Genomic DNA, 55,553 nt, shown 5'->3' with positions numbered 1-55,553 from the left:
GGGAGATATGCTGTAGGGCTTGACATCGCTGGCGATGACATTGTCGTGGAAGGAGCCGGATGCCGGCCTGTCGACCTTCAGCGCTGCCTGAGTCAGGTCGTCGAAGACGTTGTTGTGGATCTCGATACCCTCGCGAACGTAGCTGGTCGTGCCGGCGGCGCTGACCACCACGCCCCATACGCCATCGTGGATATAGTTGCCCGATATATCGTAGTCCCGCGTATTGCCTTGGTCGCCGAGACCGATGGCGTAGGACCAGCTGTAGCCGCCATAGCCTGAAATATCGTTGTCGTGGATAGCGACGTTGGTGCCGGCTTGAGCGCCGATCCCGAAGCCACCGCCGATGATCGCGTTGTCCTCGACCAAGGCATTTACGGTCCGAACGAGCGCGATGACGCCCTTCGGCGTAGCGGCGCCCGTCTGGTCGAGATAATTGCCGCTGATCACGATATTGCTGCTGTCGTTTATCTGGACGGCATCGGCCGCGGTGCCGTGGGCGTTCGTGACGGTGTTGTTGAGAAAGTTGACGCCGTTGACTTTTTCGATCCAGACGCCGTCGCCGTTGACGTCGTTGATCGTACTGTTTTCGATGGTGATGTTCGAGCCGGTCCGGAAGGTGATCGAACCTGACTTGCCAGCCAGTCCGGTGTGATCGACCTCGACGTTGCGGACCGTCCAGTTCGAAACACTGCCGCCATAGATGGCCGCACCGCCAGTGTCGGAGATCTTGATGTTCTCGATGACGATGTTCGAGGCATAGAGGCTGTGGATGCCGTCGTTGGGGCTATGGATGACCGGCGCATCGCCGACACCATAACTGCCGATCGTAATCGGAGCCGTAACGCTGCCGGAGTATTTAAGGTCAAGCTGATCGTTGAACACGCTTCCGGCGGCGAGCAGCACGCTGTCGCCCGGCTGCAGCTTCAAGTTTTCCACCGCCCAGAACGATGCAAACGGCGTGTCTTCGCTCGTTCCATTGTTACTGTTGGAGCCTGTCGCTGGATTCACATAATAGATTGCCATATCGCCTTGTTCTCGAATTGCCCGCGCAGCCGTCTGAATCGGCTGCGACGCGTGGATCGGATGCGGTCGGGGCTAAAGGCCATGTCAAAAGGCCTTCGATATTGCCCTCACGACGGTCAGCAGACCCTGTGGGTCTGCCTTGGTCCCGAGAACGCCTGGCGGAGGCGTATCCTGGAAATGACAACTTATACGAAAACAATCTACTAAATAACGACCGAAAGGTTAATGAATGACAACCGTACACCTCGGCGACGTATGGTCGCGGAGGTGAGACGTCCTGTTTCAGGTCAGTCGCAAGCCGGAAAGGTTGAGGCCGTATTGCAGCCCCTTACCCTCACCCGGCGGCAGCCGGATGAGGGACACTGCGGAGCCATTTGATGGCGAGAGCAACGCTTCCCCGGAAGGAACGCCTCCCGGCGTCGCGCCGGCTCCCGGCACATTCACCTCAGCTCAGCAAGCCATCCAGATGGATGAAGACGGTCAGCGTATCCCCGTCGCTATGGTGCGAGCTTCCATCGTTGATCCCGTAGCTGAACGACTCGCTCACATGTCCGCTATGGTCAGGGAGCTTCGTTTCATCGAGCGTGTAGGCATAGTTGCCTTCCCGGTCCACGTGGATCTCACCATATTCCCCGGTCAGCGTCAGCCCGTGCTTGCCGACGGTTTCCTCCCCGAAGCGCCGAAGCACCAGGGTGTCATTGTCCGAGCTGTCGTTTTCGAGGAGATTGCCGCGATGGGCGTCGCCCGTATCGGTGAAGATCTTCAAATTGTCATGGACGGCGATTACCGCCGGATCCGCGGAGGCCTCCATCACTGCCGCAGTCTTCGCAACCGGGCTTGCCAGCGCGGTCTCGACATTGGCGACCGTATGGTTGCCTTTGACCGTGAAGGTATGCGCGTCGGCAATGGCCGGCGATATGCTGGTGGCCTTGGTGCCGGTCTCGATCGTATTGTTGGTGAAGGAGCCGGATGCCGGCCTGTCGACCTTCAGCGCCGCCTGCGAGAGGTCGTCGAAGACGTTGTCGTGAACCTTGATATTCGTGCGGCTATAGCTGGCACCGATGGGGCCGCTGACGGCAACGCCCCACGCGCCGTCATGAATATGGTTGCCTGAAATATCATAGTCCCGCGCATTGCCCTGGTCGCCGAGACCGACGGCGAAGGACCAGCTGTAACCGTGATATCCGGATATGTCATTGTCGCGGATGGCAACGTTCTTGCCCGCCTGCGCGCTGATGCCGAAGCCGCCGCCGGTGATCACATTGTCCTCGACAACCGCATTGGTGGGCCTGACGAGCGCGATGACGCCCTTGGGGCTGCTGGCATGCGTCTGGTCGAGATGATTGCCCTTGATCAGAATATTGCTGCTGTCGTTCATCTGCACGGCATCGGCCGTCGAGCCGCTCGCGCTGGTCACGGTATTGTTGAGAAGCTTGACGCCGGCGACCTTTTCGATCCAGAAGCCGTCGCCTTTGACGCCCGATATCTTGCTGTCTTCGACCGTCACGTTCTTGCTGCTCCGGAAGGTGACGGCGCCTGCGTTTTCCGACAATCCCGTCTTGGCGATCTCGACGTCGCGGACCGTCCAGTTCGTGACACTGCCGCCATAGATGCCCGCACCGCCGGTATTCGATATCTTCAGGTTCTCGATGACGATGTTCGAGGCATAGAGACTGTGGATGCCGTCGCCGCTGCTGTGGATGACGGGTGCCGCACCCGTCCCGTAACTGCCGATCTTGATCGGCGCACTCTCGCTGCCGGAATATTTGATATCGAACTGCTCGTTGAACACGCTCCCCTTGGCAAGGAGCACGCTGTCGCCGGGTTTCAGCTTCAAGGATTCCACTTTGGACAAAGTCTCAAAAGCCGATTTCTGGGCCGTTCCGCTGTTGCGGTCGGAGCCAGTCGCTGAGTTCACATAGTAGACTGTCATATCGCCATGTTGCCCTGTTCGTCGGATCGCTAAGTCGCCGCCGGAATCGCCCAGGATCGGCCGATCGGATGCGGCGGAGGGCAACCGGCCACGGCAAGAAGGCGATAAGATGTTGTCAATGGGGCAGCGGGCGAGTTCGCGCGCCTCATTCCACAGGCAATTGCCTGGTGTGACCAAAGTTACAACTTGGCCCGAGAAATCGGCGACTTCGAGGTGAATAAATCGCGGCGTGTTTGCGCGAGGCATACGTCGCCTTCGGTCTGTGCGCCATGTGATTCTTGCCTTCGCTTGCGCTCAGGGGGTGACGAGCGCCAGCGACGAACGCCTTGAGCGTAAGCGAAAGGCGCACTCCAAGGTGAAACACTACCCCCTCGCCCTCAAAGCCGAGGTCAGCGGCAACCATGTCGCAGCGATGGGGAGACCTCAGGCCCTACAGCGCCGCGCGTCTTTTCAGACGCGCAAAGGACGCTGTAGCACTTTGAATTGCTGCATAATTTTATCCTTAAATCGATCCTGATTTAAGGAATTATGCAGTAGCCGCTTCGGCCTTGATCTTCGGCTTCAGCAGGATGATGAGAAGCAAGCCGGCGATGATGAGTGCCGCGCCTTCGAGGTGATAGCGTTGCAACTGCTCGCCGAGGATCAGATAGGCGAGCACGGCGATGAAGATGGTCTGAATGTAGAGGAGGACGCCCGCCCGAGCCGCGCCCAGTGCCTCGATGCTGCGATTGAAGAGGTAGTACATGACCGCCCCGCCGGGGATCGCGACATAGGCGAGCGCGATGAGCCCGCTGCCGTTGAGCGTCGAGCGCTCGTCTGAGAATAGCTCGAACAGGTAGAAGGGCAGCGCCGTCAGCACCGCCGCACCGAGCAGCAGCACCAGGAGCGCAAGGCGATTCATGTCGAATTTCGCGCGGCGGAGCAGGACGGTATAAAGACTGAAACAGAACGCGCCGGCGACGATCCACAGTTCACCCGGGTTGAAGTCGAGCCGCATCAGCGCGGCCGGACTGCCCTTGATGATGATGACCACGATCCCGAGAAAGGCCAGGATCGATCCGATCACCTGCCAGCGTCCCATCGGCTCGGCCAGCATCAAACGGGCAAGGATCATGGTGATGATCGGGATCAGGGCGATGATGATGCCGGCAGTGGTGGCATCGGCATGTTCGAGGCCGACAAAAATCATGCCCTGGCAGATCGCCAGTCCCACACCGCCGATGAGAAGCAGTTCGAGGGCGCGAGCCCGCGCGAGCGCGACCATCTCGGCGAAATGCCGGCGCACGATCGGCATCAGGATCGCGAAGGCGATCAGCACGCGCCAGAAGCAGAGCGCCCAGGGCGGCATTTCTGAAGAGACCCATTTCGCAGCGATATAGACGCCGGCCGACAGCAGCCAGCAGAAAATGCCGACGGAATAGGCGGCGGCAAGCGAACTGCCCCCCGCCTGTTCCGTCCCGACCGTGTCGCGATGGACCGCCAAGACATTCATTGCCATGGCTTAGTTATGCCATAGTTTCCGTGGGCTGCACAGATGAGGCTGCGGCGCTTTACCTTCGGAGTGCCGTCTGGCTGGGAGGCTCGTGAGGTCAAACGTGTGCTGCCCAGCAAACTCGACTTCTCTCCATCCTCATCCTGAGGTGCCCTAAAGGGGCCCCGAAGGACGAGGCAGGCCACCGGCGTCTCGTCCGGCAATGCGGATGCCGCCGTAGGGCGTCCAGCCACCCGCCCCCGTCCTTCGAGGCTCCGGCCTGCGGCCTCCGCACCTCAGGATGAGGGCTAGTCGTGTGCCGCGAGTTTTTACGCAGCAACCCTCTACCCCCTCGCCCGCAAAGCCGAGGTCAGCGGCAGCCGTGTCGCCGCAAGTGCCGGCAACGCGCCGCCGATGATGCCGATGGCAAGTCCCAGCAGGCCGGCGGTGAGCGCGACGTCGGCGGTGACGTCGAGCTGGAAGGCCATCTTGGTATTGTCGGCGCCCATCGTGCTTGCCTGCCAGCCGTGGAAGGCGAGCCAGGAGGCGAGGATGCCGAGGGCGGCACCCGCGATCGAGAGAAGCACGGCCTCGATCCAGGTCGCTGCAAAGGCCGGTCATGCGGGGACCCCAGGCCGGCGGTCAGCGCGACACCCCAACATCAAGGCTCTGCAACTGACTACATCATCTTAATCACCCGCTTATATATCGGCGTCAGGGGTGGCAACGAGAGGCGTAATGCCATCACTGCCGTAAATTCGGCTGCCATCTCCTTTGGGCAAACCGACAATAGCAGGCGTAAGAGCCTGGCGAAGCGCGTTTAATCTATTGATGATGTATAGCGCCTGCTCTTTGTTATTCAGGGTCTCGCCATGAACGACGGCATCCAGAAGCTGAAACCCAATGTGATTTTCCCTGTTCAGATAGCTCTGAAGGGGATAGGCCGCTTCAACTCTCCTAATAAGATTATCGGAGAAGTGTGGGATGATAGGGTTCTCGCCTTGGTGATTGTTCGTGGCGAAAGAAACCACGGCGTGAACCTCACCGGTGAGCCTAAAGATTGAGTAGGCAGCAAGGAGTTTCTGGCGCCTATCAGCTTCAATCGCTGCCGATTTGACTTCCGCAAGCTCCCGACGTTGAACCTCAATCTGATCACGCAGCAATGCTGCATTCTCGCTTGCTGCTTCTCTAGTGGCTTTGATAGTCCGATTTGCCGCCACGAGAGCCATATACCCTGCCGCAGCTGTCGCTATCGCTGCGGCTGCACTCGCGATTGCACCCCATTCCGCTGCGCCCCAGCCCATCAAACTATCCTCATTGTTTTCGGGATGAAGATATAGGTGGGCAGGTATTCACAATGCAACAGCCCTCTCAAAAGCAGCCTTGGGATAACGCCAAACTAGGCTTTAGCCATCTCTTCCTAACCCTGGCGCACGGCAGTGATCATTTGACCTACCCGGCGAGTTCTCATGTAGTAAGCCTCTACCCCCTCGCCTGCAAAGCCGCATGCAACGGCAGCCTTGTGGCGGCCAGCGCCGGCAACGCCCCGCCGATGATGCCGATGGCAAGGCCCAGCAGCCCGGCGGTGAGTGCCACGTCGGCGGTGACGTCGAGCTGGAAGGCCATCTTCGTGTTGTTGGCGCCCATCGTGCTTGCCTGCCAGTCGTTAAAGGCGAGCCACGAGGCGAGGATGCCGAGCGCCGACCCAGCGACAGACAGCAGCACGGCCTCGACCCAGGTGGCAGTGAAGGCCGGCAAGCGGCCGAAGCCGAGCAGGCGCAGCGTGGCGATCTCGACGGTGCGGTCGGAAACCGAGCTCATCATCGTGTTCAGCGCGCCGGCCGTTGCGCCCACCGCCATCAGCAGCGCGAGGGGCCAGCCGAACAGGCGAATGAGGCGGCTGGTGCGCTCGGATTGCGCGGCATAGAGTTCGGCCTCGGAGACCGCAGTGAGCGGAGCGCCGGGAATTGCCGAAAGATGCTGTCTCAGCGCGCCCAGACCACCCGGCCCATCAAGGTGCATACGCAGGCTCTGCACCTGACCCTGCCGGTCGAAAGCCGATTGCACCGCCTCCAGATCCGCCCAGATCTCGGATTCGAAAGCGCTGCCGCCTGACGTGAAATGCCCGACGACCTTCCACTCGACAGCGCCAAGCCGCACCCTGTCGCCGATGGCGAATCCGGAGAACTCCTGGGCGATGCGGGCGCCGACGACGATTTCGCGCGCGCCCTGCGAAAACAGCCGCCCTTGGGAGAGCGACGCGCGGTCGCGCAGGCCGGGCCCCGCCGGATCCATGCCGCGCAACGACAGTGTCTGCTCGGCGCCGTCGCTTGCCCTGATGACATCAACGGGAACGACGACCTCGCGCGACAGCGCCAATCCACCCACCGCGTCGCGCGCCACACCGATATCGCCGGTCATGGCACTTAGGCTGTGGATCGCCTCGGCCGGCACGTCCGAGCCGGTCTCCTGGTTGGTGCCGCCGCCAAGGACGACCGCGATCTCCGGCGAGCCGGCGTCGGCAAGCGCCCTCTCGAAGCCGCGCGCCATGGCGAGAAAACCCGCAAGAACCGCCACCACGAGCGCCACCGACAGCACCATCGACAGCGAGATCCATAGCCGCCGCGGCAGGCTGCCGAGATTGACTCTGATCATGAGAAAGATCTGCTTAAGCGCTGATGACATTGGATTATCTCGATCTGAAGGCGTTGACGATGGGCAGGCGCATGGCATTGGCGGCGGGCAGCAGCCCCGTCGCAAGTCCGAGGGCGGCGATGATGGCGACGGATTTCAGCAGCACCGACGAGGTGAAGGCGAGGCCGAATTCCGGCCCGGCAAACAGCGTCGCGAGCTTGGCAAGCGCAAGCCCACCCGCGCCGCCGGCGGCGAAGACGAACAGCGTCTCACCGAGGATCAGCGCCATGATCCGCCCGCTGGAAAAACCGAGCACCTTCATGACGCCGATTTCGAAGCTGCGCTCCCTCACGGCAAAGAGCATGGTGTTGACCACGATCATCAGGATCGTCACGAAGGCGGCGCCGACGACGAGGCTGACGATCAGGCCGATATCGGCGAACTGCCGCAAGAAAGCCTCGAGGAACTGCTTTTCCGATTGAGTGCGCGTCGGTGCCGCCGAATTGGCAAACAGCGCGTCGATCCTTGCCGCCAGCACGGCGGATGAAACGCCCGGTCGCGGTCGCACTACGAAGCCATCGACTGTATCCTTGCCGCGGGCGCGCGCCGCATTGACGGCATCATAGCGGGCGATCATGAAATAGGTGTCGGTGCTGGCGTCGGCCCCCTCGAAGATGCCGGCGATCCCAAAACTCCAGTTGCGGCTGCCGTCTTCCCTAGCCAGCTGGCTGGTGACCCCGATGCGCTGGCCGACCGACCAGCCCTGCGCCTCCGCCAGCGCCCGGCCGACCAGCACCCGGTCACGGCCCTCTTCCAGCGCTGATATCAGCTGCGGCGTCAGCCCGAGCTCGTCGCCATTAGCCGCGGCGATCAATCGTGGATCGACCGCGCTCGTCATCACCACATTCTTCTCGACATCGACGAAGCCCCGCATGCGCGTCATGTAGGCGACCGCGGCAACATCGCTATCGGCCGCGATCCTGTTGAGATAGGCAAGCGGCAGCGGCTGCGCCCGCCCCGATCTGTTGAAGACCCCGAGCAGCGTATCGCTCGCCCCGGCCGCCCCTTGCGAGCCGCTGAGGAAGCTCGCCGTCAGCCCATAGATCAGGAAGGCGACGCCGACCGAGAACATCAGAAGCGTGGCCCTGAGCGGCTTGCGCCAGGCATTGCGGCGCATCAGCTGGAAGAAGGTCATTGGGCCAACCTTTCCTGCTCGACGAATTCGCCCTTGTTGAGATGCAGCGTGCGCCGGGCAAAGGAAGCCGCCTCGGGATCATGCGTCACCATAATGATGGTCTTCCGCAGTTCTTGATTAAGAAAGCCCAGCATCTCGAGGATATCAGTGGCGGATTTCCGGTCGAGATCGCCAGTCGGTTCGTCGCAGAGCAAGAGGTCGGGATCGCCGACGATGGCGCGGGCGATGCCGACGCGCTGCTGCTGCCCGCCGGACATGCTGGATGGAAACTGCCGCTGCCGCCCGGAGAGCCCGACCAGATCCATGACGGTCTCGACGCGCGCCCGCCGCTCCTTGCGCTTGAGCGGTTTCAACAGCAGCGGCAGCTCGATATTCTCGCCCGCATTCAGCATCGGCAGCAGGTTGTAGAACTGGAAGACGATGCCCATGCTGTGTGCCCGCCAGGCGGCTCTGGCGCCTTCGCCCATCTGCTCAAGATGGCTGCGGCCGATCCTGATCTCCCCTCCGTCGGGGCTGTCGATGCCGCCGAGCATGTTGAGCAGCGTCGATTTCCCCGAGCCCGACGGCCCCATCACGGCGACGAAATCGCCGCGTGCTATGGAAAGGTCGAGCCCGGAAAAGATCGGGATCGTCTCCGCGCCGATCCTGAATGCCTTCCTGACGCCGCGAAGCGCGATATAGGGTTCTTGAGTGTCGGTCATCGCTCTGCTCCTTGCTGATGGTCTGTGCTATCCCCGGCCTCACCCACCAGAAGGCGGATGCGCGCGGCCATGGCGGGGCGCATGTCTGGCGGCGGCGAGGAGAGTGCCAGGCGGAGCGTCACCGTCCCCTTCTCCCGCGAAATCATTGGCGCGATCTTCGATACTTCGACCGCAAACGGCCGGTCGGGAAAGCCGTCGAGCACCGCCTCCCCACGCAAGCCCGACCGCATCAAGGCGATATTCGTCTCGGCCACGTCCGCATCGATGACCATGTTTGCCATGTCGGCAATCGCAAGCAGGCTTTCATTCTCCCGGACGCTGTCCTCTCGCGACAGCACGGTGTCGCCGACATGTGCGGTAAGCCGCGTGACGGTACCTGATATCGGCGCCCGGACGGTCAGCGCTTCTACCCGCTCGCGCGCCCTGTCGATATCGAGATCCGTCTTGGCCACGTCCTGCCGTGCCTGCAGGGCAGCATTTTCGGCAGTGTCGTACGCCGTCTTCGCCTCCTCCAGCGTCTGCGCCGACATCGCATCGCGCCCGGCAAGCCGCTCGGTGCGCGTGAGGGAAGACCGCGCCTGCGCCAATTCAATAGTCGTCGCCGCCAGCGCCAACTCCGCCGATTGCCGGGCGATCTCGGCTCCCTGAAGCGCGAAGCGGGCGCCGGCATCATCGAGCCGCACCAGCACCTGGCCTGTTACGACCCTGTCGCCCGCCTCGACCTCGACGGCAACGATCCGACCTTCATATTTGGAAAAGACGGTAGCGATATCGGGCGCCACGACGTAGCCGGAGCCGGTGACTTCCCGGGTTGGCAATCCCCTCTCCTCTGAGGTATCTGAGGGCAACGCCCGGATAGGACCGGCGGCGGGCACGTCGGTTCCATCGACGGATATTGCGACCTCGTCCCTGCCTAAGAGACCCGCAAGCACAGTCTCGATGCGCTCCAGCGTCTCGGGCCGATAGAGAAGCGCGACCGCAAGCGATGCCGTCGCGACAAGGGCCAGTATTGCTCCGGGAATCACCCGCCGCCGGCTCTGACGATCCGGTGGTTCCGTTTTGAAGGCCGCGGGCTCGATCGAAAGCGATCTCAGCTTGGCGGCAAGGTCTCGGTCATGTTCTGATGTCGTGTTCATGCCGCCAGAATGATCAACGGCAGCAAAACCGCGACCTCGAACGCGTTTCCGACAGTCCTCGATCGCGATTGTGTACTTGGCGCGGCAAGGCACCCGGGTCAGCCCTCATGGTGAGGGTGAGAAGCGATCCGCGAAGCGGAGCAATCGATCCAGTGAATCGATTGCAGTGACGAACGAAGGGCCGTCTCGAACCACGAGGGGCGGGTGATTGCGTGGGTGCAGGCTCATGCTGGCTGTGTGAAGCCCCGGTGGCCAGCCCCGTCCTTGGAGGCCCCTACCGGGCGCCTCAGTATGAGGCTGGAGAGAGGACAGGCATCACTTCAGGACGAAGCCGAAGAGACGCCGGATTCGCCCTTCCTCTCACGCCAGGCAATCGGCGTCATATCCGTGACGCGGCGGAATTCGCGGTTGAAGTTGGACTTGGTCTGGAAGCCGACCTCGAACATCACCTCCGTCACCGATTTCTGCGTCGCGGCAAGTAGCCGGCAGGCCTCGCCGATCCTGTAGTCATTGACATATTGCGAGACGTTCTTGTCCATCGCCCGGTTGATCGCCGCCGAGATCTGGCGAGCGGGAATGCCGGCCTTGCGGGCCAGCCGGTCGAGATTGAGATTGGCGTCGCGATAGAGTTTGCGGGCCTCCATCAGAGCATCGACCGTGGCGATCGTCTGCTTGTCCTCGCTCGTTTCCGGCCGCGGGCCTGCCTCCACCATCTCGGCCGGCGCCCGGCTTCGGCTGGCGGCGGCCGCCGCGATACCGAGGATAACGAGTGCGGCAAGGTTGCTGACGCTGATCAGCGTCAGCGCATGCTCGCCATGCGCCCAGGTGAAATCGAGAAAGACGAAGATATCGACTGCGGCCGAGAGAGACAGGGCGGCGGCCGTAAAAATGATCGCCCGGTAGGTCGGCACCGCCCCTTCGAAGGGCGCCAGCCGCAGCGCATCGGCGCCTGGGCGCATCAGAAGCAGGATCGCCAAGGCATAACCGACAAAGATCAGCACCAGCGCGATATCGATCGCATCCCGTCGGACGACCATCAACGCCAGGATAAGGGCGGTGGGAATGACATGCAGCGCGATCCGTGCCGGCAGCGGCCTTCGGTTCGTCCTCACCAGCCTGGAGACCCCGGCATAAGCAAGCGGTGGCACCATCGCCGCGATCCCGGGCATGATCACGCCTATTGCCTGCACCTCATAGCCCCAGCGCAGGCCGGAGAGGACGGATTGAAGCGCCGCGAGCAGGATGAGCACCAGAAACGGCCGATTGGGCTCATCCTCTTCGTCGCGTCTGATGACGACGACGAAGAGGATGAGCAGCAGAAGGGCAACGACAAAGGGAAGCGGAATGAAGATCATGAGGCTCATGGGTTCGGAATGGCGAATGGAGGGCCATCATTGCCGAGATCCTCATCTGGCGCGACCTTCATCATGTTTTAGGACGCGTTTTAGGCTGGGATTTTTGTGAGCGGCATGCCGTGCCATCCCTCATCCGCCGGTCCGGGGCCGCCGTGCAGATTCTGCGTCGAGGACAAGTGGCGGCGATCATTGTGGCGAACCGTGCGCCGGTTGGCTTCGGCAAGGGTGCGCGCCGATAGGGCGAGCGCGGATCACAAAATACCCTGCATGCGCTCTACGAGGGCCTGCCTAACCGAGAGCGCTTTGCGCTGCGCAAATCCGATCGACCAAAGCATCGAGATCGCCCCTTGGCGGGCGGTTCTTGGCCAGGCGCTGCTTGAGATGCACGATCGGCTCCGCCAGAATTTCATCAAGGCTCTCGGCGCAGGTGAAGTCGCCCGCCACGCTTTTGACCTTTGAATTGTCAAAGATCGCCGACCATGCCTTGTCGCCCCGCAGCGGGCCAACCCACTCCGGATTGTACCGGACCAGGGTGTCCGTCGGCACGTGTACGATCTTGGCCTCGACGCCCAACAATCTGGCGATCGCCGTCTGAATATCGTTCCAGATGTGGGCGCGGTCGGAGGTGATATGGAAAATCTCGTTCAACGCCGCCGGCTTGCCGAAAAGCCCGACAAAGGGTACCGCGAAATCAACCGAGCGGGTCAGTGTCCAGGGCGTGTGGCCATCGCCCGCCACGATGGTGGGCTCGCCGTCCAGCATGCGTCTCGCCATGACGTCGCTGTCACCCATCATGATGGGCAGGCCGGTGCGAACAGTGTGACTGGGACGGACGATGGTCCAGGCGGGATTCTCGGAGTTCTTGAGCAGAGTCTCGCAGGCAATCTTGTCCTGGCTATAGCGCCAATAGGGGTTGATCGCCGGTGTCTGCTCGGTAATCACATAGTGACGCGGCGGCTTTTCATAGACCGAAGCCGAAGAGATGAAGATGTACTGGCCGCAGTGCCCGGCAAACACATCGATGTCACGCGCAACTTGATCGGGTGTAAAGGCAATGAACTGGCACACGACGTCATAATTGGCCTTGGCCAAGTCCGCATAGGCGGGCGCCGCGAGATCGCCGACGATCGAGGTAACCCCTGCAGGCAGTGGGTCGCCTCTCAAGCTGCGGTTATAGACGCTGACATCGTGGCCCTGAACCACGGCGCGCTCGACGCATGGATATGAAATCTGGCCGGTACCGCCAACGAAAAGGATTTTCAAAGCCATCGGAAGGACCTCGGTGTCGGATGTGGCGGGATATGCGGTCAGTCTTCATAGCGCGAAAGAAATCAGTCGTCTCCTGCAAAACACGTGCACCGGCTCACGTCGTTTGGGTCGACCTGTCCCGTAAACCAACGTAGTGGCATTCCGCATAAGCCGATCGGACGACGTGAGGTTCGGCCGCAACCAGCCATTGCCGATACCGCAAAGATCTCTATCTCAAGCCAATAATGCCCCTTCTGTTTGAGATCAGCACAAGACGGAGGCTTTCTTGAAGGATTATCTGCCCTATGCAGCCGGGGTGCTGGCAGGATTATTGGTCGCCTTTCTCATATCTCGCCTGTTGATGCTGTCGGAGACACCGCAGCTCATGCTTTTTGCATTGCTGCCGGCCCTCGGCGGCGCGCTCGTCGAACGCGTTTGCCGTCGCCGGCCCAACAATTCTTGAAGGGTTCCATGGCAAGGCTGAAAGAAATCGTCATCGATTGCGACATTCCCTCGCGTGTCGCCCGGTTCTGGGCGGAGGCGCTCGATGGCTACGACGTGATGCCATATGACGACGAAGAACTGGCCCGCCTTGCCGCTCTCGGATTGACACCCGAGACTGACCCGACCGTGATGGTCGAAGGTCCCGGAACCCGCCTTTGCTTCCAACTTCGCCAGGGGGAACGTCCCGCCCGCAACCGGCTTCATCTCGATATTGCCACCCCCGATCGGGCCAGGGAGGTAGAGCGGCTTCTATCGCTCGGTGCGACCTTCGTCCGCGAAGCGGATGGCTATACGGTCTTGAATGATCCCGAAGGCAACAATTTCTGCGTGGTGTCGGAATAGTCCGCTCCGGGCCGAAAGCCCGCCATTCAGCATGAACGGCACCCATCTCAGGTCGGCTATACCAGAACCAACCGGATCTCCCGCGGAATGTCCGGATCAGACGCGATTCAGGAACTCGATCACGCGGAGGGTGAGCAGCGCGGTCGCTTCCGCGTCATAGGAAGGCAGCGAGCTGTCGGCGAAGTAGTGCTGGTCGCCTGGGTACAGGAAAAGCTCCGCGTCCTCGACCTTCTCCACGATCTCACGGGCGGCGTCGATGTCACCTTCGCCGACGAAAATCGGATCGTTGTCCATGCCGTGGATCTGCACCGCGACGCCGTCCGGCCAAGGTCCGAAGGCCCACTCGCCGCTGATCGGCAGGCAGGAATAGAAGAGCAGAGCCCCGCGGGCGCCGGGCCGCGTCTGCGCCAGCTTCTGCGCCGGCAGCACCCCGAACGAGAACCCGGCATAGACGAGCCCGGCAGGCAGTTCGTCGGCGATGCGCACGCCCCGCTCCCGCATGGCGTCGAATCCGATCTCCCCGATATAGGCGATCCCCGCTTCGATGCTTGGGAATGTGCGCCCGTCAAACAGATCAGGCGTGTGCACGATGTGACCCGCTGTCCTGATATCGTCGGCAAACGAGCGCACACCTGGGGTCAGCCCCTGTGCGTGATGAAACAACAAGACCTCAGCCATACGGAGCCTCCGGGTGCGATGGTCGGGCACATTCTGCAACTCTACAGCGTCATCCCCTCGCCGGGAAGACGTCAGGTGCGGGCCAGGCCGTCGATCGCCCTCGCCAGCTTGACGAGATCTGCGGCGTAGAACCCGGCGGCGTTGAGACAGTTCGTCTCGAGCAGCTTCAGCCCCTCCTCGGTGCGACAGATATCGATGACATAAGCTTGGGAGTAGCCGGGATTGATGTCGACCATGCGCTGCCCGAAGTCCAGCGCATCCTCATCGATCTCGTGGCGGTGGACGACACGCGATCCGTCTTTGTAGAGCGAATAGGTGACGATCCGACCGTCGACGACCCAGAGACGCCATTCGCGCAGGATGCGAACGGGCTTGGTGAGCATCAGCAGCGTGTCGTGACGAAGTGAACCCTTGGGGATTTCATCTTCGTCGAGCGCCAGCACCCTCTCTGCCATACGGATGATCTCGCCGGTCGATTTGACATTTCCGGGCTCCTCCTTGCTGTCGTCGACCGGGCGCAGGAACCAGTCCCTGCCGTCATCCGCCAGACCCTGGGGGACATCCCGGAGTGTTAGGAACAGCGCATCAGCGCCGTTGAGGAGGTAAGGATGCCACACCTGTTCGTGAACGAAAGGATGCAGCTTGAAAACACCCGGCCGGTAACTGTTCGCCTCGGCGTTCTTCCACAGCGTGTAGGAGCCAAACATGACCACTGAACCCGGATCAGCAACGACCGGCTCGGGGATGAGCTCGCCGACGAACGGTACGACCTTGTGCCATGTGTAGGAGATTCCGAGCTGGTCGAGCGCCTCGGCCAGCTTGCTGGTATCTTCGAACTGCTGGAGAAGCCACTGCATTCTGTTCCCTGCCTTTCTTACAATCCGCCGGACTACCAAAAAGCTATTTAAAAAGGAACAGCCGTAGCATTGCAGCTATGTGTGGCAGCAGGAACCGCTTCCGGTGTCATCGGGCGAAAGTTGCAGGCGATTGTCGACACTATGGCCGTTTCCTTCCGGCGGCAGGTCCATGGCGATGTTAGATGCGAAGAAGCCGTTCGGTTTCAGCGTGAAGCCTGCATACTCCACCGGCATGATCGGAAAATCCTCGGGCTTGCAGACATGGGTGTGGCCGAAGGAATGCCAGAGCACGACATCGGCATTCTCGATTTTACGGTTCTGCTTGATATAACCCGGCAGGCCGTCGCCGCCGGCGTGCACGTTTGGATAATCGCCGCTCGCATATTTTTCCCTGGCATCGAAGGCGGTAACCCAGATGTGGTTCTTGGCAAAGCCACCGCGTTGGGCAACGGTCGAATCCTGTTGGGCAAGCATAACAGGCGACGGCATGACGACAATCTTGTAGCCCGGCGCCTTGCCGACGCTGTTCTGGATGTTGGGGTTGGAGACTTTCCAGTAACGGCCGGTCTCACCATTGGCGAGTGCCGGGGAATCGAGTTCGCGCTTCAACACACGAGTCTTGGTATCGAAGACATTGCCATAGGGGTTGTCCTCACCCCAGGGACGCGGCACGAACTCATGCTCGGTCACGGTATTGTCTCCGCCGTCGACATCCATGTGCAGGCGCGCATTGAAGAAATGCTGGTGGGTCGGACCGCCGAGATTGTCATCGACCATGCCGCCCCATGGATAGGTTTCGCCGGTCGCGACCGCCGCCGTCTGGATGATGCCGGTGAGCTTGGCTTCGAGCTGGATCGTGCCGTCCTGATAAAGATACCAGTAGAACCCGTAATCGTAGTTGCCGACAGTTGCGAAGAAGGAGATGACGAGGCGGCGCGAACGGCGCACTTCGAAAATACCGTTGCGGAATTCGTAATGCTTCCAGAGGATGCCGTAATCCTCTTCATGCATGCAGATGGCATTCTTCATGATGAAAGGCTGGCCGAAATCATCCGCCGCCGGCACGTCGAAGTAGTGAATATGGCCGAGGCAGTCGCAGCCGAGTTCGAGGCAATTGGCCAGGCGTCCGAGGCCATATTCGCCAGCATCGAAGGCGCTCTTCCAATAGTGGTTCGCCGTCGGATCGGCATAGGGAACGACCATTTCGGTGACACTGGCCCGAAAGACGACGGGCCGCAGCCTGCCCTGATCCTTGATGCCGAGTTCATGCAGAACGAGGCCTTCGCGCGGGGTGAAACCGACACGGAAACTCCAGTTCTGCCATTCAACTTTCCAGCCGTCGACCGTAAAGCTCGGCCCTTGCGGCTGAACGATATGCAGCGGCGTGAGATCGGCTCGCGGTTCCGGGAAGGTTTCGCGGCCATAATTGCGCTTCTTCCTCGGGACCGGAATGATCTTCTCATCGTCGACGAGATCGACCACTCGGTTGGTGATCAGATCGACCACCGCCACCACGCCCTCGATCGGATGCGCGTAGCCGTTGTCACGGATATCCTCGCGCCAATAGGACACGGCGCGGACGATGCGCTGTCCCTTCTCGAATTCGCGGCCAAAATAGCCCGAGGAAAAAGGATCGATCTGGATGAGCGGAATATCCTCGTCGGTAATGCCGCGCTTCTTGACGGCAGCGATCCAGCGCGGATCGGATTTGACGGTGCCTTCAACGGTTTCGAATTCGCACAGCATGATCGGCGGCTGACCGTAGGGCAGTTCATCGAGAGGCAGCCGGATATAGGAGGACACCGTGCCGGCAGTCAGGTCTACGACGCCCTCGAAGGTTTCGCCATTGCTGATGTCGATTGCCAGGATGAAGGCGAGCCGCGGCAGCCTGTCGCCCAGGCGATAGGCTGCAAGATCCGCCTTTGTCGGCTCCTCCAGCCGGGTGATCGGAAAGCGGAAGGTGGCTGCGAGTGTCTGCCTATCCTTGAGTATGGCAACGGCAGAAGCGATCTCGTCGAGGCTCAGAGGGTCGAGCGGATGGGTAACTGCGACAACGGCGTCCATTGGTATACCTCTTGTTTTTGGAAGAGACGACGCAGCATGGCGCGTCGCAAGCTGCGGCGATCAGGATCAACCGGAGCAGATCTGCGTCTCGATCATCATCTGGTCTGCATGAATGCAGAACAGAGAGCAGAAGGCGTGTGCCTCGACGGCAACCAGCAATGTTGCGCCGGCAAGTATCGCGACCGCGAGAACCATAAGGCGATCGACGGGTGCAAATTCAGCAACGGCACTCATTCGAAGACCTTTCCAAGCGAGGCGTAGAGAGCGGGTTTGGATCTCTTGACCCGGATCGCAAACAGCGCGCCGAAAATGCCCACCAGCACCATGGCATAGGGGAAAGCCTTGACGATCGGGCTTTCGCTGCCGGAAAGGAGTGAAAGATTGGAACTGACCAGCACCAGCGAACCCATGAGACCGAGCAGCGCCAGCGTCGGAGCGGTCATCGTGGTCCAGGCGCTGTAGCTGTTCGGCGTCTTGCGAAAGAACATGATGATCGCGACAGAGACCAGCACCTGCACCAGCAGGATACCGATACCTGCGAGCGCCGCCATCCACGAGAACACGACAGTGTAGGGATCGGCACCGAAGATCACGAACAGGGCAAGGACGACGGCCGCGACCAGACTTTGCAGAAGACCTGCAGCATAGGGGGAGCCATGTTTGGCGTGAACATTGCCAAGCACCTTGGCTGCCAGACCTTCACGGCCAAGAGCGAAGAAATAGCGATTGAGCGTATTGTGGAAGGACAGGATGCAGGCAAACAGGCTGGTGATCAGCAGCACGTTCATCACCTGGCTCGACCATGGACCAAGCACGGAATTGGCGGCAGTGAAGTAGAAGCTGTCGAGGCTGGCAGCAGCAGAGGCCTGCACCTTGCCCGGACCATAGAATTGCACGATTGCCCAGGTGGAGAAGGCATAGAAGAGGGTGATGAGCAGCACGGCAACATAGGTGGCGCGGGGAATGGTCTTTTCCGGATCTTCGGCTTCCTCGCCGAAAATGGCCGTCGCTTCGAAGCCGATGAAGGAACCGATGACGAAGACCAGCGCCACGCCGAGACCGGGCGCAAACACCGACGATGGCGCAAAGGAGGAGAAGCTGATACCTTCCGGTCCGCCGCCAGAAAAGACGATGGCAAGATCCAGAACCAGCAATATGGCAATTTCGGCAATCATGCAGACGCCGAGGATCGCGCCTGAGAAGGCGATGTTGCGTTGACCGCAGACCAGCACGACGACCAGCGCCGCGAAGGCCCAGATCCACCAGGGCAGGACCAGCCCGAGCGGCGCTATGGCATTGGCCATGAAGAAACCGAACAGACCATAGATGGCGATCTGAACCGCGCTATACGTGACCAGCGCCATGAAGGCGCCACCCACGCCAGCCGGCTTGCCGATGCCATGGGTGATATAGGTGTAGAAGGCTCCTGCCCCGCCCACATGCCGGCTCATGGCGGTGAAGCCGACCGAGAAGAGAAGGTAGAGCAGGCCGGCGAGCACGAAAGCGCCGGGGACGCCGGCGCCATTGCCAAAGGCGAAGGCGGCCGGCGAAGCGCCGACGACAGCCGTGAGTGGCGCGGCCGCGGCAACGACGAAGAACACGATGTGGACGAGGCCCACCGAGTCCCTGGCCAGACGACGCTCCGGCGATGATGGTGCGGCCATGCTTGCTTCCAGTGTCATGGAGAACCCCTCTTTGCTTGTTTGTTGCCAGGAAGGTAAGCGCGGCGATCTGGCCCCGAAATTGCAGTTTATGCCAATGAATCGATAATTCGCGCCACGAAGGTCGCCGGAGACGCTGAAAATGGCAGTTGCATCGCATTTGATCAGCCGCATGCCCGCAGTTGCTTCAATTCGAGCCTCCGTCTTGATCCCGCTGGTACAACAAATCGATAAAAGATCCGGGAAAACCGACCTTCTTCTGGCTTCGCACGGCATTCTGCGCTCGCAATTGGAAGATCCCTACGCTGTCCTGCCGATGGCGCGTTATGTCGCGCTGTTCGAGGACGCCGCGACGATAACCGGCGAACCGGCACTGGGAGCTCGCATGGGCACCGGCTTCAAGCCCGCCGACATCGGCCCCATCGGCATGCTCTTCGCACTCTCGCCGACCATTCGCAGCGCTTTCGAGCGGCTGTCGAAATATGTCAACGCGGTGCAAGGCGCGACCAGTTCCGGCGTGTTCGAGGAGAATGGCGATTTTGTCTGGAGCTACCGGATCGTCGATCCCAGCATGTGGCCGCGCCGGCAGGACAGCGAATTCACGATTGCGGCCTCCTGTCAGCTCGTCCGTTCGTGCTTCCGCCGTGGCTGGCGGCCGATCGAAATACAGCTCGAGCATCACGCCCCGCGCGACGCCGGCGTGCTGGAACGCATCTGTGGCGCGCCCATCCTGTTCGGCCAATCCGGCAACCGGATCGTCATGAACAAGGCGGAGGCTGACCGTGTGCACCGTGCGGAAGACAAAAGCCTGGTCGAAATCCTGGAGCGGCATATCGGCGATCTGGTCAACGAGCCAGCAGCCGGCGATATCGTCACGGAAAAGGTCCAGGCTCTGATCAGCATCTATCTCGGCCGCAAACCGGTCACGGTCGCAACGCTTGCCGCCGAACTGAAGATGTCGCCGCGAAGCCTGCAGCGCCGGCTGTCGGAGGAAGGCGTGTCGCTTCGCGATCTCGTTCGCCAGCACCGCCAGACACTCGCCGCCCACTATCTCGGCGACCGACATGCCGCACCGATGTCCGAGATTGCGCGTGTGCTGGGTTATGCAGACAACACCGTGCTATGGCGTGCGCTGCGATCCTGGGAAAAGAAGGGGGAACTACCCACCTTCGACAGATTGAATGGAGATGTAAAAATCAGGTAAATGGACGATCGGACCGGCAGCGGAGACCGTTCGATTGCTGCTCTACGGCGCCGCACCAAAGAATGCCAGCCGGGTGAAGATCGTGTAGTCTGCTTCCGATACCATCAGCGCCACGAAAACCAGCACCAGCAGCGGCGGCAACAGGATGGCGTAGACGAGCGCCAGCCGTTCCCAGGCCATGTGCATGAAGACGGCGACGATCAGCCCGGCCTTCAGCATCATGAACACGAGGATCAGCGTCCACCTGAGATAACCTTGGATGCCGAGATAATCGACCATGTAGGATAAGGCGCTGAGCACGAAGAGCAGGCCCCAGACGAAGAGATAGAGCCGGATCGGGTGCTGCTGTCCGGTGTGTGTTTGTGCATGCACCGTTTGGCTTTGCGCATGCGCCGTTGTCTCGCTCATGACGACCTCACCACAGATAAAAAAACGCAAAGATGAAGACCCAGACCAGGTCGACGAAGTGCCAATAGAGGCCCATGATTTCGACGGCCTCGTAGCGGCCTTTCCGACTGGTGAAGAAGCCGCGTCGTTCCACGTCGAAATCGCCGCGCCAGACCTTGCGGGCAACGATGAGCAGGAAGATGACGCCGATCGTGACGTGGGTGCCGTGGAAACCGGTGATCATGAAGAAGGTCGATCCGAACTGTGCCGCCCCCCATGGGTTCTCCCAGGGGCGCACGCCTTCGGTGATCAGCTTCGTCCATTCGAAGGCCTGCATGCCGACGAAGCCTGCGCCGAGGAGGGCCGTGAGCAGCATCAGCATCGCCGTCATGCGGCGGTCGCGGCGATAACCGAAATTGACCGCCATCGCCATGGTGCCGCTGCTCGAGATCAGCACGAAAGTCATGATCGCGATCAGGATCAGCGGAACGTCCTGGCCGCCGATATGCAGCGCGAAGACCTCGCTCGGATTGGGCCATGGAACGGGCGTCGACATGCGGGCGGTCATATAAGCGATCAGGAAACAGCCGAAGACGAAGGTGTCGCTCAACAGAAAGATCCACATCATCGCCTTGCCCCAGGAGGCGGTCTTGAAGGCGCGCTGATCCGAGCTGAAATCGGCGGCGACACCACGCAGGCCGGCCGGGCTGAGGCCTGGCTCGCTGTGTGTCTGGACAGGATGTGCCATCTGCAAATCTCCTAATTCAGAAGTGTGCGGCAGAGATCGACGAAATCATTCGCCCATCCGGCAAAGAGCGCGAAGAGCAACAGCCAGACGGCGAGCATGAAATGCGAGTAGATGGCGGAAAGATCGACGCTGAGGCGCAGCCTGTCCGGCGCCACATCCGTTGAAAATGCCCTGACCGTCGTGTGCGCGAGCACCGCAAGCCCGCCGAGGATATGCAGGCCGTGCAGACCGGTGAGCATATAGAAGAAGCTGTTGGAAGGGTTATCGGCCAGCACGTACCCGGCCGCCGTCAGCTCCCGCCATGCCTGGATCTGTCCGACGAGGAAGAAGATGGCAAGTGCAAGCCCTGCAGCAAGCGCCGGTCGCAGCACCTCCATGCGACCATGCCCTGCTTCTCTTTTCGCCCATTGCAGCGCCGCGCTGCTTAAGGCCAGTGCCGCAGTGTTCACCCAGAGCAGCCGGGGAACAGGCGTCGCCCACCAGTCGGTCGACGCCATGCGCATGAAATAGGCGCTGACGGCAAGGCTGAAGACGGCGCCGACGACGCCGAGAAACACGAAGAGCCCGATTTTGACCGCCGGCGCCGGCAGCCTTTGCCGCTCGGCACCGTCATGACCCGGCAACTGCACCGACCCGGTTTCGAGCCAGGGCTTCGAGGTCAACCGCTGCCCGGAAAGCCACCAGAAGATAATAGCGGCGACTGCGGCAAGGAAAATCAGCATGACGTTCATGCGTGGACCTCTCTTGTAACGCCGCCTGACGGCACCGTCTGCGGAATGAAGTCTTCTGCCGCCCCGGGCACGCTGTAGTCATAGGCCCAGCGGTAGACGACAGGCAGATCCTTGCCCCAGTTGCCGTGGGCGGGCGGCGTCTGTGGCGTCTGCCATTCGAGCGTCGTCGCCCGCCACGGATTGCCGCCGGACTCCCTGCCCCGGAAAAGGCTCCAGACCAGATTGAACAGGAAGACCATCTGTCCGGCCCCGACGATCAGCGCCATGACGGTGATGAAGATATTCAGCGTATCGGCCGAAGGCGGAACGAAGGCCGTCTCTCCCATCTCGAAATAGCGGCGTGGCACGCCGAGCAGGCCGAGATAGTGCATCGGAAAGAAGATCGCATAGGTGCCGAGGAAGGTGATCCAGAAGTGGATATGGCCGAGCACGTCGTTCAGCATGCGTCCCGTCACCTTCGGATACCAGTGATAGATCGCCCCGAAGATGACGAGGATTGGCGCCACGCCCATGACCATGTGGAAATGCGCGACGACGAACATCGTGTCCGACAGCGGCACGTCGACGACGACGTTGCCGAGGAACAGGCCCGTCAGCCCGCCATTGACGAAGGTGACGATGAAGGCGAGCGCAAAGAGCATCGGCAGGGTCAGGTGGATGTCGCCGCGCCACAGCGTCAGCACCCAGTTGTAGACCTTGATCGCTGTCGGCACGGCGATAATCAGCGTCGTCGTGGCGAAGAAGAAGCCGAAGGCCGGGTTCATGCCGCTGACATACATGTGGTGCGCCCAGACGACGAAGCTGAGCGCGCCGATGATGACGATCGCCCAGACCATCATGCGGTAGCCGAAGATGTTCTTGCGCGCATGCGTGCTGATAAGGTCCGAAACGATGCCGAAGGCCGGCAGCGCGACAATATAGACCTCCGGATGACCGAAGAACCAGAAGAGGTGCTGGAAGAGGATCGGGCTGCCGCCGCCGTGCTGCAGCTGCGTGCCCATTTCGATGATGGCAGGCATGAAGAAGCTCGTGCCCAGCAGGCGATCGAACATCATCATGACGCAGGCGACGAAGAGGGCGGGAAAGGCCAAGAGCGCCATCACGGTCGCGGTGAAAATGCCCCAGACGGTGAGCGGCATGCGCATCAGTGTCATGCCGCGCGCGCGCCCCTGCAGCACTGTCACCACATAGTTCAGTCCGCCCATGGTGAAGCCGATGATGAAGACGATCAGCGAGGTGAGCATGAGCAGGATGCCCCAGTCCTTGCCGCCCGGCGTGCCGGAGAGAACGGCCTGTGGCGGATAGAGCGTCCAACCGGCCCCCGTCGGGCCGCCGGGGGCGAAGAAGCCCGCGGCGAGGATCAACACTGCGAGCAGATAAATCCAATAGCTCAGCATGTTGGCGTAAGGAAACACCATATCGCGCGCGCCGACCATCAGCGGAATGAGGTAATTACCGAAGCCGCCGAGGAAGAGCGCGGTCAGGAGATAGATCACCATGATCATGCCGTGCATGGTGATGAACTGGTAATAGTGATCGGCATCGATGAAGGAGAAATATCCGGGAAAGGCGAGCTGAATCCGCATCAGCCAGGAGAGCACCAGCGCCACCAGGCCGATTGCGATGGCCGTTAGCGAATATTGCACGGCTATGATCTTGGCGTCCTGGCTGAACACATATTTCGTCCACCAGCTGTGCGGATGATAAAGCTCGACATCCTCGACTTCGGCTGAGGGGATGGCGTCTGCGCTGTCGGATGGAATCTCGACCATGATCTCTCTCCCCTTCGTCTCCCAGCGGTCTGCGACCGCTGCGGGGTTCAGTTTGCCGGCGGCATCTCTCCCGATGACGCCGTAAGCTGGGTGAATGTCTGCTGCTGCCCGAGCCAGGTCTGGTAGTCCGCATCCTCGTCGACGACGACGGTGCCGCGCATTTGCCCATGGCCAACGCCACAGAGTTCGGCGCAGAGGATGTCGAAGGTCCCTGTCCGCGTCGGCGTGAACCAGAAATAGGTGATCATGCCGGGTATCATGTCCATCTTGGCGCGGAATTCCGGCACGTAGAAATCATGGAGCACATCGACCGAGCGCAGCAATATGTGCACCGGCTTGCCGATCGGCAGATGTAGCTCGCCGCCCTCGATGATGACGTCGTCAAGGCCGCTTGCGTCGTTTTTATCAAGGCCGAGCGGGTTTTCGGGGGTGACGTCGCGCGTCTCGGCGCGGCCGAGCTTTCCGTCGGCTCCCGGCAGCCGGAAACTCCACAGCCACTGCTGGCTGACGACCTCGACCGATGCGGCATCGGCAGGCACCGTGATGAACTGGTTCCACACGATGAGGCCGGGCGCCAGCATCGCCGCAACGCCGACCGCCGTTCCCCCTCCCAGCAGCAATTCCAGCCTACGGTTTTCGGGCTCGTAATGTGCTCGGTTGCCCGGCTTGTGCCGGAAACGGAAGACGCAATAGGCCATGAACGAAACCACCGCCACGAAGACGATGCCCGTGATCCAGAAGGTGATGACGAGGGTGGTGTCGATATAGGTCCAGTTGGACGCGATCGGCGTCCACCACCACGGGCTCAGCACATGGAACAGCACGGAGCCGACGACAATCAGGACGAGGATCAGCACGACAGCCATGTCCGCTCCTCCTCGAGCAGGTTGACCCGTGAAACCGCATTCCGCAAAAAGTCCGTGTTTATTATCGCACAGATAGAAAATATCGGCAATTACGGCAATTTAGGCATGCACCACCAGCCGTAACCCGTCATTTGGAGTATTGCCCGTCACTGAGAATATGCCCATCACTGAGAATATTGTTTGAGATAAGCGATGAGATTGGTGATCTCCTGCTCGTCCTTCACACCGACGAAGGCCATCTTCGTGCCCTTAACCTTCGCTTTCGGATTGTGCAGATAGTCGCGCAACGTCGCCTCGTCCCAGACGAGACCGCCGTCGCCGGCCGCCTTCATGCCTGTCGAATAGGCGAAACCAGGATGTGTTCCGGCCTTTCGGCCGAACAACTTGTTCAGCGACGGGCCAACCTTGTTCGTATCGGAATCAGCGACATGACAGGTCACGCATTTCTTGAAAACGGCAGCACCGGCCGTCGCATCACCCTCCTGCGCCCCGGCGTCAGCAGGGGAAAGAGCAATGACGGATGTGGCGATCAGCAGAACAACACGGTAATCCACGGCAAACCCCATCCTCCTCAAGGTCGCCAGCCACTTGCACCCTCCGCAATCTCTCGCGTGTGGGTGGTGGTTGCTATGGCATAAAGCTTAGTCCTTCGCGGGTGCAAGTCAATCGGTTCCGCAATTTGGACGCGGGCCGGGCCTGTTCCAGTCCTCTCAGGAGGGTCCGCCACCCTCGAAGATTGGATATTGACGCCGGTATCGGCGACGACATACTTGACCGTCGGCTTCAACGCCACCCTCGAAACCAGGCCCAGGAAAGGCGCGCAATGTCGATTGCTGAAATTCTGTCTTTTGCTTTCGTCACCGCGTTGCTCATCATTTCCCCCGGCCCCAACGGCGTCCTCATCGCCAAGACGGTGCCGACCTCGGGGCGTGGCGCCGGTTTCGCCAATATTGCCGGCTTCGCCGCCGCCTTCTATGTGCACGGCACCCTGTCGATCTGCGGCATCTCCCTGCTGCTGGCGCAGTCGGCGCAGGCCTTCCTCGTCGTCAAGATGATGGGCGCCGCCTATCTCTGCTGGATCGGTATCAAGGCGCTGGTCGGCGCCTGGCGCGGTTATGCTGTCGTAACGTCAGTGGCCCCTTCCCGTAAGGTAAGGCATCTCCCCCGCGCCTTCCTCGAGGGGTTCCTCACCAACGCCCTGAATCCGAAGGTGTCGATCTTCTACCTCGCGGTCTTCCCGCAGTTCATCCACCACGACGCCAATAGCCGGGCCGCGATCGGCGAGGCTTTCCTTCTGGTCACCGTCCATGCCAGCCTCAACGTCATCTGGTTCGGCTCGATGGTCATGATCTTTGCGAGGCTCGCCAGAGCTGCGCGCAACCAGCGCTTCCAGCGCTGGCTGAAAGCCGCGACAGGCGTGGTCTTCATCGGCTTCGGCGCCAAGATGGCAACATTGCAGGCTGGATAGCGAGGACGGGCAAACCGCCTTCATCACGGAAAGGCAGGCCGAACGTCCGCTGGGCGGCAACAGGATCAGCAACCTGCCGCCAGGACCGGATATGGCCTCGCCCAGCCTCAGCTGCCGCCATTTGACTACGCGCCGATCGAAAGCGCCTCTTTTACCGCCAACTCGGCCATGGCGAGCGCCGCGTCGCGGGTCCTGGCAGCGGCGATGAAGCGGCCGTTGTGGCAGAAGCTCGCACCCTCGATGCCACAAACCGCCTCCAGTGCGCCATTGGTGAGCCCGGCCCAGGCCGCCGGCAGGTCGGCCCGGAGATCGAACCCCTCCTCGGCGCGGCGAATGCCGGTCACGCACCAGTCCTTTTCGCGCGGATGAACGACGAACAGCAGGTGATCGGCGCCGGCCTTGACGATGGCGGGACGGAAGGGCATGCCCCTCGGCAATTCCAGAACACGCCCCTGCCCCGAAGCCTCGATTGCCCGATGCACGATTGCCTCGGCCCGCAATTTCGCGGCACTCTGGGCGATCCTGGCCTCGACGAAACTGCGGGCAATGGCAAGGGCCGCATGAAAGGCGCGGTTATCGGCCTCAGGGTCCGCTTCGTCGAAAACCGGTTTCAGGGTCTCCAGCAGCGCTGGCAGCATCAACCCGGCCAACGGCCCCGAGGGGCTGAGCGCGCCATTGTCGGTCAGATCGACCGGCAGCACGAAGCTGGTGTCGAAAGAGCCATGCATCGCTTCCACATGCGCTTCGGGAAGGCCGAAGGCTGTGAGATAATCGCGGCCGTAATGCTTCCAGATCAGGCCGAACGAGCTGTAGGGCTGACTGTCGTCGCGCAGCGGAGCGCCGCGCTGGTGGTGATCGAATATCCCGGCAGCGGGATCATAGGCTCCGCCGACATCATAGATGATCCGGTCTTCGCCCGGCGTGATCCACTCCGGCGCCCGGCTGCGAACGATACGCGCCTGCGGGAAAAGCCGGGTCAGGATGACGCTCGACAGCAATTCGTCGGCATGAAAGCCACCGGAATGGGTGACGAGGAAATCGGGGATCATCGGAGCTATGCGCCTTGTCGTTCGCGGAGAGTCCGCTTGCAGGTCGGCACCAAATAACCGTTGCCGGCTGCTATCTCAACCCATACCTTAAATCGGAGTCGATTTAAGAATAAAATGATGCAGCAATCCAACGTGTTACAGCGTCCTTTCTGACGTCACCGGGATACCGACCTCTTGCGGGATTCATCAAAGCCCCTAAAGGGTGCATCAGGAGTAAGTCCGTGGAGATTCCCCAGCACTTGCATGTCGCCGAGACTGCAGGATGGCTGGTGAACCACCGCATCAATTCCGCCCTTCCCGGTTATCTCATAATCAGCTCCAAGACCGACACCAACGATCTATCGGATTTGTCCGAAGATGCTTTGGCTGAATTCGGCCCATTGCTGGCAAGAGCTCAGAGTGCCCTGAAACAGGAGTTGAATGCTCAGCGCGTCTATATCGGCCGATACGGGCACACGCCTGGTTACCCGATCCATTTTCATGTGATCCCGATATATGACTGGGTGGAGGAGTTATTTTGGAAGGACGCTCGCTATCGTCTGCTCGAGAATCTCGCAGCAGGACCGGGGGAAACCGCAACGGATGGCGCGGAACTGACGCTGTTTGTCTGGCGTGAGTTCTGCGAACGCGCAGAGCCGCCGCCGATCAAAGGGCCATCTGTCTCAGAGGCCATCGAGCTGCTGCGGGAGACAATGCGGTTTCCGCCGCTTTAGATCTTTGTACTCGTGAATGTCGCCGGAAAATGGCCAGCGGTCTTTGCAAGACGGCATACTTGAAGAGAGCGGGGCCGCCCAAGACAGCGCCGGCCTCGTGACCCCTGGCTATCCTATGGCCGAAAGCGAGGTCGAAGGTCTCCGACCGTCTCGACCAGTAGAATCTCGTCCTTGAGGTCGGAATCCCCAGCCATCCGTCAATCCATGACGTACTGGATATGATGCCGGCCGTGCACGGCCGATTTCTGGACATGGGCACGAACGCCGAAGACTCGGCCGATCATATCCTCCGTCAGCACCTCCTCCGGCGCGCCGGAGGCAACGACCTCGCCCTTCTGAAGCACCGCCAGCCTGTCGCAGAACATCGCCGCCAGGTTGAGATCGTGCAGCGCGACGATACAGGTGATGCCGAGCTTAGAGATCAGCGAGAGAATGTCGAGCTGATGCTGGATATCGAGATGGTTGGTCGGCTCGTCGAGCAGCAGTTCGCTCGGCGCCTGCGCCAAGGATCTCGCAATATGGACGCGCTGGCGCTCGCCGCCCGACAGCGTCTGCCAGAGCTGGCCCGCCCTCTCCTGCATGCCCACCCGCGAAAGGGCCTCGTCGACGGCGGCGTCGTCTCCGGCACTCCAGGACGACAACAGCCCGCGATGCGGCGTGCGGCCGAGCCGCACCACGTCGCGTACGGTCAATTGCGCATCGGTCGTCGACTGCTGCTCGACGAAGGCGACGCGACGCGCAAGGACGGCGCGCGGCAGCGAGGAAATGTCGTCGTCACCCAGCCGGATGATGCCGCTGCGAACCCTGCGCAGCCGGCAGATCAATCTGAGAAGGCTCGATTTGCCGGAACCGTTCGGCCCGAGCAGGCCGAGCACCTTGCCCTTTTCCACCGTCAGGCTGACGCCATTGACGATGACGATATTGCCGGTGGCAAAGCTCACCTCGTCGATGCTGATGCTGATGCTCATGAACGATAGAGGATGACGGCGAAAGCCGGTGCGCCGAAGAGCGCGGTGACGACCCCGATCGGCAGGATCTGCTGCGGGATGATGATGCGCGAAATGATATCGGCGCCGATCATGTAGATCGCGCCGCCGAGCGCCGTTGCCGGCAGCAGCCGCCTATGCGCTGGCCCGACGACGAAGCGGGCGGCATGGGGGATGACGAGGCCGACGAAGCCGATCGAGCCAACCATACTGACGACGCTTGCCGTCATCGCCGCGGTCGTACCGAAGAGAGCGATCTGGACGCGGCGCACGGAAATGCCGAGCGAGGCGGCCGCATCCGTGCCGAAGGCGAAGGCGTCGAGCGCCCGCACATGGGCCATGCAGATGATGAAGCCGGTAAGCGCGACCGGCACCGAAGAATAGACATCGGGCCAACGCACGCCGCTGAGCGAACCCAGCAGCCAGAACAGGATGCCGCGCGCCTGCTCGGCATTCGCCGATGTCGTCACGATATAGGAGGTCAGTGCATTGAAGAGTTGCGAACCGGCGATGCCGCACAGGATGATGCGCTCGCCGGTTCCCCCCGTACCCGTCGCCAGGATGCCGACCAGCAGAAAGGCAATGACCGCACCGATGAAGGCGCCGCTCGACAGGCCGAGAACACCGTAGCCGAAACCGAGGATCATCACGCAGACGGCCCCCGTCGAGGCGCCGGCGGAGATGCCGAGCACATAGGGTTCGGCCAGCGGATTGCGCAGTAGCGCCTGCAGGATCGCGCCGGACAGCGAGAGCGACGCGCCGACGCTGGCCGCGACGAGCGCCCGGCTCAGACGATAATCCCAGACGATGCCCTGATGGATGCGGCTGAGCTCGAAATCCGTTCCGAACAGCCGGTTCGAAACCGCCTCCGCGGTGGTCGCAAGCGGGATTGCGATCTCGCCGATGGAAACGGCAAGGCTGACCATCAGCCCGAGAAGCAGAAACGCTGAAATGGTGAGCGCTGCAAGCGCCCACCATCCCTGTTGCCGAACCGACACTGCCTTCATTGCGCCAGGCCGAAGGACTTGATGCCGTTCGCCAATGTCTCGATGCCGTCGATCGTGCGGATCGTCGGGTTCATCGACTGCGCGTCCATCATCACGAAGTGCTTGTTTTTGACCGCGGTGAGCTCCTTGGTCACAGGATCGTTCTCGAGGAAATCGACCTTGACCTTCGGATCGTCGGCCGCGTAACGGCGGCGGTCCATCGTCGCCAGCACGATGACTGCCGGGTTCGCCTGGACGATGGTTTCCCAGCCGACCAGCGGCCACTCCTCTTCCGTCGTGACGACATTCTTCGCGCCGATCGTCTTCAGGATATAGGCGGGCGCGCTGTTTTTACCGGCGATGAAGGCGTCGCCATTGACCTCCTTACTGGAGAACCAGAAGACGACGCGCAGCTTCTTGCCCGAGGCGCCCGATATCGAAGCGACGGCATCCGCCTCGCGCTTCTTCAGCTCGGAAATCAGCGCATCGCCGCGCTCCTTTACGTCGAAAATCTCCGACAGCTCGGCGATCTCTCGGTAGATCAGCTCCATCGTGAACAGTTCCCCACGCACGCCGTCGCCGCCATCGGTGTTGACCTTGGCGACGCAATCGGCCGGCGCGAGATAGGTATTGATCCCAAGATCCTTGAACTGCTCCCGCTTGCCGACCGAGCCCTGAGCGCCGACATGCCATTCGAACTCGGCCGTCACCAGGTCCGGCTCCTGCCCGACGACGGATTCGAAGCTCGGATCATTGTCGGCGAGACGTTTGATCTTGCTGTTGGCCTCGGCATATTGCGGCAGGATAGGACCGACCCAGACGGCCGTACCAGTGATCTTGTCGGCAAGGCCGAGTGAGAAGAGTACTTCGGTCATGCCCTGGCCGATTGAAACGATCCTGGCGGGGCGCCTTCTGGAATGTCACCTGCTGGCCGCAATTGGTGATGGTCAACGGATATCGGGTCGCGGCAAGGCTTGGTGCCGCAAGGCCGGCGAGCCCGAAGGCGAATGTCATGGTGGCGAGAATCTGGCGCATGGAAAACCTCGATGAGGGGAAAAATCACGGCTGTTCCGCGCATGTGCGCGGACCGAAAGCACGCTTAGGCGTGCACTAGCCGCAGGAGGCCCAATCGAGACGGGATCCATGCCCGAATTCGGCGAAGGTTCAGCAGGTCAATCATATCTGTTCCTTGTCCGGGCATCCCCGCCCGGTTGATTGGATCGTGATTGACGGCAGGTCTCCTGGCTTGCGGATATCCGTCGTTTCATCCTCCTTCCCGCGATATTTCGCAGTGGGCAGGGCCATGAGCCCTTCAGAGATGGCCAGTCGCTGGCCACTTGAGATGATCGACAATCCGCTTACAGTTGCGGGGGCAGCCACGGTCTCGGTCCCTGCTGGGTCGTCCTCACCGTGTTCCCTATTAATCCCCTTGGAGGCATCTTCAGGGAACCGTCGCACCCAGTTACGTCGCCTGCCCGCCCGACGTCAATGATTATTGCGGAGGCGCCACGCCACCAGCGGATAAATATATCCCGCGCATGGCCCCACGCCGCCGTTCGGTGCGCGAACTGCCGTGGCGGTCGGTCTTGTCCATGAGCTCCGAAAAATATCCGTTGATGCGGTCCAGTGAATGGTCTAATTTTCCAGAAGAAACCGAGTTGCACCGGTTCTGGGGAGGTGAACGATGCGAGTGTCTGTGACGGATGCCAAGGGGCAATTGACCGAGTTGGTCCGGCGTGCCGAAGCCGGGGACGAGGTCATTCTCACCCGGCACGGTCATGCCGCCGTGAAACTGGTTCCGGTGAGGGCAGCGCCCGATCGGAAATCCCGTCGGACGCTCATGGAAGCTGTGCGCGCCTCCGCCATTGCCAAAGCCGCCGACGGGCCGCCGGCCGCACGTAGCCAGGATTTCCTCTATGGCGATGACGGCCTGCCTGAATGATCGCCGTCGACACCTCCGCCCTGATGGCGATCGTGCTTGGCGAACCACAAGCCGATGCCGTGATTGCAGTCCTCGAAGCCGAAGAAAATCTCCTGATCTCCGCCGGCACGGTCGCCGAAGCCTTGATCGTCTCGGCCCGCCGCAACGTCGGCGATGAGATGGAACAACTGATCGACGGCCTCGGCTTCGAAATCGTCGCCGTCACCCCCGCCTCCGCCCGCCGCATCGCCGAAGCCTACCGCACCTGGGGCAAAGGCGCCCACCCTGCAAGCCTGAACTTCGGCGACTGCTTTGCCTATGAAGTCGCTAGGGACCATGGGTGCCGACTGCTATTCGTGGGGGATGACTTCGCTAGGACCGATATGGAAAACGCGCTTTGAACGATGCGGCGGTTGCCGGCGCCGGCCGCCCCTACAACGCATCCAACGGGATCTTCAAATACCGCCGGCCATTCCCCTCCGGCTCGGGCAGCCTCCCGCCGCGGATATTGACCTGCAGCGCGTGCAGCATCAGCTTCGGCTTCGGCAGCGTGCGGTCGCGCGCCTGGCGCAGCGCCACGAAGCCCGCCTCGTCGATGCCTGCGATGTGGGGGGTGGCGCGCTTCTGCGCCGCCACCGTGCTTTCCCAGCGCGGGTGCCGGGCGCCGGGCTGATAGTCGTGGCCGGAAAAGAGCCGGGTCTCCTCGGGTAGCGACAGGATGGCCTGGATCGAGTGCCAGAGGGCGCTCGCACTGCCGCCCGGGAAATCCGTGCGAGCGGTGCCCGAATCCGGCGTGAACACCGTGTCGTGCACGAAGGCGGCGTCGCCGACCACATAGGTGATCGAGGCGAGTGTGTGCCCGGGCGAAAACATCACGCGGGTTTTAAGCGCACCGATCTCGAAGGTGTCGCCATCGGCAAACAGCCGGTCCCATTGCGAACCGTCGGTTTTAAGCGCCGGCCAGTTGTAGATCTCCTTCCAGAGCGTCTGTACGTCGGTGACATGGGCGCCGATCGCCGTCGGTGCCCCGGTCTTCTCATGCAGATAATGCGCGGCGGAGAAGTGATCGGCATGCGGATGCGTATCGAGGATCCACTCGACCGTCAGCCCCTCGCTTTCGATGTGAGCGAGGATGGCGTCGGCATTGGCCGTTCCCGTCGCCCCCGACATCTCGTCGAAATCGAGCACCGGATCGATGATGGCGCAGCGTTTCGTCGCCGGGTCGGAAACGACATATTGCACACTGCAGGTGCGGGGCTCGAAGAAGGCCTTCACATGAGGCGTCTGCCCTGCACGCTTCTCCAGCCAGCGGCGCGCGCCGGCAAGATCGAAGCCGAGGTTTTGACCGAAGGCTTCGACATCCCCGGGCTTCATCCGCCCGTCCAGCACCTCGCCCAGCGCATGGAGCGTCAGCGCGCGCGTGCCGCTCTTGCAATGCGCGACGACCGGTCCCTTGGCCTCGGCCATCGCCGCCTGGAAGGCGAAGATATCGGCCTCGGTAATCTCGGAGCCTTTCACCGGCACGAACTCGTAGGAAAGCCCGGCGGCAGCGGCCGCCGCCTTTTCCGTAGCATTGCCCGGCTGATCCGGCTCCTCGCCATCAGGCCGGGCATTGATGACGGCGGCAAAGCCGTCTGCGGCGAAAGCGGCGAAGGCTGCGGCGTCGGGCTGCCCCGCCACCGATAGCAGTTCATTGACCTTCACGCATGTCATTAAAGCCCCCGAAAGCCTCGCGCCGCCCTCGTCATGCAGTATCGCATGTATATCGACCCAATCACACAAGTATATTTCTGAGCGCAAGAATGCCGCAGATCAAGAAAACTTGAGCATGCTGGCGTAAGACGCTCCTCAACGCCCACCGGACCCGGCTCTCCTCGTCAAAACGACAGCGTCGCAGCACCCTCCTTGATCTCGGCATGCATGGCGCTGGCGCCGACGATGACGATCCCGTCGAGCAAGTCTTCCTGCGTATAACCGCGAGAGGTCACGCAGGGCGGGCAAGCCCAGATCGTCCCGCCGCGCTGCTGGAAATTCTCGATCAGGCTCGCGAGCGGATCGAGCGGCGGCACATGCGTCATGCGCTGGCCGCCCTTGCGCACCAGGTCGATCCCAGTGCTGGTGAGAAATACCGAGACCTTCAGCCCGGCAGTGATGCCGCCATTGGCAATGGTGAAGGCGACGGAGGACAGTTCGGATTCGATGCCCTTGGTCACGAGCACGACCAGTTTGTCGCTTTGAGTTTGCATAGTATTCTCCTCCAGTGGGTTTGAACGAGCTCATGATAGGAGGGCGCGCGGCGCGCGTATTTGGCCGGAATGCGTGAAGCCTTGTCTGAAAATCCAGATGCTGCGGGTGTTGCGCGCGACGACGTGCTGTCGGCGCTGCTGTCGACGATCCGCCTTTCGGGGTCGCTGCAATTCTGCTTCATGCCGACGGGCGACTGGCAGACCGATGCCGCGCCGTCGCTGGCGGGCCTTTCGGCCAAGGCCTCGGGCACGATGCCGTTTCACATCGTTGTGGAGGGCCGCTGCTGGCTGAAGACGGAAGGCGAAGAGAGCGAGCTGGAGGCCGGCGACGTACTGGTCTTCCCCTTCGGCACCGGCCATCAGCTCGGCGCAGGCAGAGACGGCATGCTGGTACTGCCGACACGCGACCTGCCGCAGAAGCCATGGCGGGAGATTCCCGTGCTGCGCTATGGCGAGGCGGCGCAAGGAGTGCGGCTGCTCTGTGGCTATCTGCAATGGGACGGGTTGAGCTTTGCGCCGCTGCGTCAAGCGCTGCCCAGGCTGATCCATGTGAGGACCCGGGCCGCCAATGACGGCGACTGGCTGCGCGCCACCATCCGTCAGATGGTCGAGGAGGTCGACAGGCCTCGCGCCGGCGGCGTCTCGATGCTGCCGCGGCTGACCGAAATCATCTTCATCGAGATCCTGCGCCATCGGATCATGATGGCCGAGCCGCGCTCGGTCGGCTGGCTGGCAGCGCTCGCCGACCCGGCGCTGTCGCGCTGCCTCTCCCTCATTCACGACGATCCCAAACGTGACTGGTCGCTGGAACAACTGGCCGCCGCCGCCGGCCTGTCGCGCAGCGCGCTGGCCGACCGCTTCCAGACGATGCTCTCGACCTCGCCGATCCGCTATATCAGGGACTGGCGGCTCTACCTCGCAAGCGTGGCGCTCGCCACCTCAGGCCAGCCGATCGCGTCGATCGCCTATGACGCCGGCTACGCCACCGAAGCCGCCTTCAACCGCGCTTTCTCCCGCAGTTTCGGCACCCCACCGGCGGCCTGGCGCGCGACGGCGCGGGATTAGCCTACGGTGCGCACGCCTTGACTGAAAACCGGCCCTGAGACGGCCGCTGTTACCCACTGTAGCCGTAACGTACTTCCGCTCGGCCGACGTTTCTGGCCCAGTCTTCGCATATGGTCAGAGGTACGACAGATGCGCGACGTAGAATTCGGCCCCGAAACGTCGAAGGAGAAGGGAAACTGGATCAGGATAGTGCCCGGCAAGGGCTGGTTCCCGATCTTCCGCTTCTACAGCCCGACGGAGGCCTATTTCGACAAAAGCTGGAAGCTCGAAGAGGTAAAGGCGGTGAAGCAACAGGCGGGCTTCCGGCGCCAGATTGCCATTCGCACGCAAGTTACGCCGCAGTTTACTGTAACATACTTGCGCTTTCCTGCCTCGACTGCGCACCATTCGCCGTCGACATTGGTACCATCAACCTTGATGAATGGGAGAACCTCCATGGATATCACGAAGCGGGACTTCACCAAGGGTCTGGTTGTCACGGCAGGTTTGGCGGGGCTGAGCCCGCTCAAGGTCAGGGCGGCCGATGTTGTCGAGGACGAGGCGCGCGTGATCGCCAAGGAGGCCTATATCTACGGCTTTCCAATGGTCGACAACTATCGCATCCAGCACGCCTATTTCGTCGATACCGCGAACCCGGAATACAAGGGCCCGTGGAACCAGCTCGTCAACATTCCGCGCGTCTATACGCCTGCCGACACGGCAGTGCAGACGCCGAACTCGGACACCCCCTATTCGATGCTCGGCCTCGACCTTCGCGCCGAGCCGATGGTGCTGACGGTGCCGCCGATCGAGAAGGACCGTTATTTCAGTATCCAGCTGATCGATGCCTATACCTTCAACTTCGATTATATCGGCAGCCGCGCCACCGGCAATGATGGCGGCAGCTTCCTGATCGCCGGGCCGAACTGGAAGGGCGAGACGCCGAAGGGCATCACCAAGGTTATGCGGTCGGAGACAGAGCTGGCGCTTGCCGCCTACAGGACGCAGCTCTTCAACCTCGGCGACCTTGATAATGTGAAGAAGATCCAGGCCGGGTACAAAGCGGAGCCGCTGTCGAAATTCCTGGGCCAGCCGGCACCTCAGGCCGCGCCTGCGATCGATTTCATCAAGCCACTGACACCGGCCGAACAGAAGACCTCGCCCGAATTTTTCAACATTCTCAATTTCATCCTGCAATTCTGCCCGACCGATCCCTCCGAGACCGAACTAATCCAGCGTTTCGCCACGATCGGCATCGATGCGGGCAAGACATTCGACGCCGGCACGCTTCCCCCCACAACCGAAACCGCTATCGAACAGGGAATGGCCGACGCATGGGCCGATCTCGCGGCATTGCACAAACGCATCGAGGCGGGCGAAGTGACCTCGGGCGACATGTTCGGTACGCGCGCCTATCTGAAAAACAATTACCTCTACCGGATGGCCGCCGCCGTGCTCGGCATCTACGGCAATTCCAAAGAGGAGGCGATGTATCCCGTCTATGCCCTCGATTCCGAAGGCAAGAAGCTCGACGGCGCAGCCAAATACACGGTCCATTTCGCCCCCGACAAGCTGCCGCCGGTCGATGCCTTCTGGTCGCTCACCATGTACGAGCTGCCCCAGAGCCTGCTCGTCGCCAACCCGATCGACCGCTACCTCTTGAATTCACCGATGCTGCCGCAATTCGTGAAAGATGCCGACGGCGGGCTGACTTTCTACATCCAGAACGAATCCCCCGGCAAGGACAAGGAGCCGAACTGGCTACCGGCGCCGAAAGGCCCTTTCTTCATCGCGATGCGCCTCTATTGGCCGAAGCCGGAAGCGCTTGACGGCACATGGAAGCAACCGCCGATGACGAAGGCAGGATGAGGATGCTGAGGGGGAACTCAGGAGCGGCCGGCTACTGAAGCTCGCCGCTGCCTCCGGCCCGTCGCGCAGCGCCCTCGCTGAACGCCCCCAGGCGATGCTTTCGACATCGCCGATCGGCTATATCAGGGACTGGCGGCTCGACCTCGCAAGCGCCGCGCTCGCCACATCAGCTTAGCCGATCGCGGCGATACGATGCCGGCTACCTCCAAGCATCCTTCAACCGCGCCCTCGCCACTCCGCCGGCTGTATGGCGGGCGATGAAGCGGGAGTAGGACGTGAGATCCGTCAGACATCGAGTCGACAGCATTCACCTGGTCGGCAAAGGTTCCGCTTCTTGCCAGTTGCCGCCGCCGCCACGCCAGCGCCCAAGAGAGCCTCATCCTGAGGTGCCCCGCAGGGGCCTCGAAGGACGAGGCGGGTGCGCAGTGTGGCGGCAACATCGATGCAAGGAGCAGCGCTGCAGCGTGTCCTTCGAGGCTCCGGCCTTTGGCCTGCGCACCTCAGGATGAGGGGCGTTGGAGGTCGCGCCCGATAAGCTCTCGCAGAGGTTTGTAATTCAAGGCAGCGCACCAGAATTCGATGGCGCGCGCAACATCCCATACACCCCAGACAATCGACCCAATCGTAAGCATCAAATGTGCCTCCTCAAGACCATATGCGCGCGTCGGTGACATGGACGCCGTGCGGCTAGGACATGCGGATACTTCCAAGCGACAGGACTCTTGAGAGAGTGCCGTGCCGCGAAAGCGACCGCGCCGACAATAGACAGACCCGATCAACACCCTGATGATCAATCAGCGCGGTTGCAGGCCTGTCGATCCGAGGGCCAGGGTGATGTCGTTGATGATCCCCAGTCGCGCTTCGATCACCGCGATTTTCTCAGGCGTATCGGCACCACAAGCCTCGATATCGATGAACATTTGCTCGCAGCCGCCTGGCGTGACCGTGCCGAACATCTGGCCGGGTTCGTCGCCTATGTTTCGCCAGCTGTGCGGTACATGTGGCGGCAGAACGACGACGGTTCCCACAGGCGCGTCGAACGCCTCGTCGCCGCATTGGAATCGATAGAGCCCGCGGATGACCCGAAAGACTTCCGTCTCCCGCGTATGCGTGTGCGGGGCCGGACCATGGCCGGGCGGCGTGAAAGTTTCCCACATCCCGAACGCGCCGCCGGTCTCGGCGGCCGTGGCATGGATGACGATCCTCGCGCCAAACGGCGTCCTCGCCACGCGCTCCTTGCCGGGTAAAGAGACGACGGCGTTCCTGAAACTCGACATATCTACCTCCCCTCGATTGCGATCTTGGGCGGAGCCTGCGCCTCACCCCTGCGGCGCCGGCTCATTGAGCATCGCTTCGATATTGTATCCGTCGGGATCGAGAACGAAGCAGGCATAATAGTTCTCTTCATATTACGGCCGCGGGCCGGGCGCGCCATTGTCCCGGGCGCCGGCTTCGAGCGCTGCGCGATAAAACGCCTCGACCTCCGCCCTGCTTTGGACCCGGAAGGCAACGTGCAGACGCGTCACAGGCGGCTTGTCGTCGGTGTGCTGGATCTCGAACAGGCTGCCGCCGACATCGAAGGTCCAGAACACGGCCTCCTTGCCGAAGGAGAGGCGATAACCCAGAGGTTCGAGAGCGCGTTCATAGAACCGCTTGCTCTTCTCAAGGTCACTCACTGCAATGGTAATATGATCGATCATGCCGTGCCCTCCCTAGCGTTTCAGCGTCCGATCATAGTCGAAATCGCCGCGGCGGAAAAACAGACGGCCGATGGCGAAGGGTGAATGCTAGATCGCCAGCTCCTGCCCAGACAGAGCGGACTCGCCACACCCGCAGCCCCACCTGCCCGCCAGACAGCAAAAGCCCCGCCAATCATTGACGGGGCTGTGCATGCTGAAAATCGATCGGCATTACATCCTGGGATGGGGAATCAATGATTGCCTTCCGCCAATCCAATCTGGTGCCAAGCTTGCGCCTTGGATCCTCTCCTTGTCGACCGACAGCCGACGCGTCCGCGGAGTCGAACATTCCGACTATCGCATCGACATCAACTTCGTCATCAGCCCTGCCTTGATTTCGAGCACGGGTCGATTGACTCCGGGATGGCCGATATCATCCCGGGGATAACCGATGTCCCTCAGCTGGTCGGGCGTCAGGTCTGCCAATGCTTTCCGTCTTGCGACGCTCCGCTGCCACTTCCTCAGAACAGCGACGATGATTGTTACGCCGTTCGGCCTGGGCCTGAACAACTCTCCTTTCGGCGCGCTGATGCCGGCATGCGTTTCCGTGTGAGCCATTTTCAGTCTCCCATGTGTGAGATTTGCAAGTGGGAGCCTGACACGCGGGCGTATTCCGGCTGTTCGGTTCAGCGTGAACGGCCAGGAAAACTTCGACAAGCCGCCGCTAAATCGGTGTTAAATCTATCTGCCGAAATGCTATTCTGCGGCGGCGGTCGAAATCTGGGAGACGATCTTTGCGCATCAGGTTGCTGGGTGGCCTTGAAGTGATGTCCCGGGAGCGCCGGCAAATCCGCTTCACCACGCGCAAGACGTCGCTTCTCTTTGCTGCCCTGGTGATTGCAGGTCGCCGTGGCCATCGGAGGGAACGGCTTTCCGAGACCTTTTGGCCGGGACGAAGCAGTGAGCAGGCCCGCAATAGCCTGCGGCAGGCGCTGGTGGATATTCGGCGATCGTTCCCGAGTGGCGGAGATGCCACCGTCTACATTGACGCGGATCAGGAGACCGTCGCGCTGATAACAGGTCCTGAAGAAACCGACATTTCGATCTTCGACGGTAAACTGGAGGCCGGCCGGACGGCCGATCTCGCCTTCGCCGCCGATCTCTACCGCGGCGAGGTGCTGGCAGGCGAGGCCATTCCGGACGAATTGGACGAGTGGTTCAGCCCCTATCGGAGCACATATCAACGCAAGGCGCTGCAACTGGTGGAGCGGTTGAGCCTCGCGTTCTCCGAGCCGGGCTCCGCGGATGAATCGGCCTGCGAAGGGCTGGCCGAAAGGCTGCTCGCTGCGGACCCGACCGTGGAGGCCGCCCATCGGGCGCTGATGCGGATCCATGCTCTCAGAGGTCACGAGAACGCGGCCTTGCGCCAATACGAAGCCTGCCGGGCGCTCTTGAAGAAGCATCTTCAGGTAGAACCGGAGGCAGAGACCTCCTCCCTGGCCGCTTCACTGCAATCGCGGCAGGGATCGGAGCATCGGCGGACGGCGCCCGACCTCAACGTCGCCTCGCAGCCGCAGGTCTTCCCGGCCCCGACGAAACAACACGATCGGCCATCGGTTGCGGTGTTGCCGTTTCAGAATTTGAGCGGCGACGCGGAGCAGGAATATTTCGCCGACGGCATCGTCGAGGACATTACCATCGCACTTGCTCAATTCCGCCATCTCTACGTCATCGCCCGGAATTCGAGCTTCACCTACAAAGGTCAGGCGGTCGACATAAAGCAGGTCGGGCGCGAGCTGGACGTGCGCTATGTGGTCGAAGGAAGTGTGCGCCGGACGGGTGACCGCCTGCGCATCGCAGGCCAACTCATTGACACCTCGACGGGTGCGCACCTCTGGGCCGATCGTTTTGACGGAACTCTGGCAAATGTCTTCGATCTTCAAGATCAGATCGCCTCGAGCATCGTCGGCGCCATAACGCCGAAAGTGGAGGAGGCTGAGATCGAGCGTGCCAAACGCAAGCCGACCGAGAGCCTCGACGCTTACGACTACTATCTCCGCGGCCTGGCGGCCTTCGACCGGACGATCACCAACAGATCGGTCATCGACGAGGCCCTGCGGCTGTTCATGGAGGCGATCGAGCGTGACCCGGAATTTGCCGTAGCCCATGCGCGGGCGGCACGCTGCTATGCTACGCGAAAGAGCAATGGCTGGATGTTCAATCCCGCAGACGAGACGGCCGAAGCGACCCGGCTGGCCCGGAGAGCGGTCGAACTCGGCTGGGACGATGCGGTTGCGCTCACCTACGGCGGATATGTCATCGGTTATGTCGGCGGTGACCTCGACGACAGTGCGGCCTGCATCGATCGCGCAGTCTTTCTCAACCCGAACCTGGCGGCGGCGCTCGGCGTCAGCAGCTGGGTGAAGGCTTGCCTCGGCGAGCCCGATAAGGCCGTAGAACACGCAGCCCTTGCCATGCGCCTCAGCCCTTTGGATCCGCGCCTGTTTGCCTGGCAATTCAACACCGGGCTCGCGCATTTTTGCGCCGGCCATTACGACGACGCTGCCGCTTGGGCGGCAAAATCGCTACGGCACCAGCCGAACTACCCGAGCGCCATGCGCGTGATGGCGGCGGCCCAGGCCATGGCCGGGCGGATTGCAGCAGCCCAGGGTACGATCGCTCGCCTGTGCCTGATGGATCCCGCCCTCCGGCTTTCCAATCTCGCCGACGTGCTGCCACCATTCCGGCGACCGGACGATCGCAGTCGATATATCGAGGCTCTCAGGATAGCGGGACTGCCGGAGTAGCTACCGCTTCATCGGCTTCTTCGGAACGAAGGGGTCATGCCGGGTTATTGCCGACCCCCTATCGGCTAATTGCGAGACGATGCTGCTTCGTGCGAAATTGCCATGCTATGAATCACACGGGCGAAGTTCTCATTCTCACCGGGCCGCCGGGCTCGGGAAAAACCACGACTGCCGAGGCGCTCGCCCGCGAGCCCGGCTCGCCGAAGGTCCATCTTCATTGCGACGACTTCTGGCACTTCATCAAGAACGGCGTGATCCCGCCCTATCTGCCGGAAGCGCATGAACAGAATATCGTTGTCGTCGACGTTTTGACGAAGGCGGCGTCAGGCTATGCCGCCGGCGGCTACTTCGTCGTCGTCGACGGCATCGTCGGGCCGTGGTTCCTGGAACCGTTCCGGAAAATCGCGGCACCCCTCCACTACGTGGTTCTGCGCCCGCCGCTCGATGTCGCCATCCGGCGCTGCCGCGAGCGTGGCGGCGACACGCTGACCAATCCCGGCCCTATTGCGGAGCTCCATCAGCAATTCTCGTCACTTGGCCCGTTCGAGCAAAATGTCGTCTCCACGGAGGGGCACGACAGGGAAGACACGTTGCGCACGGTGATCGAGGCTATGCGCAGGGGGACGTTTCGCCTGGCGTCATAACGCCGCTGAGCCGAAGCCCTCAGTCGCTGACGTCTTCGAGAAACCCACAAAACCGCCCGCGAGAAATCGCGGACGGTTGCATCATCGTGTGGCACCCGCCTCAGGCGACGATGATCAGTCCTGCCCCTGCAGGCGGTCCATCACCTGCAGCAGCAGATCGGCGCAGGCCTTCATCGGTTCGTCCTCGGCGCATTTGAGATCAATCCGGGTATTCCCATCCTCAATCCGGAAATGGGCTGCCTTGGACGGCGGTGGTGGCGGCGGGCGATGACCGCGGAAACCACGGAAGCCCATGTCGCCTCTCCGACCATGCCAGCGGTAATCGGGGCGATCTCCCGGCCTCGCATCCGGCCGGTCCATCATCTGCTCATCGTCATCAGGAGCAGACGGGGACGGAGGCGGCGAGCCGGGTTCGACTGCGGCGGGTGGGCTCCCGGCGGATGGCGGAGCGGGCGGCTGTTGGGCAAAAGCGGTGCCGGCCAGTGCGGCAAGGGCAAGGCCTGATAGGAGAAGTCGTTGCATGGGAAGCGTTCCTTTCGGAGTTATAGGGAGTGTCTGTAAACACCGCAGCGCGGCTTTGGTTCACGCCGTCAGGGCCTGTGATCGAAATCTCCAAACCGTCTGTGCGGCGGACCTTTCGGCGGACGCAGCGCTTCGGTTCGTCCATCCTGGCGAACGAGGTAGCTCGCACGCACGAAGCCATCATCGAAACGCCCCTGCACGGTGACCGCTTCATCCCTGCTGACGAGAGCCCCGCCCTCACCGGCCCGGCCGGTTTCAACAAGCGCCTTGCCGCTCTCGTCCTGCAGGATGAACTTGTTGCCGTAGATCTCGGCGACCTTGCCCTTGATGGTGATGAGGCTTGAGGCGGGCATGGCCGAAATCGCCACCGGCGTCAGCGGCGCCATCTCCGGCGCGGGATGCATCATCTTCACGGCGCCCGCGCCCCCGGCAATACCGATGACGAGCGCTCCGACGGCGGCGATGACGGGAAGCGCCAGCCGGCGCCGGCGGTGTCCCGGCGGCACGGGCGCAGCACCCTCGGGATGCGCGTTGTCCTGGTCTTCATCAGGCATATATCTGCTCCTTGCTTCAGTAATGGCCACACTCTAGCCGCCCCACGCCCTCGCCTGCCTGAACCTCGCCGTTCAGATTGAGTTAAGCTCGGCCCGATAGTTTCGGCGTACTCCCGAAAGGAAAGCCCTGCCCCATGCGCGTACTGCTCGTCGAAGATGACGAAGACCTGAGCGGACGGATCGCCGCCGTGCTGCGATCGGAGAATTTCGTCGTCGATATATCACGCAACGGCGAGGACGCTCTCCATGCGGGCCTGACCGAACTCTTCGATGTCGCCATCCTCGACCTCGGCCTGCCGAAGATCGATGGCGTCAGCGTGCTGAAGGGCTGGCGCGAGGGCAGCCGCAACCTGCCGGTTCTGGTGCTGACGGCGCGCGACGGCTGGCCGGACAAGGTCGCGAGCTTCAAGGCCGGCGCCGACGATTTCCTCGCCAAGCCTTTCAAGGTGGAGGAACTGGTGCTGCGCCTGCGCGCCCTCGTGCGCCGGGCGGCCGGTCACGCCGCCGCGCGGCTTACCTGCGGCGCGCTTGTTTTCGATGCGCAGCTCGGCACCTTCGAGCTCGACGGCCTGCCGCTGAAGCTGACGGCGCTGGAATGGCGCGTGCTCTCCTGCCTGATGCTGCGCAAGGAGATGGTCGTCGACCGGCGGGAACTGACCGAGCGCGTCTATGAGGGCGATGCCGAGGTCGACTCCAATTCCATCGAGGTCATCATCGCCCGCCTGCGCAAGAAGCTCGGCGCAAACAGCATCGAGACGGTGCGCGGCCGCGGCTATATGCTGACGGCGGCAGCGGCGCCATGAGGGCCCCTTCCCTCAAGCCGAGATCGATCGCAGGGCGGCTGCTGATGTTTTCGGGCATCTTCGTGACGCTGGCGCTCGTCATCGCCGCCATCGTGCTCTTTCTGGCGCTGAGGACTGTCGTGCGCGACCAGATCGACCAGCGTCTCGACACCCAGATCGGCGCACTTGCCAGCGCCGTGACGCGTGACGCGCAAGGCAGGCTTGCCCTGTCCGCGCCGCTCGATGCGCCGCCCTTCGATCGCCCCTCCTTCGGCTGGTACTGGCAGATCGACGGCGCCGGCCAGCGCCTGACCTCGCGCTCCCTGATGAACGGCACGATCGACGCGCCGCCGCCCCGGCAGAATCTGCGCCATGTGCTGATGGGCATGCCGACATCGGGCTTGGGCGGTGAACGCGGGAAAGGGCCGCTCTACCTGCGCCAGACCGTTCGCAACATCGACGGCGTGACGCTGACGATCACCGCGACGGCGCCGATGATCGCCCTTGTCGGCCCGGCATTCCGCGCGTTTTTCTGGCTGGTGCCCTGCATGCTGCTGCTCGGCGTCGTGCTGATGGCCGGCACGCTCTGGCAGATCCGCTTCGGCCTCAGGCCGCTGAAATCCATGGCGGCCAATATCGACGCCATCAACCGGGGAGAGCGCGCTCGCCTGCCCGATGAGACGACAGCCGAGCTTGCACCGCTCTCGCTGAAAACCAATGCGCTGCTTGAAGCCAACGAGGAGCGGCTCGCGGCAACCCGCATGCAGTTCGCCAACCTCGCCCACGGACTGAAGACGCCGGTGGCAAGCCTGCTGCTCGCGCTCGACGAGCAAAACGATCCCAAGGGCGCGTTACGCGCCCTGGCCGCCCGGATCGACAACAGGATCAAGCACCACCTCGCCGCCGCCCGCCGGGTGATGGCCTCGACCGACAATGTCGCCAGCACCGACCTGGCGGCCTCCGTCGCCGATCTCCACCGCGCGATCGGCCAGATCCACGCCGAGCGCAACATCACCTTCGACACCGATATCGCCCCGGGCCTGCGCGTCGCCTGCGACGAAAGCGATGTCGAGGAAATGCTGGGAAACCTGATCGACAACGCCTTCAAATGGGCCGCCTCCCGCGTCACCCTCCGCGCCCACCGCGACGGCCCAACCGCCCGCATAGTGATCGAAGACGACGGCCCGGGAATACCGGCGGATCGGCTGGATGCTGTGCTGCGGCCGGGTGTGCGGGAGGATGAGCGGGTGCCGGGGAACGGGTTTGGGCTGAGTATCGTGAGCGAGCTGGCAGGGTTGTATGGTGGGTCGCTGGTGCTGGAGGCGAATGGGGCGGTGGGGTTGCGGTGTGTGTTGTGTTTGCCGGTAGCGATGGGGTCGGGGCGGTAGGCGTCGTGCCGGCGGCAATCTTCATGAACCGGACGACGCTTGGGACGGTGTTATTGTTGGCCGTCCTTCGGACCCTTTATGCAATCACAGATTGGCGTGAAATAGAGAGCTTGTCCGGCATGTTCGGCTTTTGATAAGCCGAATTCGACGACGAATTTCTCATCGTTGTACTTAATCGCCGAAGCGAGGAACTCTCCTAAACGACCGCAGTCTCCCATACCGGAACCCGTATACATCGATAGGTTTTTGCCCTTGAAGGTTCCCTTCAGCACTTTCTGGATCTCAAACTCGCCACGCGAATACGAACACCGGTCCTGCGATGACGAAGATGAATGCGAGCAGGCAATTGGCATCGGACGGCTGGACGGCTTATATCGCTGCGGCCGCAATCAGCAGGCCGTGTTTCAGATAGGTCATCAGTGCCGCGCCCTCTTCTTCAAATCGCCATCTATCCTGCGTGTTATTGTTGATCAGGGAATCAAAAAATGACCGGTAGCTAAACGTGGCACAGTCGGAAAAACGTGGCGACAAGTTTACGTGGACATATGCAATCTGGTTTTTACCGTACCTGGCGCAACATTGGCTATGGTGGCTGGCCCCCAAATGGGACTGGTGGACCATCAGCCTCATCACTTTCGCGCTGACCGTGATCGCCATCGCCGGTTCCATCTGCATCAACTTGGCGCGGCGGCGCTGGCGGCGTGTCGCGTCGCTCTTGCTCACGCCTCTTCCGTGGATAGTCATTATTTACATCGTTGCGGCCACCGGCATAACGCCCGACAGCGTTCGACTTGCTTTGAACAAACAAGCGTATCTGGCAGAGATCGAACGAACCGATGTGACGAGCGGTGAGCCGCGATTCAGGACATTTGCATGGGGCAGTATGTTCAAGGCGATAACATCCACGACGCTTGTGTACGATGAGAGTGATGAGATTGCCCTGCCCAGCGGCGAGCAATCCGCCACCTGGCAACAGCGAACCCAAAAACTGTGCTCGGAAAAGAAAGAATGCGTCAATCTCTATCCTGGTTCGGACTGGCCCTTCAGCGTCAGCAAGGTTGGCGAACACTTCTATATTGTGTATCAAAACTTCATTGACGCATTTCCCTAGCGATCTCGTAGGGACGGATGCACACTCCGCCTACCGCACCGGCGCGTACTGCACAGCCGGCGCGTTCGATAGTGCCTCCCGGGAAATCGCCGCGGTCACCGGTCGTTGATTCGCGATCACCTGTCGTTGATCGTGGGAAGGTGTGTTTCGACCTCTACGCGGCGCCGCTCGTCCAGCGGCTCAATGTTCTTCTGCCAGAAAGCCTCGGCCTCCGGCGTGTCATCCTCCCAGTGGCGGATCTTGACGATATTATCATCGATCTTGGCCAGCCGTTTGCCGCCAAGCCGCAGATATTCATCCGCCAGTTCTTTCGATCGGGTCGTTTGCATGTCGTGCTCCTCCATAGGTGAACTGAAAGACCGATCGTCATTGCCGAGATAGGCCGGCTCTCCCGCGATCGGCGTCCCTGTTATCGGCGCTTGCGCACGTCTTTCAGTTAAACAGCACGGGTGCGATCCTGGTTCCAATTCATGGGCCAAAGCCGGTCCACGCATCCAGCTGAAGGAGTGGCCGCCACGGCGCCCTCCCTCAAAGCAGCACCAAGCCCCCGTCCTGATCTTGATCGCTCCCGCTGAGACGTCTTTCGCCTCGCCTCTGCCTTGTTGCTCGGGTATCCTAGCGCACGATTCGCCGTCCGCAAACGAGGGTGGGCATGAACGAAGCATCAAAGGAGAGCGCGATGACGGACGCCAAGAGCGGCATTTCTGGACTACGGCCGCATATTACAGTCATCGGCGTCGGCGGCGGTGGTGGCAATGCGATCAACAATATGATCGCGGAAAAGCTGGCAGGCGTCGAATTCGTCGCTGCGAACACCGACGCCCAGGTGCTGGCCACCTCCAAGGCGACGCGCCGCATCCAGCTTGGCGCGAATGTGACGGAGGGTCTCGGCGCCGGTTCGTTGCCCGAGGTCGGCCATGCGGCTGCCGAAGAGTCGCTCGATGAGATCATGGATCACCTGGCCGGCTCGCACATGTGCTTCGTCACCGCCGGCATGGGCGGTGGAACGGGCACGGGTGCTGCACCTGTCATCGCCCGCGCTGCGCGTGCCGCCGGCATCCTTACGGTCGGTGTCGTCACCAAGCCCTTTACCTTCGAAGGTAACCGCCGCATGCGGATGGCAGAAATCGGCATCGAGGCGCTTCGCCAGGCGGCCGATACGGTGATCGTCATTCCCAATCAAAATCTCTTCCGCATTGCTGATGCAAAAACGACGTTCGCCGATGCCTTCATGACGGCCGACCGTGTGCTCTATGCGGGCGTCGGCTGCATTACCGATCTCATCGTCAAGGAAGGCCTGATCAACCTCGATTTTGCCGACGTGAAGTCGGTCATGCAAGGTATGGGCCGCGCCATGATGGGCACTGGCGAAGCCTCCGGTGAAAGCCGCGCGATGAAGGCGGCGGAAGCGGCGATTGCCAACCCGCTTCTCGACGATATCTCGATGCGGGGCGCCAGGGGCGTGCTGATCTCGATTTCCGGTGGTTCGGATATGACGCTGTTCGAAGTGGACGAGGCGGCAAGCCGCATTCGTGACGAAGTGCAGGAAGACGCCGATATCGTCGTCGGCGCGATCTTCGACCGCAGCCTCGATGGCAAGTTCCGCGTCTCAGTGGTAGCGACCGGCCTTGAAGGCAGCCCGCTGCCCGCATCCGCGTCTCACGCCGCCGAGCAGGTTCAGACGCGCACGTTGCAGTAGCGCGGCTGCAATTTTCTGCTGATTTGTGTTTCCGAGGGCTCCGGCCGGTCAAACGCCCCGCCGTAAAGAGCGGGGCGGTGTCACCATTCGAGCGGTTAAGCCCCATTAGAGCGCCGTGCGTCCTTTCGGACGCACAAAGGACGCCAACTCTTTCGATCCTCGCGTCGTGCTTTCCGAAACCGATTCCGATTTTCGGGCCGATGCACTAGACGCACAGACTGTCCGAGATGTTGTGCACCACGGCGATTTCGTCGGTCATGCTGTTGGTGATGTAGAGATTATCCGCCGCCGCGTCATAGACCACGTTGGTGATCAAGTCGTCTCCCGGTATGGCGATGTTGACGTCAACCGCTGTCTTGACCCCGGTTTCGAAGTCGAAGGCCGTGCCGATATGCTCGCTGCTGGAGGAATCGCCGAAGAAGAACGTGCCGTTGACGGCAAAGCCGTATCCGAGCCCGCCCGCCGCGAAGGTCTTGGATTCGATCGGGCTCAGCGTTTCGGGATCGATTTTGGAGACCTGCCAGGTGGAATCATTGATGCGGCCGACGACGTAAATGCCGGTCGAATCCTGCATCGTATTGACGGCCGTGTATCCACCCCAGTCGAACGTACCCGCCCCATTCTCGCCGATGAGCCCGGGGATCGGGTCGCCCTGCTGATCGAGCGATCCGTCTGCGGCATCCCACTTTGCGAGATAGGTCTGATCGGGGAAAGGGCCTTCGCCTCTCACCTCGTTGGTTCTTCCGATGATCTCGCCGCCGCGGACCGAAAAATAGGTTCCGCCGATGTCATATTCGCCCTTGTCATAGTCGCCGAGAGAGATGGCGCCGCTGGCATGGTCGGCTTCGAATGCCGCGGCGTTGTCGTAAATGCTCACCATGGAATCGTCTGGAAAACCATGGCCGGATGCAACGTAATACTTGCCGGTTTGCGGATCGATCGCGACCCCCTGGAGCTCGTAATGGTCCAGGAAGGGGCGCACCACATCCGCCTGGGCCTCGACATGATTGGTGTTCAACGACTTCCCGTCCGTCACGCCGTCGACGGTCAGGGTGATCACGCCGGCATCCGCGTGACCGGCGCCGTCGGAGACCTTGTAATATTGGAGTTTCTCCGTGACATGCTCGCCGTCGTTGAGGTCCGCCTTCACGGCAGGATCGAGATCGTAGGTGAAGCTTCCATCGCCTGCGAAATGGAAGGTGCCGAATTTACCCGCCACGTCGGTCGTCTGCCCTTGCCCCTGACCGGCAGGAATGCTGGTGCCCTCGACCGAGCGCAGGAAGAGCGTGCCCGCCTCTCCCGGGTGATCATTGGCGAGCACGTTACGGGCCATCTCGCTTCCTTCGCGGAAGGAGAAGGCGTCGTCGACCGCGACCGGCGGGCTCGTGACCCCGTGAATATCGAGCGTGAAATGGCCGACATCGGTGTTGCCCGCGCCGTCGGAAATCTTGTAGCCAATCGTCTCCGTCAGCGTCATTCCCTCAACGAAGCCCGCCTTTGCAGCCTCGTTCAGCGTATAGGTGTAGGAGCCGTCGGCCTTGACGTGGAACCTGCCGTACTCACCCTCGATATCGGTGATCGCACCATCCTTCTTGGCAAGCACCCTCTCGCCGTCGAAAAAGTTGAGAAACATGTTGCCGGAGCCTCCGGCCAGATCATTATCCAGCAGATTGCCTGAGATCAGCTCATTCTCGGAAGCGCTAGTGACATCATCGACCGCCACAGGTTTTGCAAACACTGTCATTGGATATCTCCTTCAAGATCCATTCGCCTTGGTCTATCGGAAGGAAAGCAGCCGAGACCCGGGCAGGTCAATGAATTTTCTAGTAGGAGTAGCATTTTAGCTTTTCACAGCTTTGTCATGCGTGGAGCTTTTGCCCTACGAACTACTACCCTCGGCATGAGGGACGCGGGATCATGCCGCGTAGAGTTCAAGAGAGCCTCATCCTTGAGGCGCGGAAGCCGAAGGCTGAAGCCCGAAGGACGAGGCGGGCGCCTTCGCATTCCTGTTGACTCTACGAAAGTTCCAACTATCCATTCCATCAGAAAATAAGGATCAGAAATTGAAAAACCTATTTATTTTCATAATATTATCGGCGGCAACGATTCCGCTTGCGAGCTGCACGACCACCTCCGATGGCTTCCGCCAGCAGTCTCTCTCAATCACCGCCCGCAGCGGCGTCAGAACGCTGGTGGCCAAGAACTGGCACATCGACGACAACTGCCGCCATATCGACTACCCCGCCATGGATGTCGTCGAACGGCCCAAGCACGGCCGCCTTGAAATCGTCCACGAACCGCTCTTCCCCAAGCTCGACGGAAAGGCATCGAAATGCGAAACCACCAAGGTCAACGGCGTCGTCGGCTATTATACGGCCAACTCCGGCTACACCGGCAGCGACCGGCTCGTCATCCGTTCGCCCTATGAAGAAGGGAAAACGGAAGAAGGGGTGTTGAGCGTGAAGGTGGTCAAGTGAAAGGCCCTACGCGGTGCTGGCGGTCACGGCTCAGCACGGGCAAGGCAATCTCGATGGGTGCTTCGCCGCCTATTCTTGACCGTCCTTTGGACCCTTCGCATAGTCGCAGATCGACGTAAAATAGAGTGTCTGCCCTGCAAATTCGGTTTTCGACAACCCGAATTCGTAAACGGCGAATTTGTCGCTATGGTAGTAAAACGCCGCGGAGAGGAACTCCCCCAGACGCCCGCAGTCCCCCATGCCGGCGCCTGTATAGATCGATAGAGTTTTGCCCTTGAAGGTCCCCTTCAGAACCTTGTCGACCTCAAAGTCGCCACGCGTCAGCCGTGGCACCTCGCCTTCGGATCGCGGATCTGGAATCTCGACGCCGAAGGTCACCAGCTTCATACGGCCTTTCACGATCAAATCAGCTTCCGCAAATTTGTCCTTCGTGGACGACCGCCCGCAACTGCAGGCGGATGCCGCCGAAGCCGACAACACCATCAGGACCGACGCGGCGACCAAAGCCGCGGCATGATATGAATTCATTGAAATCCCCCATCCGCGCGGGTCAAATCTTGCGCGCGTCGATGCACAGAATGACGGCAGATTTGTCGGGATTGAGGCGATGAAGACCACTATATCATCGATCGGCAATTGCCCTGGCCTCAGCCCACCACCCCCCTGATCTTCGCCGCATCCTCTGCCGTCGCCGGATTGTACACCACCATGCTGAGATCGGGCCGTCCGTCCACCTGGAAGGCGGAATATTCGAAGGAGAGCAGGCCGAGCACGGGATGTTTTATGTGTTTAGCGCCCTCGCCGTGGGTGCGCACGTCGTTGTCGCGCCACATGGCGAGAAATTCCGGGCTCTTGTGGCAGAGTTCGTCGATCAGCGGCTCGACCTCAGCTGCCGCGCCGGCGCGGGCCGCGTCCACGCGGAAGGCGGCGACGACGAAGCGGGCGACACTTTCCCAGTCGTATTGTGCGGCGCGCACGCGCGGATCGAGAAAGATGAAGCGCAGCACGTTGCGCTCTTCCGGCGGCAGGGCGCCGTAATCGGTGAGCAGCACGGTCGCCGCCCGGTTCCAGCCGACCACGTCCCAGATCGCGGTGCGGATCAGCGCTGGGCACGGATCCAGCGCGTCGAGCACGCCCTGCAATCGCGGCGTGATTCCCTCCTCCTTGCGATAGCGCACCTCCGGCGGCCGGCCGAGGCCGATCAGGAAGAGATGTTCGCGCTCGATATCGGTCAGCATCAGGGCGCGGGCGATCCGGTCGAGCACGTCGGCCGATGGCGCGCCGCCGCGGCCCTGCTCCAGCCAGGTGTACCAGGTCGGGCTGATATTGGCGCGGCTCGCCACCTCCTCGCGGCGAAGCCCGGGCGTGCGGCGACGCTCAGCCGCAAAACCGAGGGCGGCGGGATCGAGCCTGGTGCGGCGGTCCTTGAGATAGGCGCCCAGCCGATTGCCCGAGGTGGTGAATGCGCTCATCCTATTAGCTTTTATACCATGATAAGGTCACTACTTTACCATGATATCAGCCCGTCCGATATCTGTCGCCCCAAATCAGGAGACATCGACATGCGCGTATTCGTCACTGGAGCGACCGGATGGGTCGGCTCGGCCGTCGTCAATGAATTGATCGCCGGCGGCCACCAGGTGCTTGGTCTTGCCCGCTCGGACAAGGGAGCGGCCGAACTGGCGGCATCAGGCGCAGAAGTCCAGCGCGGCACGCTCGACGACCTGGAGGGCTTGCAACGCGGCGCGACCGGGGCGGACGGCGTCATCCACACGGCCTTCAACCATGATTTCTCGAAATTCGCCGAAAACTGCGCCGCCGACCGGCGCGCCATCGAAGCGCTCGGCGAAGCGCTGCGCGGTTCCAGCCGTCCGCTGCTGGTGACGGCAGGCCTCGGCCACGCGCCGGGCCGCATCGGCACCGAGAAGGACCCGCCGATGCCTTCGACCGACACCTATCCCCGTGCCTCCGAAATCACAGCAGTATCGCTTGTCGCCCGCGGCGTGCGCGCCTCCACCGTCCGGCTCCCGCCCTCGGTGCACGGCCATGGCGACCACGGCTTCGTGCCGATCCTGATCGATACTGCCCGGCGGAAGGGCGTCTCCGCCTATATCGGCGACGGGGCCAATCGCTGGCCGGCCGTGCACAGGCTTGATGCCGCCCGCGTCTATCGCCTGGCGCTGGAGCGCGGCGCTGTCGGCGGTCCGTTCCTGGCGGTGGCGGAAGAAAGTGTGGCATTCCGGGAGATCGCGGAGCTCATCGCCCGGCGGCTCAACGTGCCGGCCGTCTCGCTGTCGCGGGAAGAGGCGGCAGAGCATTTCGGCTGGTTCGGAATGTTTGCAGGTTTCGACGTGCCGACCTCGAGCGCCCACACCCGCGCCCTCCTCGGCTGGCAGCCGGCAGAGCCCGGCCTGCTCGCCGATATCGACCACTCGGCCTATTTTGGTAGGTAGCAAGAGAGCCGTCCTGGGGCGCCCCTCGAAAGACGAGGCGGGCGCGCCGACATCAGCATGCCGCAAGTCGGGAGCACTCAGCGCATGCGCCCCTCGTTCATATCGGCCGGATCGTAGTTGATGTCCCAGTCCTTCCCCGCCTTCTTGCCCGGCGGGTTCTTGTTCACCGTGGCATCCTCCGAGCCGGTGATCACGGTCGGCTTGGCGCTGGCGACACCAGTGCTCTTCCTGTCGGCCTGGGATTTGGCAAACTGGCCCGCGGCGTCCTTTTTCGGATTGCCCATGTCACTCGCCTTTCTGCTTCAGCGCGTCGGAGATGTCGTTCATCTCGGGGTCGCTGTTGTTCTCGCCGTTGGCATCGCGGTTTTTGTCCGGATCGTCCTTGGGTTTGAGATAGCCGCGCGGGGTGTTTTCCTTCGGCCCTTCCCAGCGGGGGGATTGATCGGTGGTGCCGGGTGCGCCGTCCTTGGGGGTCGTCATGCCCATCTTCGTTTCTCCTTGTTGAGAAGGGAAAACCGGAAAGATCGCCAAGTGTTCCCGCCATTACCGGATCGAGGCAAGCGTGGCACAGCGGCGGCAGCAATGACGGCCAGGAATCTCATGCAGGAGGAACCGGCGGCCGGACGAAGGGTTCCCGGAAAATATGGAACGGTGTCGCCCGTGATCGGTTGTCCAGAGGTCGTGAACCTCGAAAAGGAGCCGAAAATGAGCAAGACCAACGTCCGTGAACTTCAGAAACGTGCCGAACGGCAGGTCAAGAACACCAGCGCCGGCGGCCATCTCGGCGGCACATATTTCGGGCAACAACCGGACGGAAAAACCGCATCGTCGACCAACAACGACAGCGCCAAGGCGCGGCCGAACGACGGAAGCAAATAAGCGCCGCAGGCGCGCCTCATCTTCTCCAAGCAAGAAACTCCTTTGCGCCCAGAAACCTGGGCGCATGACGTCGCGAAAGGGAAATGCCCCCATGATCAAAGGCCCATAAGCGACGGGAGCACATGCTTGGAAGCGGCTTTGCGTCCCGTCGGACGAGAATATGCGCGCGCGAACCGCCGCCGCCATGAGCGCCTTCAGAAGGCTCTGCGGCGCATAGAGCAATCCCAGCAAAGTCCTGTCACCATGCCCGCGTCGATCGATGCAGCCGCTATTGATCGGCGGCGCATCCGCGCTAGCTTCTGCTCGCGGCCGATCGGCCGCTGGGGATACGTTCGTTGGATGAAGACGGAGGGGCGACGTGGCATCCTATTCGATTGACGAGGCGATCCGGGAACTTGCCCCGGCTCTCGGCAAGGCGCCGGCCGGCGCGGTCAGCGGAGATTGGACCGCCACCACGATGCAGGCGGGGCATTCCTCCCGGACGGGCGGCTACCTCGATGCCGAGGGAAAGCATGTCCCGGAGGATTCCAGGCATCCGCTCGACATCATCGCCGATGTCGTCGAAAAGCTCGAAGCCTCAGAGGTGCCGCGTTTCAACAAGGTGGTGATCCGCTGGAAGAAGCCGAGATTTCCGTTCATGCAGGCGAAGATCACGCTCGAAACCAGTTATGACCAGACGATCGTGCCGCGCGGCCCCGACGACCCGATCTACGAGACCGCTGCCGCTGCGCGGCGCGTCTTCTGGCAGAGCCGCGGCACACTGCAGGAAGGCTTTGCCGTCGAGCGCGGAACGGCCAACATTCACGCCCAGACGAAATGGTTCGGCCCGCATCGCCGCATCCTCGCCATCCATGCGCCGGAAAAGCTGACACTTGCCACCGACGGGCTGTCGACCCCTTGGGCCGGCATATCCGAGCCGGAGAATGGCGTCGAATGCGAGCTCTTCATGGAATTCGACGCCGCGACACTGGATCCAGCCGGGATCGAAAACTGGGCGAACCTGCTGATCAACATCGGAGACCTCGTGGCAGACGGTTATCGTGTCGCCCGCGATGTCGAGAAGCACGGCGCCATCCTGTTCTGCCGGCTGACCGAGGATTACCACCCGATGACCCGCATCATGCTGAGCCGCGACGCCGGGCGCATCGACGGCCTGCCTTTCGGCTCCGTACCGCTGATCCGGGCAACGCCGATCGCCGAAACCGAAATCGAAGGGCAGGACCTTTCCGACGACTGGGGCGCCGCGGCCGCCAGCAACGCCCTCGCCAAACGCGGCATGGGGATTGATTGATGGCGCCGATCCGGGCGCCAATGCCGGGCGATTATCGCCCGGCATTGGCGCGGTCCTCACGCTATTCCTGGATGTCGGGTTCGACGACCCTGGCGAGGTTTTGCAGTGACTCCTGCCAGCCGAGATAACAAGCCTCGGGCGGAATCACGTCAGGCACGCCTGCCTGGATGATGTCCACCTCGGTGCCGACCGAAACCTTCTTCAACGTCACAGTGACTTCCATTTCGCCCGGCAGGTTGGGGTCATCGAACCTGTCGGTGTAGCGCAGACGCTCGCCGGGGACGAGCTCGAGATATTCGCCGCCGAAGGCGTGGCTATTGCCCGTCGTAAAGTTGCGGAAGGACATTCTGAACGTGCCGCCGACGACCGGCTCCGAATGATGCACGGTGCAGAGGAAGCCGTTCGGCGGAAGCCACTTGGCAAGCGCGTCCGCCTCCAGGAATGCGCGGTAGACTTTCTCCGGGCTGGTCGCCAG

General features: G+C 61.7%; 56 protein-coding genes, 6 pseudogenes and 1 riboswitch (2 of these 63 running past the window's edge). Of the genes and pseudogenes, 21 read left to right on the top strand and 41 right to left on the bottom strand.

What is annotated here, in order from left to right:
• The 11 genes and pseudogenes from G9X64_RS16525 to G9X64_RS16475 form a co-directional block, all read right to left on the bottom strand.
• Positions 1-1,023 carry the 5' portion of a right-handed parallel beta-helix repeat-containing protein gene (locus G9X64_RS16525; RefSeq protein WP_171376970.1) on the bottom strand. Its footprint begins 471 nt before the window's first position, so the window shows 1,023 of its 1,494 coding nt (coding positions 1-1,023); it begins with the start codon at positions 1,021-1,023; the stop codon falls past the left edge of the window.
• 445 nt (positions 1,024-1,468) lie between these two features.
• Positions 1,469-2,956: a right-handed parallel beta-helix repeat-containing protein gene (locus G9X64_RS16520; RefSeq protein WP_168313118.1), complete on the bottom strand. Its 1,488-nt coding sequence runs from the start codon at positions 2,954-2,956 to the stop codon at positions 1,469-1,471.
• Positions 2,957-3,482: 526 nt separating this feature from the next.
• Positions 3,483-4,454: a DMT family transporter gene (locus G9X64_RS16515; protein ID WP_171376969.1), complete on the bottom strand. Its 972-nt coding sequence runs from the start codon at positions 4,452-4,454 to the stop codon at positions 3,483-3,485.
• 317 nt (positions 4,455-4,771) lie between these two features.
• Positions 4,772-5,044, bottom strand: a pseudogene (locus G9X64_RS16510) (ABC transporter permease); the annotation flags it as partial.
• 84 nt (positions 5,045-5,128) lie between these two features.
• Positions 5,129-5,731: a hypothetical protein gene (locus G9X64_RS16505; protein ID WP_171376968.1), complete on the bottom strand. Its 603-nt coding sequence runs from the start codon at positions 5,729-5,731 to the stop codon at positions 5,129-5,131.
• Between the two features lie 178 nt (positions 5,732-5,909).
• Positions 5,910-7,112 carry an ABC transporter permease gene (locus G9X64_RS16500; RefSeq protein WP_171376967.1) on the bottom strand — a complete coding sequence of 401 codons (1,203 nt, stop codon included), beginning with the start codon at positions 7,110-7,112 and terminating at the stop codon, positions 5,910-5,912.
• Between the two features lie 4 nt (positions 7,113-7,116).
• Positions 7,117-8,256 (bottom strand): ABC transporter permease, encoded by a 1,140-nt coding sequence (locus tag G9X64_RS16495; RefSeq protein WP_171376966.1) that lies wholly within the window; start codon positions 8,254-8,256, stop codon positions 7,117-7,119.
• The gene (locus tag G9X64_RS16490; protein ID WP_171376965.1) at positions 8,253-8,957 is read right to left on the bottom strand and encodes an ABC transporter ATP-binding protein; all 705 of its coding nucleotides are present in this window, start codon (positions 8,955-8,957) and stop codon (positions 8,253-8,255) included. Before G9X64_RS16490 ends, G9X64_RS16495 begins: the two co-directional genes overlap by 4 nt.
• On the bottom strand, positions 8,954-10,186 hold the full coding sequence (locus tag G9X64_RS16485; RefSeq protein ID WP_171376964.1) for an efflux RND transporter periplasmic adaptor subunit: 1,233 nt from the start codon (positions 10,184-10,186) through the stop codon (positions 8,954-8,956). Before G9X64_RS16485 ends, G9X64_RS16490 begins: the two co-directional genes overlap by 4 nt.
• A gap of 227 nt (positions 10,187-10,413) precedes the next feature.
• Positions 10,414-11,488: pseudogene (locus tag G9X64_RS16480) on the bottom strand (helix-turn-helix domain-containing protein).
• A 248-nt stretch (positions 11,489-11,736) separates the two neighbouring features.
• Complete coding sequence (locus G9X64_RS16475; protein ID WP_168313124.1) at positions 11,737-12,717, bottom strand: SDR family oxidoreductase; 981 nt, start codon at positions 12,715-12,717, stop codon at positions 11,737-11,739.
• A gap of 265 nt (positions 12,718-12,982) precedes the next feature.
• Between G9X64_RS16475 and G9X64_RS16470 the strand changes: the two genes are divergently transcribed.
• Positions 12,983-13,159 (top strand): hypothetical protein, encoded by a 177-nt coding sequence (locus G9X64_RS16470; RefSeq protein WP_171376963.1) that lies wholly within the window; start codon positions 12,983-12,985, stop codon positions 13,157-13,159.
• Positions 13,160-13,167: 8 nt separating this feature from the next.
• Positions 13,168-13,542, top strand: a complete 375-nt coding sequence (locus tag G9X64_RS16465; protein WP_168313126.1) for a VOC family protein — start codon at positions 13,168-13,170, stop codon at positions 13,540-13,542.
• Positions 13,543-13,638: 96 nt separating this feature from the next.
• Here G9X64_RS16465 and G9X64_RS16460 read toward each other — a convergent pair whose 3' ends face one another.
• The 5 genes from G9X64_RS16460 to G9X64_RS16440 form a co-directional block, all read right to left on the bottom strand.
• A complete protein-coding gene (locus G9X64_RS16460) occupies positions 13,639-14,220 on the bottom strand; it encodes a dienelactone hydrolase family protein (RefSeq protein ID WP_171376962.1) in 582 nt (193 codons plus the stop codon).
• 71 nt (positions 14,221-14,291) lie between these two features.
• Entirely contained in the window at positions 14,292-15,077 is a 786-nt protein-coding gene (locus tag G9X64_RS16455; RefSeq protein ID WP_171376961.1) for an ATP-grasp domain-containing protein, read from the bottom strand.
• Between the two features lie 75 nt (positions 15,078-15,152).
• Entirely contained in the window at positions 15,153-17,141 is a 1,989-nt protein-coding gene (locus G9X64_RS16450; protein WP_171376960.1) for a primary-amine oxidase, read from the bottom strand.
• A 66-nt stretch (positions 17,142-17,207) separates the two neighbouring features.
• Complete coding sequence (locus tag G9X64_RS16445; RefSeq protein WP_168313130.1) at positions 17,208-17,375, bottom strand: hypothetical protein; 168 nt, start codon at positions 17,373-17,375, stop codon at positions 17,208-17,210.
• On the bottom strand, positions 17,372-18,823 hold the full coding sequence (locus G9X64_RS16440) for an APC family permease (RefSeq protein WP_171376959.1): 1,452 nt from the start codon (positions 18,821-18,823) through the stop codon (positions 17,372-17,374). Before G9X64_RS16440 ends, G9X64_RS16445 begins: the two co-directional genes overlap by 4 nt.
• A gap of 121 nt (positions 18,824-18,944) precedes the next feature.
• Between G9X64_RS16440 and G9X64_RS16435 the strand changes: the two genes are divergently transcribed.
• Positions 18,945-20,006 carry an AraC family transcriptional regulator gene (locus tag G9X64_RS16435; RefSeq protein ID WP_168313132.1) on the top strand — a complete coding sequence of 354 codons (1,062 nt, stop codon included), beginning with the start codon at positions 18,945-18,947 and terminating at the stop codon, positions 20,004-20,006.
• A 42-nt stretch (positions 20,007-20,048) separates the two neighbouring features.
• On the opposite strand, the gene G9X64_RS16430 is transcribed toward G9X64_RS16435, so the two are convergent.
• From G9X64_RS16430 to G9X64_RS16405, 6 genes are all read right to left on the bottom strand, one after another.
• The gene (locus G9X64_RS16430; RefSeq protein ID WP_168313133.1) at positions 20,049-20,414 is read right to left on the bottom strand and encodes a cytochrome C oxidase subunit IV family protein; all 366 of its coding nucleotides are present in this window, start codon (positions 20,412-20,414) and stop codon (positions 20,049-20,051) included.
• 7 nt (positions 20,415-20,421) lie between these two features.
• Positions 20,422-21,141 (bottom strand): heme-copper oxidase subunit III family protein, encoded by a 720-nt coding sequence (locus G9X64_RS16425; RefSeq protein WP_171376958.1) that lies wholly within the window; start codon positions 21,139-21,141, stop codon positions 20,422-20,424.
• A gap of 11 nt (positions 21,142-21,152) precedes the next feature.
• Entirely contained in the window at positions 21,153-21,872 is a 720-nt protein-coding gene (locus tag G9X64_RS16420; RefSeq protein ID WP_171376957.1) for a cytochrome c oxidase subunit 3, read from the bottom strand.
• Entirely contained in the window at positions 21,869-23,644 is a 1,776-nt protein-coding gene (gene ctaD / locus G9X64_RS16415) for a cytochrome c oxidase subunit I (RefSeq protein ID WP_171376956.1), read from the bottom strand. Before ctaD ends, G9X64_RS16420 begins: the two co-directional genes overlap by 4 nt.
• Before the next feature lie 47 nt (positions 23,645-23,691).
• Positions 23,692-24,510, bottom strand: coding sequence for a cytochrome c oxidase subunit II (locus G9X64_RS16410; RefSeq protein WP_168313137.1), 819 nt, complete (start codon positions 24,508-24,510; stop codon positions 23,692-23,694).
• A 164-nt stretch (positions 24,511-24,674) separates the two neighbouring features.
• On the bottom strand, positions 24,675-25,076 hold the full coding sequence (locus G9X64_RS16405; RefSeq protein WP_168313138.1) for a c-type cytochrome: 402 nt from the start codon (positions 25,074-25,076) through the stop codon (positions 24,675-24,677).
• A gap of 257 nt (positions 25,077-25,333) precedes the next feature.
• Between G9X64_RS16405 and G9X64_RS16400 the strand changes: the two genes are divergently transcribed.
• Complete coding sequence (locus G9X64_RS16400) at positions 25,334-25,978, top strand: LysE family translocator (RefSeq protein ID WP_171376954.1); 645 nt, start codon at positions 25,334-25,336, stop codon at positions 25,976-25,978.
• A gap of 125 nt (positions 25,979-26,103) precedes the next feature.
• On the opposite strand, the gene G9X64_RS16395 is transcribed toward G9X64_RS16400, so the two are convergent.
• On the bottom strand, positions 26,104-27,027 hold the full coding sequence (locus G9X64_RS16395) for an MYG1 family protein (RefSeq protein ID WP_171376953.1): 924 nt from the start codon (positions 27,025-27,027) through the stop codon (positions 26,104-26,106).
• Between the two features lie 221 nt (positions 27,028-27,248).
• Here G9X64_RS16395 and G9X64_RS16390 point away from each other — a divergent pair, with 221 nt between their 5' ends.
• Entirely contained in the window at positions 27,249-27,740 is a 492-nt protein-coding gene (locus tag G9X64_RS16390) for an HIT family protein (protein ID WP_171376952.1), read from the top strand.
• A gap of 85 nt (positions 27,741-27,825) precedes the next feature.
• On the opposite strand, the pseudogene G9X64_RS37295 reads toward G9X64_RS16390, so the two are convergent.
• The 4 genes and pseudogenes from G9X64_RS37295 to G9X64_RS16375 all read right to left on the bottom strand — a co-directional run.
• Positions 27,826-27,942, bottom strand: a pseudogene (locus G9X64_RS37295) (SAM-dependent methyltransferase); the annotation flags it as partial.
• On the bottom strand, positions 27,938-28,702 hold the full coding sequence (locus G9X64_RS16385) for an ABC transporter ATP-binding protein (protein ID WP_171377004.1): 765 nt from the start codon (positions 28,700-28,702) through the stop codon (positions 27,938-27,940). The pseudogene G9X64_RS37295 and the gene G9X64_RS16385, both read right to left, overlap by 5 nt.
• Positions 28,703-28,704: 2 nt before the next feature.
• Positions 28,705-29,733, bottom strand: a complete 1,029-nt coding sequence (locus G9X64_RS16380) for a FecCD family ABC transporter permease (protein WP_171376951.1) — start codon at positions 29,731-29,733, stop codon at positions 28,705-28,707.
• A pseudogene (locus tag G9X64_RS16375) lies at positions 29,730-30,747 on the bottom strand (ABC transporter substrate-binding protein). Before G9X64_RS16375 ends, G9X64_RS16380 begins: the two are co-directional and overlap by 4 nt.
• Before the next feature lie 179 nt (positions 30,748-30,926).
• A riboswitch (cobalamin riboswitch) is annotated at positions 30,927-31,181 on the bottom strand.
• Between the two features lie 215 nt (positions 31,182-31,396).
• Between G9X64_RS16375 and G9X64_RS16370 the strand changes: the two are divergent.
• Both G9X64_RS16370 and G9X64_RS16365 read left to right on the top strand, forming a co-directional pair.
• Positions 31,397-31,654, top strand: coding sequence for a type II toxin-antitoxin system Phd/YefM family antitoxin (locus G9X64_RS16370; RefSeq protein ID WP_168313910.1), 258 nt, complete (start codon positions 31,397-31,399; stop codon positions 31,652-31,654).
• On the top strand, positions 31,651-32,034 hold the full coding sequence (locus G9X64_RS16365; RefSeq protein WP_168313911.1) for a type II toxin-antitoxin system VapC family toxin: 384 nt from the start codon (positions 31,651-31,653) through the stop codon (positions 32,032-32,034). The genes G9X64_RS16370 and G9X64_RS16365 overlap by 4 nt, the downstream gene beginning before the upstream one ends.
• A gap of 31 nt (positions 32,035-32,065) precedes the next feature.
• Here the strand turns inward: G9X64_RS16365 and blh are convergent, their stop codons facing one another.
• Together blh and G9X64_RS16355 are read right to left on the bottom strand one after the other, a co-directional pair.
• Entirely contained in the window at positions 32,066-33,346 is a 1,281-nt protein-coding gene (blh, locus tag G9X64_RS16360; RefSeq protein ID WP_171376950.1) for a bifunctional sulfur transferase/dioxygenase Blh, read from the bottom strand.
• Positions 33,347-33,510: 164 nt separating this feature from the next.
• Complete coding sequence (locus G9X64_RS16355; RefSeq protein WP_129420144.1) at positions 33,511-33,879, bottom strand: DsrE family protein; 369 nt, start codon at positions 33,877-33,879, stop codon at positions 33,511-33,513.
• A gap of 69 nt (positions 33,880-33,948) precedes the next feature.
• Here G9X64_RS16355 and G9X64_RS16350 point away from each other — a divergent pair, with 69 nt between their 5' ends.
• The 3 genes and pseudogenes from G9X64_RS16350 to G9X64_RS36595 all read left to right on the top strand — a co-directional run.
• Positions 33,949-34,944 carry an AraC family transcriptional regulator gene (locus tag G9X64_RS16350; RefSeq protein ID WP_171377003.1) on the top strand — a complete coding sequence of 332 codons (996 nt, stop codon included), beginning with the start codon at positions 33,949-33,951 and terminating at the stop codon, positions 34,942-34,944.
• A gap of 129 nt (positions 34,945-35,073) precedes the next feature.
• The gene (locus G9X64_RS16345) at positions 35,074-36,792 is read left to right on the top strand and encodes a DUF1254 domain-containing protein (protein ID WP_376766400.1); all 1,719 of its coding nucleotides are present in this window, start codon (positions 35,074-35,076) and stop codon (positions 36,790-36,792) included.
• A gap of 19 nt (positions 36,793-36,811) precedes the next feature.
• Positions 36,812-37,064: pseudogene (locus G9X64_RS36595) on the top strand (helix-turn-helix transcriptional regulator); the annotation flags it as partial.
• 522 nt (positions 37,065-37,586) lie between these two features.
• Here the strand turns inward: G9X64_RS36595 and G9X64_RS16340 are convergent.
• From G9X64_RS16340 to G9X64_RS16330, 3 genes and pseudogenes are all read right to left on the bottom strand, one after another.
• Positions 37,587-38,069, bottom strand: coding sequence for a cupin domain-containing protein (locus tag G9X64_RS16340; RefSeq protein WP_171376949.1), 483 nt, complete (start codon positions 38,067-38,069; stop codon positions 37,587-37,589).
• Between the two features lie 42 nt (positions 38,070-38,111).
• Positions 38,112-38,492 (bottom strand): annotated as a pseudogene (locus tag G9X64_RS16335) (VOC family protein).
• A gap of 333 nt (positions 38,493-38,825) precedes the next feature.
• Complete coding sequence (locus tag G9X64_RS16330) at positions 38,826-39,089, bottom strand: DUF1127 domain-containing protein (RefSeq protein ID WP_171376948.1); 264 nt, start codon at positions 39,087-39,089, stop codon at positions 38,826-38,828.
• A gap of 176 nt (positions 39,090-39,265) precedes the next feature.
• On the opposite strand from G9X64_RS16330, the gene G9X64_RS16325 reads away from it, so the two are divergent.
• Both G9X64_RS16325 and G9X64_RS16320 read left to right on the top strand, forming a co-directional pair.
• A complete protein-coding gene (locus G9X64_RS16325) occupies positions 39,266-41,278 on the top strand; it encodes a BTAD domain-containing putative transcriptional regulator (RefSeq protein WP_171376947.1) in 2,013 nt (670 codons plus the stop codon).
• A 107-nt stretch (positions 41,279-41,385) separates the two neighbouring features.
• Positions 41,386-41,922 (top strand): ATP-binding protein, encoded by a 537-nt coding sequence (locus G9X64_RS16320; protein ID WP_168313917.1) that lies wholly within the window; start codon positions 41,386-41,388, stop codon positions 41,920-41,922.
• Between the two features lie 114 nt (positions 41,923-42,036).
• Here the strand turns inward: G9X64_RS16320 and G9X64_RS16315 are convergent, their stop codons facing one another.
• The gene (locus G9X64_RS16315; RefSeq protein ID WP_168313508.1) at positions 42,037-42,444 is read right to left on the bottom strand and encodes a hypothetical protein; all 408 of its coding nucleotides are present in this window, start codon (positions 42,442-42,444) and stop codon (positions 42,037-42,039) included.
• Positions 42,445-42,512: 68 nt separating this feature from the next.
• Positions 42,513-42,998, bottom strand: a complete 486-nt coding sequence (locus tag G9X64_RS16310; RefSeq protein ID WP_168313509.1) for a hypothetical protein — start codon at positions 42,996-42,998, stop codon at positions 42,513-42,515.
• A 134-nt stretch (positions 42,999-43,132) separates the two neighbouring features.
• Between G9X64_RS16310 and G9X64_RS16305 the strand changes: the two genes are divergently transcribed.
• The 4 genes from G9X64_RS16305 to G9X64_RS16290 all read left to right on the top strand — a co-directional run bounded on the left by G9X64_RS16305 (position 43,133) and on the right by G9X64_RS16290 (position 46,279).
• Positions 43,133-43,801: a response regulator transcription factor gene (locus G9X64_RS16305; RefSeq protein WP_171376946.1), complete on the top strand. Its 669-nt coding sequence runs from the start codon at positions 43,133-43,135 to the stop codon at positions 43,799-43,801.
• Positions 43,798-45,168 carry a sensor histidine kinase gene (locus G9X64_RS16300; protein WP_171376945.1) on the top strand — a complete coding sequence of 457 codons (1,371 nt, stop codon included), beginning with the start codon at positions 43,798-43,800 and terminating at the stop codon, positions 45,166-45,168. Before G9X64_RS16305 ends, G9X64_RS16300 begins: the two co-directional genes overlap by 4 nt.
• 252 nt (positions 45,169-45,420) lie before the next feature.
• The gene (locus G9X64_RS16295; RefSeq protein ID WP_168313921.1) at positions 45,421-45,657 is read left to right on the top strand and encodes a hypothetical protein; all 237 of its coding nucleotides are present in this window, start codon (positions 45,421-45,423) and stop codon (positions 45,655-45,657) included.
• 13 nt (positions 45,658-45,670) lie between these two features.
• A complete protein-coding gene (locus tag G9X64_RS16290) occupies positions 45,671-46,279 on the top strand; it encodes a hypothetical protein (RefSeq protein WP_171376944.1) in 609 nt (202 codons plus the stop codon).
• A gap of 116 nt (positions 46,280-46,395) precedes the next feature.
• Here G9X64_RS16290 and G9X64_RS16285 read toward each other — a convergent pair whose 3' ends face one another.
• On the bottom strand, positions 46,396-46,608 hold the full coding sequence (locus G9X64_RS16285; protein WP_168312616.1) for a hypothetical protein: 213 nt from the start codon (positions 46,606-46,608) through the stop codon (positions 46,396-46,398).
• 350 nt (positions 46,609-46,958) lie between these two features.
• On the opposite strand from G9X64_RS16285, the gene ftsZ reads away from it, so the two are divergent.
• On the top strand, positions 46,959-47,978 hold the full coding sequence (ftsZ, locus tag G9X64_RS16280) for a cell division protein FtsZ (RefSeq protein ID WP_171377002.1): 1,020 nt from the start codon (positions 46,959-46,961) through the stop codon (positions 47,976-47,978).
• Between the two features lie 205 nt (positions 47,979-48,183).
• On the opposite strand, the gene G9X64_RS16275 is transcribed toward ftsZ, so the two are convergent.
• On the bottom strand, positions 48,184-49,722 hold the full coding sequence (locus G9X64_RS16275; RefSeq protein WP_171376943.1) for a cadherin-like domain-containing protein: 1,539 nt from the start codon (positions 49,720-49,722) through the stop codon (positions 48,184-48,186).
• A 319-nt stretch (positions 49,723-50,041) separates the two neighbouring features.
• On the opposite strand from G9X64_RS16275, the gene G9X64_RS16270 reads away from it, so the two are divergent.
• Entirely contained in the window at positions 50,042-50,455 is a 414-nt protein-coding gene (locus G9X64_RS16270) for a hypothetical protein (RefSeq protein ID WP_168313923.1), read from the top strand.
• 69 nt (positions 50,456-50,524) lie between these two features.
• Here G9X64_RS16270 and G9X64_RS16265 read toward each other — a convergent pair whose 3' ends face one another.
• Both G9X64_RS16265 and G9X64_RS16260 read right to left on the bottom strand, forming a co-directional pair.
• A complete protein-coding gene (locus G9X64_RS16265; protein WP_246270969.1) occupies positions 50,525-51,091 on the bottom strand; it encodes a hypothetical protein in 567 nt (188 codons plus the stop codon).
• A gap of 11 nt (positions 51,092-51,102) precedes the next feature.
• Positions 51,103-51,927 carry a helix-turn-helix transcriptional regulator gene (locus G9X64_RS16260; protein ID WP_171376942.1) on the bottom strand — a complete coding sequence of 275 codons (825 nt, stop codon included), beginning with the start codon at positions 51,925-51,927 and terminating at the stop codon, positions 51,103-51,105.
• Between the two features lie 90 nt (positions 51,928-52,017).
• Between G9X64_RS16260 and G9X64_RS16255 the strand changes: the two genes are divergently transcribed.
• Entirely contained in the window at positions 52,018-52,908 is an 891-nt protein-coding gene (locus tag G9X64_RS16255) for an SDR family oxidoreductase (RefSeq protein WP_168313925.1), read from the top strand.
• A gap of 77 nt (positions 52,909-52,985) precedes the next feature.
• Here G9X64_RS16255 and G9X64_RS16250 read toward each other — a convergent pair whose 3' ends face one another.
• Both G9X64_RS16250 and G9X64_RS16245 read right to left on the bottom strand, forming a co-directional pair.
• Positions 52,986-53,192, bottom strand: coding sequence for a hypothetical protein (locus G9X64_RS16250; RefSeq protein ID WP_129420129.1), 207 nt, complete (start codon positions 53,190-53,192; stop codon positions 52,986-52,988).
• Position 53,193: 1 nt separating this feature from the next.
• Positions 53,194-53,394, bottom strand: a complete 201-nt coding sequence (locus tag G9X64_RS16245) for a hypothetical protein (protein WP_168312621.1) — start codon at positions 53,392-53,394, stop codon at positions 53,194-53,196.
• Positions 53,395-53,613: 219 nt separating this feature from the next.
• Here G9X64_RS16245 and G9X64_RS16240 point away from each other — a divergent pair, with 219 nt between their 5' ends.
• Both G9X64_RS16240 and G9X64_RS16235 read left to right on the top strand, forming a co-directional pair.
• On the top strand, positions 53,614-53,787 hold the full coding sequence (locus tag G9X64_RS16240; protein WP_003540992.1) for a hypothetical protein: 174 nt from the start codon (positions 53,614-53,616) through the stop codon (positions 53,785-53,787).
• A gap of 358 nt (positions 53,788-54,145) precedes the next feature.
• Positions 54,146-55,078, top strand: coding sequence for a hypothetical protein (locus G9X64_RS16235; protein WP_171376941.1), 933 nt, complete (start codon positions 54,146-54,148; stop codon positions 55,076-55,078).
• Between the two features lie 61 nt (positions 55,079-55,139).
• Here the strand turns inward: G9X64_RS16235 and G9X64_RS16230 are convergent, their stop codons facing one another.
• Positions 55,140-55,553, bottom strand: the 3' portion of a protein-coding gene (locus G9X64_RS16230; protein ID WP_171376940.1) for an SRPBCC family protein. It continues 30 nt past the right edge of the window; only the last 414 of its 444 coding nucleotides appear in the window; its start codon lies off the right edge, out of view; its stop codon occupies positions 55,140-55,142.

The organism is Rhizobium sophorae, from assembly GCF_013087515.1.
GTDB classification, from domain to species: domain Bacteria; phylum Pseudomonadota; class Alphaproteobacteria; order Rhizobiales; family Rhizobiaceae; genus Rhizobium; species Rhizobium sophorae.
Note: the sequence above shows the minus strand (reverse complement) of the source record. Positions and strands in the feature narration are given on the sequence as shown.

Coding starts and splice junctions, on each gene's coding strand:
- G9X64_RS16520 (WP_168313118.1), bottom strand. CDS start 2,956: ATGACAGTCTACTATGTGAACTCAGCGACTGGCTCCGACCGCAACAGC.
- G9X64_RS16515 (WP_171376969.1), bottom strand. CDS start 4,454: ATGGCAATGAATGTCTTGGCGGTCCATCGCGACACGGTCGGGACGGAA.
- G9X64_RS16505 (WP_171376968.1), bottom strand. CDS start 5,731: ATGGGCTGGGGCGCAGCGGAATGGGGTGCAATCGCGAGTGCAGCCGCA.
- G9X64_RS16500 (WP_171376967.1), bottom strand. CDS start 7,112: ATGTCATCAGCGCTTAAGCAGATCTTTCTCATGATCAGAGTCAATCTC.
- G9X64_RS16495 (WP_171376966.1), bottom strand. CDS start 8,256: ATGACCTTCTTCCAGCTGATGCGCCGCAATGCCTGGCGCAAGCCGCTC.
- G9X64_RS16490 (WP_171376965.1), bottom strand. CDS start 8,957: ATGACCGACACTCAAGAACCCTATATCGCGCTTCGCGGCGTCAGGAAG.
- G9X64_RS16475 (WP_168313124.1), bottom strand. CDS start 12,717: ATGGCTTTGAAAATCCTTTTCGTTGGCGGTACCGGCCAGATTTCATAT.
- G9X64_RS16465 (WP_168313126.1), top strand. CDS start 13,168: ATGGCAAGGCTGAAAGAAATCGTCATCGATTGCGACATTCCCTCGCGT.
- G9X64_RS16460 (WP_171376962.1), bottom strand. CDS start 14,220: ATGGCTGAGGTCTTGTTGTTTCATCACGCACAGGGGCTGACCCCAGGT.
- G9X64_RS16455 (WP_171376961.1), bottom strand. CDS start 15,077: ATGCAGTGGCTTCTCCAGCAGTTCGAAGATACCAGCAAGCTGGCCGAG.
- G9X64_RS16450 (WP_171376960.1), bottom strand. CDS start 17,141: ATGGACGCCGTTGTCGCAGTTACCCATCCGCTCGACCCTCTGAGCCTC.
- G9X64_RS16445 (WP_168313130.1), bottom strand. CDS start 17,375: ATGAGTGCCGTTGCTGAATTTGCACCCGTCGATCGCCTTATGGTTCTC.
- G9X64_RS16440 (WP_171376959.1), bottom strand. CDS start 18,823: ATGACACTGGAAGCAAGCATGGCCGCACCATCATCGCCGGAGCGTCGT.
- G9X64_RS16435 (WP_168313132.1), top strand. CDS start 18,945: ATGGCAGTTGCATCGCATTTGATCAGCCGCATGCCCGCAGTTGCTTCA.
- G9X64_RS16430 (WP_168313133.1), bottom strand. CDS start 20,414: ATGAGCGAGACAACGGCGCATGCGCAAAGCCAAACGGTGCATGCACAA.
- G9X64_RS16425 (WP_171376958.1), bottom strand. CDS start 21,141: ATGGCACATCCTGTCCAGACACACAGCGAGCCAGGCCTCAGCCCGGCC.
- G9X64_RS16420 (WP_171376957.1), bottom strand. CDS start 21,872: ATGAACGTCATGCTGATTTTCCTTGCCGCAGTCGCCGCTATTATCTTC.
- ctaD (WP_171376956.1), bottom strand. CDS start 23,644: ATGGTCGAGATTCCATCCGACAGCGCAGACGCCATCCCCTCAGCCGAA.
- G9X64_RS16410 (WP_168313137.1), bottom strand. CDS start 24,510: ATGGCTGTCGTGCTGATCCTCGTCCTGATTGTCGTCGGCTCCGTGCTG.
- G9X64_RS16405 (WP_168313138.1), bottom strand. CDS start 25,076: ATGGGGTTTGCCGTGGATTACCGTGTTGTTCTGCTGATCGCCACATCC.
- G9X64_RS16400 (WP_171376954.1), top strand. CDS start 25,334: ATGTCGATTGCTGAAATTCTGTCTTTTGCTTTCGTCACCGCGTTGCTC.
- G9X64_RS16395 (WP_171376953.1), bottom strand. CDS start 27,027: ATGATCCCCGATTTCCTCGTCACCCATTCCGGTGGCTTTCATGCCGAC.
- G9X64_RS16380 (WP_171376951.1), bottom strand. CDS start 29,733: ATGAAGGCAGTGTCGGTTCGGCAACAGGGATGGTGGGCGCTTGCAGCG.
- G9X64_RS16370 (WP_168313910.1), top strand. CDS start 31,397: ATGCGAGTGTCTGTGACGGATGCCAAGGGGCAATTGACCGAGTTGGTC.
- G9X64_RS16365 (WP_168313911.1), top strand. CDS start 31,651: ATGATCGCCGTCGACACCTCCGCCCTGATGGCGATCGTGCTTGGCGAA.
- blh (WP_171376950.1), bottom strand. CDS start 33,346: ATGACATGCGTGAAGGTCAATGAACTGCTATCGGTGGCGGGGCAGCCC.
- G9X64_RS16355 (WP_129420144.1), bottom strand. CDS start 33,879: ATGCAAACTCAAAGCGACAAACTGGTCGTGCTCGTGACCAAGGGCATC.
- G9X64_RS16350 (WP_171377003.1), top strand. CDS start 33,949: ATGCGTGAAGCCTTGTCTGAAAATCCAGATGCTGCGGGTGTTGCGCGC.
- G9X64_RS16345 (WP_376766400.1), top strand. CDS start 35,074: ATGCGCGACGTAGAATTCGGCCCCGAAACGTCGAAGGAGAAGGGAAAC.
- G9X64_RS16340 (WP_171376949.1), bottom strand. CDS start 38,069: ATGTCGAGTTTCAGGAACGCCGTCGTCTCTTTACCCGGCAAGGAGCGC.
- G9X64_RS16330 (WP_171376948.1), bottom strand. CDS start 39,089: ATGGCTCACACGGAAACGCATGCCGGCATCAGCGCGCCGAAAGGAGAG.
- G9X64_RS16320 (WP_168313917.1), top strand. CDS start 41,386: ATGAATCACACGGGCGAAGTTCTCATTCTCACCGGGCCGCCGGGCTCG.
- G9X64_RS16315 (WP_168313508.1), bottom strand. CDS start 42,444: ATGCAACGACTTCTCCTATCAGGCCTTGCCCTTGCCGCACTGGCCGGC.
- G9X64_RS16310 (WP_168313509.1), bottom strand. CDS start 42,998: ATGCCTGATGAAGACCAGGACAACGCGCATCCCGAGGGTGCTGCGCCC.
- G9X64_RS16305 (WP_171376946.1), top strand. CDS start 43,133: ATGCGCGTACTGCTCGTCGAAGATGACGAAGACCTGAGCGGACGGATC.
- G9X64_RS16300 (WP_171376945.1), top strand. CDS start 43,798: ATGAGGGCCCCTTCCCTCAAGCCGAGATCGATCGCAGGGCGGCTGCTG.
- G9X64_RS16285 (WP_168312616.1), bottom strand. CDS start 46,608: ATGCAAACGACCCGATCGAAAGAACTGGCGGATGAATATCTGCGGCTT.
- ftsZ (WP_171377002.1), top strand. CDS start 46,959: ATGACGGACGCCAAGAGCGGCATTTCTGGACTACGGCCGCATATTACA.
- G9X64_RS16275 (WP_171376943.1), bottom strand. CDS start 49,722: ATGACAGTGTTTGCAAAACCTGTGGCGGTCGATGATGTCACTAGCGCT.
- G9X64_RS16260 (WP_171376942.1), bottom strand. CDS start 51,927: ATGAGCGCATTCACCACCTCGGGCAATCGGCTGGGCGCCTATCTCAAG.
- G9X64_RS16255 (WP_168313925.1), top strand. CDS start 52,018: ATGCGCGTATTCGTCACTGGAGCGACCGGATGGGTCGGCTCGGCCGTC.
- G9X64_RS16250 (WP_129420129.1), bottom strand. CDS start 53,192: ATGGGCAATCCGAAAAAGGACGCCGCGGGCCAGTTTGCCAAATCCCAG.
- G9X64_RS16245 (WP_168312621.1), bottom strand. CDS start 53,394: ATGGGCATGACGACCCCCAAGGACGGCGCACCCGGCACCACCGATCAA.
- G9X64_RS16240 (WP_003540992.1), top strand. CDS start 53,614: ATGAGCAAGACCAACGTCCGTGAACTTCAGAAACGTGCCGAACGGCAG.